The organism is Acidimicrobiia bacterium (assembly GCA_035948415.1).
Lineage (GTDB): Bacteria > Actinomycetota > Acidimicrobiia > IMCC26256 > PALSA-555 > PALSA-555.
Window position 1 is genome coordinate 1 of sequence record DASZJD010000106.1, and the last position, 57,124, is coordinate 57,124.

The following is a 57,124-nucleotide window of genomic DNA, read 5'->3' on the forward strand; positions in this document are numbered from 1 at the left end:
CGAGCACCTGCCCCGTACCAGTAGTGAGGACCCGATGCTCCCCCGCCTGACCCGGATCGCCGCGCTCGCAGCGGCCGCGACCGCGGTGTCTGGATGTGCGCTCTCGTCGGTACCGGGGTCGGGGCCTCCGGGAGGCTCCACCACGCGACCCGCCTTGCCGGCCGTGGCTGCAGGATGGGGTCGAGGTCGGCGGCGTCGCCCGGCGGGGTGACCGCCGGAGGGCCTGAGCCCTCAGCGCGGGCGGTAGGTCGGACGCGGCGAGTGGTGGTCACCGACGCGTGCTCACGCACCGTCGAGGTAGGCGCGGAGGCGCTGCGAGCGGGTCGGGTGCCGCAGCTTGGCGAGGGTCTTCGACTCGATCTGGCGGATGCGCTCTCGGGTCACCTTGAAGCGACGGCCGACCTCCTCGAGCGTATGAGGCTGGCCGTCGTCCAGGCCGAAGCGGAGCCGCATGATCTCGCGCTCGCGCTCGTTGAGCTCCTCGAGGGCCCGGGTGATCTCCTCCCGCAGGCCTCGCTGCTCGGCCTCCTCGGTGGGCTCGGGCGCGGTCGAGTCGGGGACGAAGTCTCCGAGGGAGCTGTCGTCCTCCTCCCCGACCGGCGTCTCGAGCGACAGCGGCTCCTGGGAGATCCGCTGGATCTCGCGCACCTTGTCGGAGGTGAGGTCGACCTTGCGGGCGATCTCCTCGACCGTCGGCTCTCGTCCGAGCTCCTGCAGCATCTGGCGTTGCACCCGCAGCACCTTGTTCATCGTCTCGACCATGTGCACGGGGATGCGGATGGTGCGCGCCTGGTCGGCGATGGCCCGGGTGATGGCCTGACGGATCCACCAGGTCGCGTAGGTGGAGAACTTGAACCCCTTCGTGTAGTCGAACTTCTCGACTGCCCGCATCAGGCCCAGGTTCCCCTCCTGGACCAGGTCCAGGAGCGCCATGCCCCGCCCGACGTAGCGCTTGGCGATCGAGACGACGAGGCGAAGGTTCGCCTCGGTGAGCTGCTGCTTGGCGAGCTCGCCGTCCTCGACGTTCGCCAGCTCGCTGGTCCCCTGCTCGGGGCTCATGGCCGCGTTCAGCTCGAGGCGCTCCCCCGCCAGCACGCCGGCCTCGATGCGGCGAGCGAGGTTCACCTCCTGCGCCGCCGTGAGGAGCGGCACCTTGCCGATGTCCTTCAGGTACATCCGGACCGGATCGAAGCTCCCGGTCTCGCCGGTCCGGTCGCCGCGGGCGGCCGGCTCGTCGAACACGGACGCGACGTCCCGCCGGGGTCGAGCGGCGCGGGGCGCGGCGACCTCGCCGGGCCGGGTGACGGTCGTCGAGCGGCTCGGCTCGGCGCGCCGGGTCCGGTGTGCGGCGTCGTCGCGCCGCCGCGCGTCCTCGAGCTCGAGCTCCTCGGTGATCTCGTCCTGGATCGCGATCCCACGGGCCTCGATCCGCTGGTAGATCTCGGCCAGCTCGGCCGTCTCGGGCTCGAGGGTGTGCAAGGCCGCGAAGATCTCGCCCGAGGTGAGCGAGCTGCGCTCGCGGCCGCGGGTGACGAGCTCGTCCAGGATCGGGTCGAGCGCGCCGGGGTCGATACGGGAAGGTGCCGGCTCGGGCTCCGTCACGCTCCGGGGCTCCCGCGATCGAGCACGATCCACTGTAGCAACCGACGTGCCGAATCCTGGGCGCGCGGCCACTCGCCGACCTCACGCGCGTGCGCCAGCTCGTCGAGATCGTGCTTCACGCTCGTGGCGCGCTCGTCACCGTCGGGCAGGATCTCGACCAGCCTCCGCTGGGCGACGGGCTCGACGGCGTACGCGATCAGCCGGGCGCGCAGCGTCTCGGGCTCGCCGTCGTCCGTCGCCGGCTCTTCCACCGCGAGCCGTTCGAGGAGGCGACGCAGCTCGGGATCGGTGCCGGCGAGCGCGTCGTCGAACGAGGCGGTGGTCGCGAGCCGGTGGTAGGCGGCGCGGGCCGCAGGGTCCTGGAAGAACACCTCGTCGAGCCAGTCGGAGACGAGCTCGGGCTCGTGGATCGCCCACCGCAACAGGTCGAGCTCCCGCCGGTCGACGTCCGCCCGGCGCGGCGGTCGCTCGGTGTCGCCGGCTGCAGGCTCGCGGCCGCGTCGCGGCGCTCGACCGGCGTGGCGCACCTCCTCGCGGAGCCGGTCAGCGTCGATGTCGAGGGCGCCGGCGAGCTGCATGACGTACTGGTCGCGAACCAGGGCGTTCGGGTGCTCGGCGATGATCGCGGCCGCGGCGCTCGCGGCCCGGGCCCGACCCTCGATCGTGCTGCGGTCAGCGCCGGTGACGGCACGGCCGACTCGGAACTGGAGGAAGGGCTCCGCCCGCTCGACGGCGGCGAGCAGGCGGGCGGGGTCGTGCTGGAACAGCGCGCCGGGATCCTCGCCCGGCGGGAGATCGGCGACCCGGACCTCGATCTCGTACTCCCGCTCCCAGCGGTACCAGCGCTCGGCGGCGCCCTGGCCGGCGGCGTCGGCGTCGTAGGCGAGCACGACCCGGCGGGCGAGGTTCTTCAGGACCTGGAAGTGCTCGTCCGCCAGCGCGGTGCCGCAGGTGGCGACGGCGTGGGGCGCCCCGGCCAGCACCAGTCCCATGACGTCGGTGTAGCCCTCGCAGATCACGACCTCGCCGCGCGCCACGATCTCGCCCTTCGCCCAGTTGAGCCCGTAGAGCAGCCGGCTCTTCTGGTAGATCGGCGTCTCGGGCGAGTTCCTGTACTTCGGCTGCTCGTCGCCGAGGGCGCGACCGCCGAAGCCGGCGGGCTCCCCGCGGGCGTCGAAGATCGGGAACAGCAGCCGGCTCCGGAACTGGTCCTGCAGCCGGTTGGCCCGGTTCACAAAGGCGAGGCCGGCCCCGACCAGGTCGTCCCGGGAGTAGCCGCGCTGCTGGAGGTGACGACTCAGCACGTCCCACCCCTCGGGCGCCCACCCGAGCCGGAAGCGGCGCGCCGCGTCGCCGTCGAACCCGCGCCCGCGCAGGTACTTCCGCGCCGTCCCGCCCTCGGGCGCGTCGATGAGGAGGCGGTGGTAGTAGTCGACGGCGGCGCCGACCGCCTCGGTCAGCCGGGTCTTGCGGGACTTGTCCTGGGCGGCGCGGCGGTCGTCGTAGCGCAGGGTGATGCCGGCCCGCTGGGCGAGCCGCTCGACGGCTTCGACGAAGTCGAGGTGCTCGACCTCGCGCACGAAGGTGATGGCGTCCCCCGACCGCTGGCAGCCGAAGCAGTAGAAGAGGCCCATCGCGGGGTTGATCGAGAACGACGGCGTCCGCTCCTGGTGGAACGGGCAGAGCCCCATCCACCGCTGTCCGACCCGCTTCAGCGCCACGTGCTCGCTCGCCACCGCGACGAGGTCGGTGGTCTCGCGGACCCGCGCGACGTCCTCGTCGAGGATCCCCATCACGGCTCAGGTTACGGCCCGACCGAGCCGGGCCGGAGCGCTCAGACGCCTCGCGGCAGGTCCTCCGGGCGCCAGCCGAGCAGCTCGACGCCGAGGCCAAGGGCGTATCGGTCGGTCATGCCGCTGACGTGCCGGACCGCGAGCGCGGTTGCCTCGGCCGAGCCGGGGTGAAGGTCCGCCGCGTCCGGCTCGGCGAGCAGCCGGGGCGCGTCGGCGAAGCGCTCAACGAGCCCCCGGAGCAGGCGCACGACGCGTTCGGCCTGCTGGCGGGCGGCGGGTCGCAGGTAGATCCGCTCGAAGTTGAAGTCGCGGAAGGCGAGGAGCGCTGACGCCGCCGGCTGGGTCATGCCGACGTGCCCGGTGGCATCGATGGCGTCGAGGACGGCGAGCACGAAGGTGCCGATCTGCTCGGAGCGGCGGGTCCCGGCGACGGCCGCGACCTCGGCCGGCAGGTCGCTCGGCGTCAGGATCCCGGCCCGCACCGCGTCCTCGAAGTCGTGGCAGACGTAGGCGATGCGGTCGGCCCAGGCGACGACCTCGCCCTCGGGGGTGGCGGGCGGCGGGCGCCGCCACGAGTGGTTCCGCACGCCGTCGAGCGTCTCGCGGCACAGGTTCAGCGGGGCCAGGGTGACGTCGGCGCCGTAGACGGCGTGGTCGTAGCCGGTGTGCGGGAGGAAGGGGGAGAACGCCTGCTCCGACGCGTGACCGGCGGGACCGTGCCCGCAGTCGTGGGCGAGCGCGATCGCCTCGGTGAGCGGCAGGCAGAGGTCGACGGCCCGGGCGATGCCGGTCGCGACCTGCGCCACCTCGACCGCGTGGGTCAGCCGGGTGCGGAGGTGGTCGTCCTCCGGGGCGATGAAGACCTGGCACTTGCCGGCCAGCCGGCGCCACGGGCGGGAGTGCTTCACCCGGTCGAGGTCCCGCTCGAAGCACAGCCGGTAGGGGTCGGGCGCCTCGGGTCGGGCCCGGACCCCGGCACCGATTGGGCGGGTGGCCCCGGGAGCGAGGGTGGAGTCGAGGTCGGCCTCGCGGTCCGGGCGCAGCCGGGCGACACGACCGACCCGGGCTCGAGCGCCCTCGTGGGCCAGCGCGACGGCGGCGACCGGTTCGGGCTCCTCGTCGAGGATCGGGCGGGTCAGGTGCACGCGACGAGGGTATCGGCCGGGTGCGACGCCGGGTCGTGGGTCAGTTTGCGTGTCGTAGCCCACGAATACCTGATCGTCGCGTGAGCCGTCGGTCCCTCGGTAGGAGGGAGCGTGAAACTGCCTTCGGGCTGCCGACGTAAAGCCGAATGTACGCGGAGGGTCGAAATCTGACCCACTACCCGTACGTGACCGTGGCGCGCGCGACGGGGTCGGGCTGCCCGTCGCTCACGCCGTGGTCGCGGGCCCGGGCGCGTCGAGGGCGGCGTGAGCGGCGGCGAGGCGGGCCAGCGGGACCCGGTACGGGGAGCACGACACGTAGTCGAGGCCGACCTGGTGGAAGAAGGCCACCGAGGCCGGATCGCCGCCGTGCTCGCCGCAGATCCCGAGCTTGAGGTCCGGGCGCGTGGCGCGGCCGCGCTCGACCGCCAGGCGGACGAGCGCGCCGACGCCCGGGACGTCGATGGTCTCGAAGGGGTTGGCGTCGAGGAGATGGAGCTCGAGGTAGCGGGGCATGAACCGGCCCTCGACGTCGTCGCGGGAGAACCCGAACGTCATCTGGGTCAGGTCGTTCGTGCCGAACGAGAAGAACTCGGCGACCTCGGCGATCTCGTCGGCGACGAGCGCGGCCCGGGGGGTCTCCACCATCGTCCCGACCAGGTACTCGATCCCGCCGACGCCGTAGGTCGCCGTCGCGGTCTCTTCGGCGACCTCGCGCACCCACGACACCGCGAGGGCGAGCTCGGGCTCGGTCACCGACAGCGGGATCATGACCTCGACCCGGGGGTCGCCGCCGGCGACCTTGCGCTCCATCGCCGCCTCGAGCAGGGCCCGAACCTGGGTCCGGTACAGCCCCGGCTTCAGGACGCCGAGGCGGACGCCGCGGGTGCCGAGCATCGGGTTCGCCTCGCGCCACTGCTCGGCGGCGTGCAGGAGCTGCCGCCCGGCGTCGTCGAGCTGGCCGCGGGCCTCACGGACGAGGAGCTCCTCGACGTCGGGCAGGAACTCGTGGAGCGGCGGGTCGAGGAGCCGCACGGTCACGGGCAGGCCGTCCATCGCCTCGAGGATCCCGACGAAGTCGTCGCGCTGCAGGCGCTCGAGCTCCTCGAGCGCGGCCTGCTCCTCCTGCTCGTCGGCGGCGAGGATGAAGCGCTGCACGATCGGCAGCCGCGGGCCGAGGAACATGTGCTCGGTGCGACATAGGCCGATGCCCTCCGCGCCGAAGCGACGCGCGACCTCGGCGTCGTGGGGCAGGTCGGCGTTCGTCCGCACGCCGAGGCGGCGGAACTCGTCGGCCCAGGCGAGGATGGTGTCGAACGGGCCCGTCGGCTCGGGCGTGACGACCGGCACCGCGCCGACCACGACCTCGCCGGTGGTGCCGTTGATAGAGAGGACGTCGCCGGCTCGGACGACGACGTCGCCGACCCGCACCTCGCCGCGTTCGACCTGGATGTCGAGGGCGGCGGCGCCGCACACGGCCGGCTTGCCCATGCCCCGGGCGACCACGGCGGCGTGGCTGACGAGGCCGCCGCGGCTGGTGAGGATCCCCTCGGCCGCGATCATGCCGTGCAGGTCGTCGGGCGACGTCTCGGGCCGGACCAGGATGACCCGCTCCCCCCGCGCGCGCTGGGCCTCGGCGTCGTCGGCGGTGAAGCAGGCCTTGCCGACGGCGGCGCCGGGCGACGCGTTCAGGCCCTTCGTGAGCGGCTCGTACCGGGCGTGGGGGTCGAACTGCGGGTGGAGGAGCTGGTCGAGCTGCGCCGGCTGGACCCGCAGCACGGCCCGCCGACGGTCGATGAGCCCCTCCTGCTCCATCTCGACGGCCATGCGGAGCGCCGCCGCCGCGGTGCGCTTCCCGACCCGGGTCTGGAGGAGGAAGAGCCGACCCTGCTCGATCGTGAACTCGATGTCACACATGTCGCGGTAGTGCCGCTCCAGACGCTCCATGACCTCGATGAGCTGGCGGTGCGGGCCCGGGAAGTGCTCGCGCATCGCATCGAGCGGCTCGGTGACGCGGATGCCGGCGACGACGTCCTCGCCCTGGGCGTTGCGCAGGAAGTCGCCGTAGGGGCGGTGCTCCCCGGTGGCCGGATCCCTCGTGAACGCGACGCCGGTCCCCGAGTCGTCACCCTTGTTGCCGAACACCATCGCCTGCACGTTGACGGCGGTGCCGAGATCGTCGGGGATCCCCTCGAGCCGCCGGTAGTCGCGGGCCCGCCGTCCGTTCCACGAGCGGAACACCGCCTCGATCGCCAGTCGCAGCTGGTCGGACGGGTCCTGGGGAAACTCGCGCCCCGACGCGTCCTTGACGATCCCCTGGAAGGTCACGACGAGCTCGGCCAGGTCGTCGGGGCCGAGCTCGGGGTCGGTCGCCACGCCGCGGCGCTCCCGGAGCGCGGCGAGGGCGTCCTCGAAGCGCTCACCCGGGACGTCGAGGACGATCTTGCCGAACATCTGGACGAAGCGGCGGTACGAGTCGTACGCGAACCGCTCGTTGCTGGTCTGCTTCGCGAGCCCCTTCACCGAGCGGTCGTTGAGACCGAGGTTCAGGACCGTGTCCATCATCCCCGGCATCGAGAACGGCGCGCCCGAGCGGACCGAGACGAGCAGCGGGTCGTCGTCGTCGCCGAGCTGCTTGCCCATCTTGGCCTCGAGCTCGACGAGGCGGCCGGCGACCTCGTCGAGGAGGCCGTCGGGGAGGCGGTCGCCGAGGGCCATGAACGCCTTGCAGGCGTCGGTGGTGATGGTGAACCCGGGCGGGACCGGCAGCCCGAGGTTCGTCATCTCGGCCAGGTTGGCGCCCTTGCCCCCGAGCAGGTAGCTCTGCTCCTTCGAGCCCTCTTCGAACGCGTGGACGTACGGCACGCAACCTCCTTGGTGGCGGTTCGAGCCTAGCGAGGCCGACTCGCCCCGCCGCCGGCGATGCTCAGGCAGAGCGCTCCGGCCGGTACCGGGCAATGACGACGGCGGTCTTGGCCAAGCGGTCCGCGAGGGAGACCTGGTCGCGGCTCATGATGAAGGACAGGGCGTAGAACACCGCGATGATCCCGCCGGTGGTCAGGAGCAGCGCGAACGCGAACGCCGGGATCAGGTAGCGGATGATCGTCTGGCCGAGGGTGGGGAGCTGCCCGGTGGCCCGGTCGACCACCATGCAGTAGGTGTACCGCTTGCCCAGCGTCTGCCCCACCCACCAGGTGGGGAAGACCAGGTAGGCCAGGATCAGGAACTCCATCGTCCCGACCTCGGTGATGAACGCCGGGAAGCCGCGCGAGGCCCCCACGCCGAGGGTCACGGGATACACGATGGCGGACCAGAGCGCGAGCAGCGTGACGATGTCGATGGCGGCGGCCGTGAGCCGGCGGCCGAGGGTCGGGATCTCGAGGCCCTGCGCGGTCACGAGCGAGCCCACGGGGTCGCGCGGCGGGGGCGTGGGCGCGTCGGCCGCCTCGTCCTCGGGCTCGCCGTCCTCGGGCTCGGGCTCGCCCGCGCCGTCGGGGGCGAACTGGTCGTCGTAGCGCTGGCGCTGCACCGGGTCGCTCAGCACCTGCCAGGCGGAGCGCAGCCGGGCCTCCTCGTCGCGGGCGGCGCGGATCACGTCGTCGGAGGGCCGTCGCGTCGCCTCCTCGCGCGTCCGGCCCGCGCGCACGGTGGCGAGCTTGTCCTGGTAGGCGGCGCGGATCTCGTCCTTCGGCGCGTCGGGCGCGACGCCGAGCAGGTCGTAGTAGCTGTCGTCGGTCGTCACGGCAGCCGTTCGCGCAGGTTGTCGATCAGGCCTTCGATCGGCACTCGGTCCTGGCGCATGCTGTCACGGTCGCGCACGGTGACCGCCTTGTCGTCGAGGGTCTCGAAGTCGACGGTGACGCACCATGGGGTGCCCACTTCGTCCTGTCGACGGTAGCGGCGCCCGATGGAGCCGGCGGAATCGGTGTCCACCATGAAGTGGGGACGGAGCGTCGTCGCCAGCTCGTCGGCGACCGGCACCAGCCGCTCCTGACGAGAGAGCGGGAGGACCGCGACCGTGATCGGGGCCAGCCGGGGGTCGAGGTGCAGGACCGTGCGCCGCTCCCCCTCCACCTCCTCCTCGGCGTAGGCGGCGAGGAGGAAGGCGAGCGTGGCCCGGTCGGCGCCGGCGGCGGGCTCGACGACGTACGGCACGTAGCGGCGGTCGTGTTCCTGGTCGAAGTACGAGAGGTCCTCACCCGAGTGCTCCATGTGGGCCCGCAGGTCGTAGTCGGTGCGGTTGGCGATCCCCTCGAGCTCGCCCCAGCCCCACGGGAAGTCGAACTCGACGTCGGCGGTGGCCACCGAGTAGTGGGAGAGCTCGTCCGCGTCGTGGGGGCGCAGGCGGAGCTGTCGATCCGGGATGCCGTACTCGACGTACCAGCCGAGCCGCTCGTCGCACCAGTACTCGAACCAGCGCTCGGCGTCCTCGGGCGGCACGAAGAACTCCATCTCCATCTGCTCGAACTCGCGGGTCCGGTAGATGAAGTTGCCGGGCGTGATCTCGTTGCGGAACGACTTGCCGATCTGGGCGACCCCGAACGGCGGCCTCTTCCTCGTCGTCGTCTGGACGTTGGCGAAGTTCACGAAGATGCCCTGCGCGGTCTCGGGGCGCAGGTACGTGACGGCGGCGGCGTCCTCGACCGGCCCGACGTGGGTCTTGAACATCAGGTTGAACTCGCGGGCCTCGGTGAACCCCTCCTTGGCGCCGCAGTGCGGGCAGGCGCCGGACGTCGGCAGGTCGTCGGCACGGAAGCGCTGGTGGCAGTGCCGGCACTCGGCCAGCGGGTCGGTGAACGTCGTGACGTGGCCGCTCGCCTCCCAGACCCGAGGTGCCATGAGGATGGCGGCGTCGAGGCCGACCACGTCCTCGCGCAGCTGGACCATCGAGCGCCACCACGCGTCCTTGACGTTGCGCTTCAGCAGCACGCCGAGCGGCCCGTAGTCCCACGTGGAGCGGAACCCGCCGTAGATCTCGCTCGACGGGAACACCAACCCGCGCCGCTTGCAGAGGTTGACGACCCGCTCCATGAGGTCCGGCTTCGCCATAGGAACCTGCGATCGTACCCGGGGGTCGGCGCGTCCCCTCGTCGGTTCCCGGTCCGACGGGGTGGCGGTGCGCGCCGTCGGGTCAGAGCAGCGCCGCGCTCCGAAGCCGGCGCTCCGAGTGGTACTCGAGCGCACGGATGCCGAGGCGTTCGACCTCGGTGAGCACGTCCGGGGGGGGCGGGTCGGCCAGGACCCGGGCCACCCGTCCGCCCACCATGTCGCCGATCACGGCCAGCGCGGCGGGGTCCACTCGACGGCCGGTCGTGCGAGCGCACGGCTCGCAGAGGACGCCCCCGTCGTCGAGGTCGAAGCCGGCGAACGACGTCGCGCCGTCGCCGCAGCGCACGCACACGTCGAGGAGCGGGTGGAAGCCCTCGAGGGAGAGCAGCTTCCAGAAGAAGGCGGTGCTCACGATCGGGGACGGCTGCTCGGCGAGGGTGCGGAGCGCGCCGACGAGCATCCGGTAGCGCGCCAGGTTCGGCTCCCGCTCCTGGGCGACCTGGTCGACAGCCTCGAGCATGGAGACGGCGTGGGTGAGGCAGCCGTAGTGCTCGCGCAGCGCCCGGTGGGCGTCGATCGTCTCGACCTGGGTGACGATGTCGAGCTCGCGGCCGCGGTAGCACTGGAGCGCCACGTGGCTCGTCGGTTCGAGCCGGGCCCCGAAGCGGCTGCCGGGCTTGCGGACGCCCTTCGCCACGGCCCGGACCTTGCCTTGGCCGCGGGTGAGGATGGTGACGATCCGGTCGGCCTCGCCGAGCTTGATCGTGCGGACCACGACGCCCTGGTCCCGGTAGAGGCCCACGACGGGATTGTAACTACGTGGGTGTCATTCGCGGGTGGGTCACTCCTCGATGGCGCCGAAGCGGCGCTCCCGCCCCTGGTACTCGGCGATGGCGGCGAAGAGGTCCTCGCGGCGGAAGTCGGGCCAGAGCACGTCGGTGAAGACCAGCTCGGCGTAGGCGAGCTGCCAGAGCAGGAAGTTCGAGATCCGGTACTCGCCCGACGTGCGCACGAGCAGGTCCGGGTCGGGCATGTCGGGCGCGTAGAGATGGCGGGCCAGGGCCCGCTCGTTGATCCGCGACGGGGCCAGCCGGCCGTCGGCCACCTCGGCGGCGATCGCCCGGGCGGCGTCGAGCAGCTCGGCGCGGCCGCCGTAGTTGAACGCGAACGTGAGCGTCATGCGCCGGTTGCGCGCGGTCATGGCCTCGGTGTCCATGATGTGGCGACGGACCCGCTGCGGGACGCGACCACCCCGCCGGCCGATGAACCGCACCCGAACCCCGCGCTGGTCGAGGTCGTCGCGGCGCCGCAGCAGCAGCGATTCGTTGAAGCGCATCAGGAACTGCACCTCGTCGAGCGGGCGCCGCCAGTTCTCGGTCGAGAACGCGAACACGGTGAGCCACGGCAGCCCGATCTCGAGCCCGCCTTCGACGGTGTCGAAGAGGGCTTCTTCGCCGGCGGCGTGACCGTCGGTGCGCTTCAGGCCGCGCCGCCGGGCCCACCGGCCGTTGCCGTCCATGACGATGGCGACGTGGCGGGGCACGCGGCGGCGGTCGATGGGTTCCACGCACGCGCACGCTACCGCCCGGGTTCGCGCGCGCCCGCCGGTACCATCCCCAGCCGATGCGCTGGACCGCGGTCCTCAACCCGGCCGCGGGGCGAGGGCGGACCCTGCGGCTGCGGGGCGCCATCGAGGCCGCGCTGTCGCCCCGTGGAATCGCGGTGGAGGTGCCCGCGAGCGCGGCGGCGACCGTCGACGCCGCGGCCGCGGCGTTCGGGCGCGGCGAGGGCGTGATCGTGTGCGGCGGCGACGGGACGGTCGCGGCCGTCGCCGGCGTCGCCGCGACGTGCGGCGGGACGGTCGCGGTGGTCCCGACCGGGGCCGGGAACGACTTCGCCCGTCACCTCGGGATCGCGTCACGGCGGCCGCTCGACGCCGTGGCGCTCCTCGACTCGGGTCGGGTGGCGCGCTGCGACCTGGGACGGGCGACGGTGGCCGACGGCGCCGTGGCGTGGTTCACGACGGTCGCGAACGTCGGGTTCGACGGCGAGGCGAACCGTTGGGCCAACGGGGTGCGGTGGGCGACCGGCACGCCGCTCTACGTCCTGGCACTGCTCCGCACGCTGGCGACGTACCGCCCGGTGCCGCTCCTCGTCGCGGTGGACGGCGAGGCGCGCGAGGTGGAGGCGTGGCTGGCCGCGGTGGCGAACGGCCGCTACTACGCGGGCGGCATGATGATCGCGCCCGGCGCCGAGGTCGACGACGGCTGCCTCGACGTGTGCGTGGTCGGCCCCGTGTCCCGGGCCGAGTTCCTGCTCCGCTTCCCCCGCGTGTTCCGCGGCACCCACACCGCCGTCCCCGAGGTGGAAACGGGGCGAGGGCGAGTGGTCGAGCTCGATGCCGCCGGGGCCGGCCCGAGGCTGCAGCTGTGGGCGAGCGGCGAGCTCGTGGGCCCGTTGCCGGCGCGCCTCGAGGCCCGGCCGGGCGCGCTCCGGGTCCTGGTCCCGGACCGCGCGCCCGTCACTGCGCGGTGAGGGTGGCCACCATGCCCGCGGCCCGGTGGCCGGGGATGGTGCAGAAGATCGTGTAGGTCGTCCCGGCCTTGAGGAGGACCTTGTTCGTGACGGTCCCGTTCGGCGGGACGCTGAGCAGGAAGGTCGGTGGTCCGGGGGGGTCGAAGGCCAGGGTGTGGTTCCCGTCCTTGCTGACGTAGTTGATCTGCACCACGCCCGCCTGCACCGTGAACGCCTTCGACTGGAAGTTCAGGGTCCCCAGCGCGTCGACCTCGAGCGTCGCGACCGGCGGGCCCTTCGGGGGCACGTAGCCCGACGGGCCGCCCTTCGTCTCGACGCTGGCCGGCGCCGCGACGAGCCCGGCGCTGATGACGACGAGGAGCGCGGCCGACACCATCATCACGATCGTGGAGGTGCGCAGCCTCGGCGCCGCCGAGATGGCCGCGGCGCCGCCGAGGATGAGGACGATGAGCGCGACGCCGAGGACGATCGCGCCGGTCGACCCGGCGGCGAGGAAGATCCGGGAGACGTTGAGGACGAACACCGCGATCGCGACCGCGGCGCCGAGGGGGAGCAGCACCGGCAGGAGGAGCCGGGTCCGGCGCAGCTCGCGCAGGGGGTCGGGGCCGGCCGGGAGCGCGGCGGGCTCCGGCGCCTCGCTCGCGGGGGCCTCGACGTGCTCGCCCTCGGTCGGCTCCCCGGCGTCGACGGCCAGCGCCGACGGCTGCTCCCCCGGCGGGCCTTCCGGGGCCTCGCCGCTGGTCGCCTCGTCGTCCGCCACTACGTCGTCACCGTCCCATGCGCTCGAGCTCGCGGGCGAGCTCCCGGCGGAGCCGCGGGTGCTGCGCCCGCTCCTCCTCGGCCGCCCAGACGAAGAAGGTTACGGCGATGAGGCTCCAGAGCAGGATCCCGGCTCCGATCTTCATGATCAGCCCGGCGACCTGTTGGTCCTGGAGGCTCGACAGGCCCCAGATGCTGGCCCGGTGCGCGTAGTAGCGGTACAGCACCGTGGTCCCGAAGGTCAGGAAGGAGGCGGGGACGGTCGGCACGATCGACTGGAGGAAGAGATAGGCCATCCGCGATACCGGCGCCAGCCGCGGGATCTCGGGGAGCGGGCTCAGGACCGGCATCCAGACCAGCAGGGACGTCACGAAGATCATGGCGTGCACGAGGAAGTGGAGCCCGGCGTTGTGGAGGCTGGCGTCGACGACCGCGGGCCAGTGGGTGAGGACGAGCACGACGTTGAAGACGACGAGCGCGGGGAGGAAGCGCGCCAGCCGCCGGACGACCCGGAAGCGCCGGCTCGGCGGCCCGAGCAGCCACCGCAGCAGCCACGCCGGCGTCCCGAGCAGCAGCAGCGGCGCCGCGACCATCGAGAGCACCAGGTGCTGGACCATGTGCACGCTGTACGTGGACTGCTCGGCGACGTCGTGGATCGGCCAGTCGGCGGCGAGCCACAGCGCCACGAGGCCGAGGCACCAGCTCGTGACCTGGAGCCGGCTCACGGCCGGCGCGCCCGCCACCGCGAACCGGGGTCCGAGCCGCACGACCGCGATTGCGTAGCCGGCGCCGAAGGCGGCCACGAGGAGCCAGGTGTCGGGATGCGGTGACCACGCCGGGATGTGGGCGAGGGCGACCGTCATGTCAGGAGAAGATCTGCAGGCTCGTCAGGACGACGAGGAAGAGCAGGACCGCGGCCGCGATCCCGAGCACGAAGAAGCGGGCGAAGATCGGGCGGTCGGTTCGCAGGTGCATGTACCAGGAGGCGACGATCCCGAACTTCAGCACCGCGAAGATGAGCAGCAGCGGGATGATGACGGCGTTGGTGACGTCGCCCTGCAGGTAGTAGAGGCTGACCTCGGCGGCGGTGATGGCGCAGAGGATCACCGCGACCAGGACGTACTGGGGCGGCGACGGGTGAGGGCGGACCTCGCCGGGCAGGAGCCGCGGTGCCGGCTCGACCGCGGCGCCGGTGGCGGCCGTCGCCACCTCGGCGGCGGTGTCGTCTCGAAGGATGATGTCGCTCACCGGGGCTCCTCGGCGCCTACTTGGCCTGGGGGATCAGGTACACGACGGTGAAGATCACGATCCACACGACGTCCACGAAGTGCCAGTAGAGCCCGGCCACCTCGACCTTCTCGGCGTCCCCGGCTCGGAGCCGGCCCTGACTGGCGAGCCCCCAGAGCGAGAGCAGCCAGATGATGCCGATCGTGACGTGGGCGCCGTGGAACCCGGTCAGGACGAAGAACGTCGACCCGAAGAGGTTGGTGTCGAGGGCCAGGCCCTTGCGGGCGAACTCGGTGAACTCGAAGATCTGGCCCCCGATGAAGACTCCGCCGAGCAGGGCCGTGCTCAGGAGCCAGATCCGCAGCCGGCGCTGGTCGTTGCGCTGGATGGCCGCGAGCGCGAGCACCATCGTGAGGCTGCTCATGAGCAGCACGAACGAGGACACCGACGTGAACGGGATGCTGTACACCTTCGCCGGCGTCGGTCCGGTCTGGTGCCGGCCCCGGTAGAGGAGGTAGGCGCTGATGAAGGCGCCGAAGAAGAGGCAGTCCGACGACAGGAACAGCCAGATCGCGAGCTTGGTGTTCGAGGTGCCGGTGGAGGTCGCCGGGTGCTCCGCGTGACCGCCGGCCTCCGGCGGGGCCACGACGTCCGGACCCGGGGCCTGGTCGACGGTGGCCATCAGTGCGGCTCCTCGGCCGTCGGCGGCTCGATGCCCCAGGCGTAGACCCCGAACGCGACCACGAGCGCGCCCGCCGCCAGGAGGGCGAACGCCCAGGTGTAGTGGTGGAAGACGGCGGCGTAGCCGAGCGGCACGATGCCGAGGGCGGCGACGAAGGGGAAGAAGGACGGGGACGGCATGTGGATCGGGTGCGGCGGCGCGGCGGCGGCACGGGTGGCCGCCGGCGTGTCGGCGCCGCCGCTCGGCAGGGCGACGAGCATCCCCTCGTCGTCCTCGACGTACTTGTGGCGCCAGAAGTCGTCGCGGGCCTCGATCTGGGGGATCTCGGCGAAGTTGTACTCGGGTGGCGGCGAGGTCGTCGTCCACTCGATCGTCCGCGCGTCCCACGGGTCGTTCCCCGCGAGCTTCCCCCGGCGGTGCGACACGATCGCGTTCACGATGAAGAGCAGGACGGACACGGCGATGACGAACCCGCCGACCGTCGCGAGGAAGTTCAGCGTGTCCCAGCCGAGGCCGGAGTCGTAGCGGTAGGTGCGTCGCGGCATGCCGTAGATGCCGAGCAGGTGCATCGGGAAGAACGTGAGGTTGAACCCGATGAGCATGGTCCAGAAGTTCCACTTGCCGAGCCGCTCGTTCAGCATCCGACCGAAGACCTTCGGAAACCAGTAGTAGAAGCCGGCGAAGAGCCCGAAGACGAGACCGCCGAACAGCACGTAGTGGAAGTGGGCGACCACGAAGTACGAGTCGTGCTGCTGGGTGTCGGCCGGCACGACGGCCAGGCTCACGCCCGAGAGGCCGCCGATGGTGAACATGGCGATGAACCCGAGCGAGAAGAGCATCGCCGTGGTCAGCTGGATCGTGCCCTTGTAGATGGTGCCGAGCCAGTTGAAGATCTTCACCCCGGTGGGGATGGCGATGAGCATGGTCGAGAGGCTGAACGCCGACACCGCGACCGGGCCGAGCCCGGTCGTGAACATGTGGTGCGCCCACACGCCCCAGCCGAGGAACCCGATGGCGATGCCGGAGAACACGACCACCGGGTACCCGAACAGCGGCTTGCGCGAGAACACGGGCAGCGTCTCGGAGACGATGCCCATCCCGGGCAGGATCAGGATGTAGACCTCCGGGTGCCCGAAGAGCCAGAACAGGTGCTGGTACAGCAGCGGGTCGCCGCCCTTGGCGGCCAGGAAGAAGGACGTCCCGAAGTTCCGGTCGAAGAACACCATGATCAACGCCACGGTGATGATCGGCATGGCGAACAGGGTGAGGAACATCGTCACGAGCATCATCCACACGAACACCGGCATGCGCATGAGGGTCATCCCGGGCGCGCGCAGGTTCAGGATCGTGACGATGAGGTTGATGGCCGACGTCGTCGACGCGATGCCGAGCATGACGATGCCGACGGTCCAGAAGTCGGGACCACGACCGGGGAGGGCACCGAGCCCGAGCGGGGTGCTGGTGAGCGGCGTGTAGCCGAACCAGCCGCCGTTCGGGGCCCCGCCGAGCAGGAAGCTCGAGTAGAGGAAGAGCCCGCCGAAGGCGAACAGCCAGTACCCGAAGGCGTTGAGCCGCGGGAACGCCACGTCGCGGGCGCCGATCATGAGCGGGATGAAGTAGTTGGCGAACGCGATCGACAGCGGCATGCCGAGCAGGAACACCATCGTCGTGCCGTGCATCGTGAACAGCTGGTTGTACTGCGAGGCGGTGAGCACGGTGCCGTTGGGCTGGGCGAGCTGCAGGCGGATGAACAGCGCCTCGATCCCGCCGGCGCAGAAGAAGACGAGGGCGGTGGCCCCGTACATGATCCCGATCTTCTTGTGGTCGACGGTGGTGAACCACGACCAGAACCCGGTGGTGGACCGGGGCCGGCGGAGGAGGACCGGCGCGCGGGCCGGGACGGGCGCCAGGGTCTCCGTGGCGGTCGTCATCGGTCTCCCTCGGTTCCGGCGATCACTGCAGCGACAGCAGGTAGTCGGCGATGGTCTCGGCCTGGGCGCGCGTCATGGTCGGGAGACCCTTCGGCGTGTTCAGGGTGAAGGACGGCATGCCCACGCAGGTGACGCCCGGGGTGCCCGGCGGACCGCGGCGACACTCGGCCGACTGCATCGGGATGAGGCCGGGCGCGTTCAGGATCCACTCGACGAGCTTGGCCTTCGTGAGCTGGAAGTAGCCGCTGGCGAAGGTGCCGCGGCTGGCGAGGTGGGTCAGGTTCGGCCCGTAGGTGCTGATGCTGGGGTTGGCGGTGGTGTGGCAGTTCGTGCACTGGAAGGTCCCGGTGAAGAGCTGCCCGGCGGACCCGGCGGCGGCGACCGGCACCGCCGGGCCCTGGCGCTGCCCGGCGAGCCAGGCGTCGAAGTCGGCGGGCCGCTGGACGATGACTCGGAACCGCATGTTCGCGTGGCTGAGCCCGCAGTACTGCGCGCACTGCCCCTGGTAGGTGCCGGGGCTGTCGCTGCGGAGGGTGAGGTGGTTGGTGCGGCCGGGCACGACGTCCCGCTTGCCGGCGAGCTCGGGGACCCAGAAGGAGTGGATGACGTTGCAGCCCGGGCCGCCGTTGGCCCCGTAGGGCAGGGAGGGGTCGCAGGCTTGGAGGCTGAGGTCGACGTCCCGGCCGGTCGGGATGTGGAGCTCGTCGGCGGTGACCACGGCCGGCCGGCCGCTCGACCCGGGGTACTCGAACTCCCACCACCACTGCTTGCCGACGACGGTGACGGGCAGGGCGTCGCTCGGGGCGGCGGCGTCGGTCTGGAAGATGAGGCTGATGGTCGGCACGGCGATGACGGCGAGGATGACGGCCGGGATCATGGTCCAGGCGATCTCGACGGCCAGGTTGCCGTGGACCTGGCGGGGTTCGGCGTCGTGGCCCGGACGTCGGCGGTAGCGGACCGCGAGGTAGCAGACGGCCCCGACCACGATGAGGCCGATCACGATGGCGACGCCCCAGATCGGCAGGATCAGGTTGTTGATGCGGTGGGCGTTGGTGCCGTGGGGGCTCACCGCGTTCTCGCGGTTCCGGGGTGAGCACGCAACGAGGGTCGCGGTGGCCGCGACGCCCAGGATCAGCCAGGCCCGCCCGCGGCGCCGGTTGCGGTTGGTCATGTGCGGTGGTGACGCTTCCCTGGGCTGCGGCTGGGCTCGGGCGTGGGCGCCAGTGCGGCTCCCCCGCGCGCAATCTATCGCTGGGCGTTCTCGGACCGGCAACTCGTGTTCCGCGTCGCGGCTGGTCAGAGGCCCCGCCGGCCGAGGGGGTGGCGGCGGCGGGCGGGCGCCGCCAGGGCGGCGGCGGGCCGACCCGGATCGGGACCGCCGGCACGCTCAGGCGGGTGGCGCGTCGCCGACGCGGGCGGCCTCGGTGTCGCCGGCGGCCGGCTTCGGGGGGGTGATGCGGACCGACACGATGCGGCGCCCCTGCACGCGCTCGGTCCGGAACTCGAGGTCCTGGAAGCGGACCCGCTCCCCCTCGAAGGGGACGTGGCCGAGCAGGTTGAAGACGAGGCCGCCGACCGTGTCCCACTCGGTGTCGGGCAGCTCGACGCCGAGGGCCTCGCTCACGTCGTCGATGGGGGTGCGGCCGGGCACCCGCAGCGAGCCGTCGGGCAGCCGCTCGACGCCGGGCTCCTCGACGTCGTACTCGTCGGTGATCTCCCCCACGATCTCCTCGAGCAGGTCCTCGAGGGTGACGAGGCCGGCGGTGCCGCCGTACTCGTCGACGACGACCGCCATGTGGAACTGCTGGTTCTGCATCTCGCGGAGGAGCTCGGCGACCCGCTTCTGCTCGGGCACGAACACGGCGGGGCGCACCGCGGTGCGGACGGGGTCGCGGCCGCCGCCGGCGCGGGCTCGGTGCACGAGGTCCTTCAGGTAGACGAGGCCGACGATGTTGTCGGTCGTGCCCTCGTAGGCGGGGATCCGCGAGTAGCCGCCGCCGATGGCCGCCTCGATCGCGTCCTCGATCGTGGCGTCGGCCTCGATGCCGACCATGTCGGGGCGGGGCACCATCACCTCCCGGACCACGGTGTCGCCGAACTCGAAGATCGAGTGGATGAGCTTGCGCTCCTCCCGCTCGATGACCTCCTCCTCGGCGGCGACGTCCGCCATCGTCCGGAGGTCCTCCTCGGTGACGAACGGGCCTTCCTTCAGGCCCCGTCCGGGGAGGAGCGCGTTCGAGAGCTGGATCAGCAGCCGCGACACGGCGCGCAACGGGGGGAAGTTCGTGATCGCGGACAGGAACCCGGACACGCGCAGGGCGGCGCGGTCGGTGTGCTGGATGGCGTACGTCTTCGGCGCGGCCTCGCCGATCACGAAGAACAGCACCACCTGCACGACGAGGCCGAGGACGATCCCGAGGGGGCCGAACTGGCGCTCGAGCTCGATGCCGATGAGGCTGGCGCTCGTCAGCTGCGCGACGAGGACCAGCAGCAGCAGCGGGTTGATGGTCTGCTCGGGGTGCTCGAGCATCCGGGCCAGCCGGGCGGCGCCGCGGCGGCCCTCCTCCTCGAGGGAGAGGGCCCGGATGCGGTTCATGCGACTGAAGGCCATCTCGGAGAGCGCCAGGAGGATCGAGAACACGAAGAGCCCGGCGATGACCGCGACGAGGATCCAGTCGGTCGAGCTCATCGGGCCCGACCGCCTTCGAGCTCGGCGAAGCGGGCGAGCAGCTCGGACTCGCGGCGCCGCATCCGCTCCGCCTCGCCGGGGTCGGCGTGGTCGTAGTCGAGGAGGTGCAGGACGCCGTGGACGACGAGCAGGGCGAGCTCGTCGTCGACGCCCCCGCCCCGCTCCTGCGCCTGCCGGGCGGCGACGCTCGGGCAGACGACCACGTCGCCGAGCACGACCGGCGGCTCGGCCGCCTCGGCGGGGGTGCCGGGGCCGCGCCCGCCCTCGTCGGGGTCGCGTCCCGGGACGCTGCCGCCCTCGTCGAGCGGGAAGGCGAGCACGTCGGTGGGCCCGTCCCCGTCGAGGAACCGCTCGTTGAGGTCGCTGATCGTGTCCTCGTCGACGAAGATGAGGCCGAGCTCGGCCTCGCGGTCGACGCGCTCCTCGTGGAGGACGAGCTGGGCCAGGCGCACCCACCGCGTGACCTCCACCGCGACGGCGTCCTGCTCGTCGAACCCGCTGACCTGCACCGGTGGCGAGGCGTTCGCCGCCCGCACCGGCGCGGTTCGTCGGCCCTCGCTCACTCGCGCGCCCGCTCGTAGGCGTCCACGATGTCCTGGACGATCCGGTGCCGGACGACGTCACGGGAGCCGAGCTCGACGAAGGCAACGCCGTCGATGCCGTCGAGGATCGAGCGCACGACCTGCAGCCCCGATCGGCCCCGCCCCTCGGGCAGGTCGATCTGGGTGACGTCGCCGGTCACCACGACCTTCGAGCCGAAGCCGAGCCGGGTGAGGAACATCTTCATCTGCTCGGGGGTCGTGTTCTGGGCCTCGTCGAGGATGATGAACGAGTCGTTCAGGGTTCGGCCCCGCATGAACGCCAGCGGGGCCACCTCGATCGTGCCCCGGTCCATGAGCCGGCTCACCACCTCGGCGTCGAGCATGTCGTAGAGCGCGTCGTAGAGCGGGCGGAGGTACGGGTCGACCTTGGCCAGCACGTCGCCGGGCAGGAAGCCGAGCCGCTCGCCGGCCTCGACCGCGGGGCGGGTCAGGATGATCCGGTTGATCGCCTTGGCCTGGAGGGCCTGGACCGCGAGGGCCACCGCGAGGTAGCTCTTCCCGGTCCCGGCGGGGCCGATGGCGAAGGTCACCGTGTGCTGGTCCACGGCGTCGACGTAGCGCTTCTGGCCGCTGGTCTTGGGCCGCACGGGCTTGCGGCCGCGGAGCACCTCGGTGCCGAGCACCTCGGTCGGCCGCTGGTCGGCCTTCAGCATCTCGATCGACCGCCCGAGCCCGTCGGCGTCGAGGGCGTGGCCGCGCTCGAGCAGCATCACGAGCTCCTCGAAGAGCCGGCCCACCCGCTCGGCGTCGTCGGGGTCCCCGGTGACGGTGATCTCGTTGCCGCGGACGTGGATCGTGACCGGGAACGCCTCCTCGACGAGCTTCAGCAACTCGTCGCGATGCCCCAGCAGCTTCACCATCAGGTCGTTCCCGGGCACGAGAAGCTTGAGCTGGGTCGGCGACGGCGTGGACACCTCGCGCGGCAGCGTAGCGCCGGGTCTGTCCCGCGCTGGCGGTCTCAGGTCGAGACGCGCAGCCCGAGCTCGTCCAGGCGGGCGCCCAGATCCTCGGGGGTCCGCCCGAGCACGGCGGCCAGGACCCGCACGTCGTCGCGACGGATCGTGAGCATGCGGCCGTTGAAGTCCTGGCGCTGCAGCTGGATCGTGGCCGCGTAGCGGGCCAGCACCTCGGCGTCGGGCTCGTCGAGCTCGTTCAGCCGCACCAGGTCGATGGTGAGCGCGTGGCTGTCGACGGCGCCGCCCGTGAGGTCGATCTCGATGTCGTGGCCGCGCGGCAGGAGCTGGTCCGGCGGGACGTCGTAGAGCTCGGCCAGCCGCAGGAGCCGGCTCACCGACAGGGCCCGCTCGCCCCGCTCGTAGGCGCCGAGCACCGACGCCTTGAACTCCTCGCCCGACCGGGCCTCCACGTCGTGCAGGGACAAGCCCTGCTGGCGCCGGATCGCCCGCAGGCGTTCTCCGATCTGCGCGCTCTCCAAGACCACCCGCCCTTCCCCTTTTCGCCCCAACCCGATGACGCGGAGCGTATCAAAAATCGGCTCGGGCGTCACGCTCGGTGGTCGGCGGGGCCGGGACCCGGCGGCCGGCAAGGGCCGCGGCCGCGGCCACCGCCGCCGTCTCGGCCCGGAGGACGTGGGGGCCGACGGCCAGGCGGGGCGGGTCGTCGAGGGCCTGGCGCTCCCCCGGCTCGAGCCCCCCTTCCGGGCCGACCACGACCAGCCAGCCGGATGGGCCCGGCTCGGGGAGGGCGCCGGCCGGGCTCCCCTCCCGGTCGGCGAGGACGAGGCCCGGGTCGCCGGCCAGCCCGTCGAGCGGCTGGAGCGGCTCGACCACGAGGCGGCGGGCCCGGCGGCACTGCCCGGCGGCCTCCTCGGCGACCCGGCGCAGGCGCTCGACCGCGGCGCGCTCGCGGTCCGGCGGCCAGCGGGCGACCGACCGGACGGCGACGACGGGCAGGACGGCGTCGACGCCGAGCTCCGTGGCGTGGCGGACCACCGACTCCGGCCGCGCTCCCTTCGTGAGGGCGCAGGCGATGCGCAGCCCGGGACGCAGCGACGGCTCGCGGGCCGGCCCCGCCGCCGCGGCCAGGACCAGGCGCCCGCGGGCGACCCGGGCCACCCGGTAGAGCCGCCACGCGCCCGCCCCGTCGGCGGCGGTGACCGGCTCGCCGGGGCGCAGCCGGCGGACCCGCTCCAGGTGATGACCGGCGCCGCCGGCCAGGACCAGCTCGTCGTCGAGGGCGTCCACGAGCACGTGGGCGACCGCCGGGGCGGCGGCGCACCACGCGACCGGCGGCACGCGCTACTGGAAGGCGGAGCGCAGCCGGGACATCACGCCCTTGTCGGGCGGGGTGACCTCCTCGCCCCGCAGCTCGGCGAGGCGGCGCCACAGCTCGGCTTCCTCCTCGGAGAGGCGGGCCGGGACCTCCACGTCGACCCTGACGAGCAGGTCGCCGCGGCCACGGCCCCGAACGGACGGGATGCCGGCGTGCTTGACGCGGAACACCTGGCCCGGCTGCGTGCCGGGGGGCACCGCGATCTCGTGCTCGCCGTCGAGGCCGGCGACGAGGAGACGGGCGCCGAGCGCGGCCTGGCTGGCGCCGACGCGGCGGACGTGGAGGAGGTCGTCGCCGTGCCGCTCGAAGTCCGGGTGCGGCGCCACCCGCACGGTGACGTAGAGGTCGCCGGGGACCCCGCCCCGCGGCGCCGCCGGTCCCCGCCCGGCCAGGCGCAGCCGCTGGCCCTCGTCGACGCCCGCGGGCACCTCGACGTCGATCGTCTGCTGGGCCCGCACCCGGCCGTCCCCGCGGCAGTCTCGGCACTGGGTCAGGATGCGCCGGCCCGTGCCCTCGCAGATGGCGCACGGCGAGGCGGTCACGATCTGGCCGAGGATCGAGCGTCGCACCTGCCGCACCTCGCCGGTGCCCCCGCACGCGTCGCAGCGCGACGGGTGGGTGCCGGGCTCGCAGCCCGAGCCCTCGCAGCGGGGGCACGTCGCGGGCAGCGACGCCTCGATGGTGTGGGTGGTGCCGAACATCGCGTCGGCGAGCGTGAGGTCGACCACGACCTCGGCGTCGGCGCCGCGGGTCGGGCCGGTGGGGCCGCGGCGGGCCCCGAACGGGTCGCCGCCGAAGAAGGCGTCGAAGAGGTCGCCGAACCCGAAGGCGTCGGCGTTGCCGCCGCGCGCGACGCCGCTCGTCTCCCCGAACAGGTCGTAGCGGCGACGACGCTCGGGGTCGCGCAGCGTCTCGTAGGCGGTGCTGACCTCCTTGAAGCGCTCCTCGGCGTCGGCGTCGTCGGGGCTCGAGTCGGGGTGGTAGCGGCGCGCGAGGTCGCGGTACGCCCGCTTGATCTCCTCGTCGCTGGCGGTCGGCAGGACGCCGAGGACCTCGTAGTGGCTGCGGCTCATGAGAGGTGCCGTCCCAGCTGCTGGCTGACCGCCGACACCGCCGCCAGCGCGTGCCGGTAGTCCATGCGGGTGGGGCCGAGCACGCCGACGATGCCGGCGGGACGCTCGGCGACCGCGTAGGGCGCGAGCACGATGGCGCAGTCGCGCAGCTCCTCGAGGCGGTTCTCGGAGCCGATGCTGACCGTGAGACCCCGGTCGAGGAGCTCGCGCACGAGCGACACGACGATCACCTGGTGCTCGAGCACCTCGAGCAGGCGCGCCGCCCGCTCGGCGGTCTCGAACGCCTCGCGCTCGGCGGCGAGGTGGCTCACGCCGCCCACGTAGAGCGGCTCGGCCCGGCCGGGCGTGATCGCGTCGGCCAGCGCGGCGAGGCCGGCGGCGGCGACGGCGTCGACGCCGGGGTCGCCGGTGCGGGGCGCGTCCGGGATCCGGGCCCACTCGTGGTCGCGCAGCTGGGTGTCGAGCGCGGCGCCGGCGGCGTGGACGGACGCCTCGTCGACGTCGTCGCCGACGAGCACGACCTCCTTGTGGACGGCGCCGCTCGACAGCACGACGACGAGCAGCGCCACGCCGGGCTGGAGGGACACGAACTGCACGCTGCGCACGAGCGCCGAGTCGGGTTCCGGGCCCATGACGAGCGCGGCGTGGTGGCTCACCCGGGAGAGCAGCTGGCTGGTCTCGGTGAGCAGCTCCTCGAGCGCCTGGTGGGCCGACGCGAAGAAGCCGGCGACGGCGCGACGCTGGCCGGCCGGCAGCGCGCCCTCGTGGGTGAAGTGGTCGACGAAGTAGCGGTAGCCCCGGTCGGTCGGCACCCGGCCGGCCGAGGTGTACGGCTGGGCCAGGTATCCGTCGCGCTCGAGGATCGTCATCTCGTTGCGGACGGTGGCGCTCGAGACGTGGAGGTCGTTGGCGCCGGCGATGGTCTGGGACCCCACCGGCTGGGCCGTCTCGACGTACTCCTCGACGACCGCCCGCAGGACGGCGGCCTTGCGCTCGTCGAGCTCGTGGTCTTGAGGTTCCATCGCCTGCGAGCTCCCCGTGCAGCCGGTTTGGCAGTCAATCCTACCGAGTGCCAACGGCGATGCTGGTGGGCCTCGGCGCCGACGCCGCGGCCAGGAGGCGCACAGTAACGGCGGTGGCGAGGAGCCGGCCCCGCCGGGTGAGGCCCACCCGTGGCCCCGACCGGACGAGGAGCCCCTCGGCCTCGAGGGCGCCGGCCTCGCCGGCGGCACCGGCGGGCACCACGGCCCCGCTCGACGTGCGGAGGGCCAGCGCCAGCGCCTCGTCGGCCCGTGTCACGGGGTCGAGGTGCTCGCCGCCCGCCTCCGGGGGCCGCCCGGCCCGCACCCGGTCGATGTAGCGCTCGGGTCGCCGGACGTTCCAGGTCCGGGTGCCGGCCCGGTGGCCGTGGGCGGCGCAGCCGATCCCGACGTAGTCGCCCTGGCCCCAATAGAGGAGGTGGTGGCGGCACTCGTGGCCGGGCCGAGCCCAGTTCGACACCTCGTACCAGGCTCGCCCGGAGCCACCGAGGACGTCGTCGGCGAGCTCGTACTTGGCGGCCTGGTCGTCGTCGTCGGGGGCGGCGACGGTGCCGGCGGCGACCCGGCGGCCGAGCGGGGTGCCCGGCTCGACCGTGAGCGCGTAGGCGCTGACGTGCGGCGGGTCGAGGGCGAGGGCGGCCTCGAGGGTGGCGCGCCAGTCGTCGAGCGACTCGCCGGCGGCGCCGTAGATGAGGTCGACGTTGAACCGGTCGAGGCCGGCGTCGCGGGCGGCGGCCACGGCCCGGGCGACGTTGGCGGGGTCGTGGGTGCGGTCGAGCGCGGCGAGCACGTGGGGACGCATCGACTGGACGCCGAACGAGCAGCGGTTGACGCCCGCTCGCCGGTAGGCGCGCAGCTTCGCGACGTCGACCGTGTCGGGGTTGCACTCGACCGTGACCTCGGCGTCGGCGCGGCGCGGGATCTCGTCGAGGACCCGGGTCAGGGCGGCGGCGTCGAGCAGCGACGGGGTGCCGCCGCCGACGAACACGCTCGACGCCGCGGGCAGCAGCCCGTCGGCAACCCGGCGGCGGACGTCGGTGGCGCAGGCTTCGACGTACTCGTCGATGAGCCCCGACCGGTCGGTCCAGGTCGCGAAGTCGCAGTAGCCGCAGCGGCGGGCGCAGAACGGGATGTGCACGTACACGCCGAGGTCGTCGCCGCCGCCGGCGGGGACGGGGTGGGTGGCGGCGTGGACCACGGTCAGCCCTCGTCCAGGCGGAGGGCGGCGACGAACGCCTCCTGGGGCACCTCGACGCGCCCGATCTGCTTCATGCGACGCTTCCCCTCCTTCTGGCGCTCGAGCAGCTTGCGCTTGCGGGTGACGTCACCGCCGTAGCACTTGGCGAGGACGTCCTTGCGCCGGGCCTTCACCGTCTCCCGGGCGATGATCCGCCCGCCGATGGCGGCTTGGATCGGCACGTCGAAGAGCTGGCGCGGGATGAGCTCCCGCAGCCGCACCGTCATCCGCCGGGCGTAGTCCTGGGCCTTGTGCCGGTGGACGATCGTCGAGAAGGCGTCGACGGGGACCGCGTTCAGGAGGATCTCGACCTTGACCAGGTCGGCGGGCCGGTAGCCGGCAGGCTCGTAGTCGAGGCTGGCGTAGCCGCGGGTCCGCGACTTCAGCAGGCCGAAGAAGTCGAGGACGATCTCGGCCAGCGGCAAGGCGTACACGAGCTCGACCCGGTCCTCGGACAGGTACTCGAGCCTCGCCATCTCGCCGCGCCGTGACTGCGCCAGCTCCATGAGCGCGCCGACGTGCTCGGTCGGGGTCAGGATCGTGACCGTCACGTACGGCTCCTCGATGCCGGCCAGCTCGTTGGCCGGCGGCATCGCCGACGGGTTGTCGACGATCTCGGTCCCCCCGTCGGTGCGGTGGGCGCGGTACTCCACGTTGGCGGCCGTCGCCACCAGCGACAGGTCGTACTCGCGCTCGAGCCGCTCGCGGATGATCTCCATGTGGAGGAGGCCGAGGAAGCCGCAGCGGAACCCGAACCCGAGCGCGCCGGACGTCTCGGGCTCGTAGGTGAACGACGAGTCGTTGAGGCGGAGCTTCTCGAGCGCGTCGCGCAGGTCCGCGTACTCGTCGCCGACCACCGGGTACAGGCCGCAGAACACCATCGGCTTCGGGTCGCGGTAGCCGGCCAGCGGGGCCCCGGGGCGGGCGGCGGTCGTGACCGTCTCGCCGACGCGGGCCTCCCCGACGTCCTTGATCCCGGCGATGAGGTAGCCGACCTCGCCCGGGCCGAGCGCCGCCACCGGGGTGGGCTCGGGGGTGCGGACCCCCACCTCCTCGGCGTCGTGGGTCGCGCCCGCCTGCAGGTACCGGAGGCGGGCGCCGGTGGCGAGCGTCCCGTCGAAGACCCGCACCGCGCTCACCACCCCGCGGTACGGGTCGTAGAACGAATCGAACAGCAGGCCCCGCAGCGGCGCGTCGGCGTCGCCGGTGGGGGCGGGGATGCGGGCCACGACGGCGTCGAGCAGCTCGGGGACCCCCTCCCCCGTCTTGGCCGAGATGCGGAGCACCTCGTCGGCGGGGATGCCGAGGACCCGCTCGATCTCGTCCGCGCGACGGTCGGGCTCGGCCTGCGGCAGGTCGATCTTGTTGAGCACCGCCACGATGGTGAGGTCGGCCTCGACGGCGGCGTAGCAGTTGGCGAGCGTCTGGGCCTCGATGCCCTGGCTGGCGTCGACGAGCAGGACCGCCCCCTCGCAGGCGGCGAGGCTGCGGGAGACCTCATAGGCGAAGTCGACGTGCCCGGGCGTGTCGATGAGGTGGAGCACGTGGTCGCGCCACACGAGGCGGACGTTCTGGGCCTTGATCGTGATCCCCCGCTCGCGCTCCAGGTCCATCGAATCGAGGAACTGCTCGCGCATCGACCGGGCGTCGACGGCGCCGCACAGCTCGAGGATGCGGTCGGCGAGCGTGCTCTTGCCGTGGTCGACGTGGCTGAGCAGCGAGAAGCACCGGCTGCGTGCGATCTCCAAGCCGGCTCCGGGGGCGTCGCGGACGGGGTCGCCGCGCCCGGCCGGGCGCGGGACCGAGTTGGCCCGTCGAGCGTAGCGACGGGGTGCGAGCGTCCCGACCGTCGGCGCCGGCTCGAGCCGTCCGTGCCGCCGACTGCTAGCGTGGCGCCCTCTTCCGAGGAACGGGATTCGACGAGCCGTGGCGAACATCAAGGGTCAGCGCAAGCGGAACCGCCAGAACGAGCACCGTCGGCTCCGCAACAAGACCGTGCGCACGGAGCTGAAGAGCCGGGTGAAGGCGGCCGGCGTGGCCGCGGCCGAGGGCTCGCCGGAGGCCGACGAGCTGCTCCGTCGGGCCCAGCAGCGCCTGGCGAAGGCGGGCGCGAAGGGCCGGATCCATCCCCGTCAGGCCGCCCGGCGGACCTCCCGGCTCATGAGGCGCGCCGCGAAGAGCGCCGGCTAGGCGCCGGTCGCCGGCTGCCCGGCGTGAGGGCGGCCAGGCGGGCCACGAGCAGCTCGACGACGACGTCCTCGGGGATCGCCCGGGCGCCCTTCACGTCGAGGTCGGCCTGCGCGAGCAGGTCGAAGGCGCGCCGCAACCCTTCGGAGCCGAGGGCGCGGGCCTGGCGGAGCCGGAACCCAGCCGACCGCGGGTTCGCGCGCGCGCCGAGCGCGGCGGCGGCGTCCTCGCTGGTGCGGACGGCGGGATCGTCGAGCGCCAGCAGCCGGCGGTAGTGCCCGTGGAGCAGGCCGGTGAGCTGGAGCGGGTGCATCGGGCGGGGCTGGCGCGGGCTGCTGACGACGAGAAGCCGACGGGCGACGGCGACGGCGCCGGCGACGTCGCCCCGCTCGATGGCGTTGGTGAGGTCCCAGGTCGGGATCGACCCCGCCTCGCCGAGGTAGGGCTCGACGTCGCTGACGTCGAGGTGCGCGCCCGCGCCGTGCGCGCCCGCCAGCGTGACGACGAGGCCCGGGAGGAGCCCCGCGTCCTGCCCCACGTGGCCGAGCACGGCCTCGACGGCTGCCGGCGTGAGCTCGAGGTCGGCCGCCGCCAGCTCGCCCGCCAAGACGTCCGGGGCCCGCTCGGTGGCGGGCGCGGTCACCACCCCCCGGCTGCGGACCTGCCGCTCGACGGCGTCGGGGGTCTTGCCGCCGCCGGCGACGAGGACCAGCTCGGTGGTCGCCAGCGGGTCCTCGAGGTAGGCGAGGAGGACCGGGACGTCGCTCGCGCGCAGGCCCCCGATCTCGCGGACCACGACGATGCGGCGCTCGGTCATGAACGGCGGGCTCGACGCCGCGTTCACGACCGCACCGACCGTGCCTTCGCGGGTGTCGCCGGCGCCGTCGTCGCCGTCGCCGCGCCCCGGGATCGTGAACTCCTCGACGGCGAGGACCCGGTCGTCGTCGCCGAGGAGCTCGGCGACGAGGGCGGTGGCGGCGTCGTCGCGCAGGCGCGGGTCCGCACCGGTGACGAGATGGACGCTCATCGCACGCCGACCGGCGCCTCGGCGAGGATGGCCTCGATCACCCGGCAGACCGCGACCGTCCCGGCCACGTCGTGGACGCGCACGATCCGGCAGCCGTGCGCGACGCCGTAGGCGACCGCCGCCAGCGAGGCGTCGCGGCGGTCCTCGATGCCGAGGTGGAGCAGCTCGCCGAGGAACCGCTTGTTCGAGGCCGACAGCAGCAGCGGGTACCCGAGCGCGGCGAAGGTGTCGCTGGCGGCGAGCAGGCGGGCGCTCATCGCGGGCGTCTTGCCGAGGTCCAGCCCGGCGTCGACCGCGACCTGGTCGGCGCCGAGCCCCGCGGCCCGCGCCTCGGCGGCGCGGTCCTCGAGGAAGGCGCGCACCTCGCCGAGCAGGTCGGCGTAGATCGGCTCGGGGTCGGGGACCCGGGGCCGGAGTCGGATGTGGGTGGCGACCACCGAGGCCCGGTGCCGCACCGCCACCGGGAGGTAGTCCGGGTCGGCGAACCCGCTGATGTCGTTGCCCACGACGGCACCGGCCTCGCAGGCGGCGTCGAGCACCGCGGCCCGCCAGGTGTCGATCGACAGGGGTGCCGGCAGCCGGTCGTGGAGGGCCGTCACCGTCGGCACGACGCGGTCGAGCTCCTCGGCTGGGCTCACGGCCGCACCGGGCCCGGCCTTCACCCCGCCCACGTCGAGCAGGTCGGCGCCGTCGGCCACCAGCTGCTCGGCGCGTGCGAGGAGCGCGTCGAGCCCGTACGTGGCGCCCCGGTCGAAGAACGAGTCGGGGGTTCGGTTCAGGACGCCCATGACGAGCGTCCGGCTCGTGAGGTCGTGCCGGTGCTCGCCGAGACGAAAGGCCCACGGCATCCGGCCGGAGCCTATGCGCCTCGGTCAACGACGCCGGCGGCGGCGTCAGCCGGGCGTCGTCGGCACCGGACTGGAACTGGACGTCGTGGTCGACGAGGCGCCGACCGGCACGAGCACCTGCTGGCCGTCGCGCAGGAGCGCGGCCAGGTTGAGCCGGTTCAGGTCGGCGGCGGCGAGCGCCCCACCCGCGGCGTCCAGGGCGTCGATGACGCGCGCGCCGGCCCGCAGCTCGACCACGCCCGGGCGGGTCACGGCCCCGGCCACGTGGACCACGACGTGGGCGTGGGGAGTCAGGGTCGCGGCGCGGGCCGCCGCGGCCTTCGGCACGGGGGCGGGGCCGCTCGACGCCCGGTAGGAGATGAGCGCGGCGCTGATCGTGATCACGGCCACCACGGCCATCGCGGCGCGCCCCTCGCCCCCGAGGCCGAGCCGGAGGGCGTTTGGATCGCGGCGCGCCCGCCGGCGTCGGCGCGGTGGGTCCTCGGGGCCCCAGAACCCGGGGTCAGGGTCCTCCGCCTCGTCCAGGGCGCCCGGCGGCGCGGCGTGGGGGCTGGGATCGTGGTCGAGCACGGCGACCTCCGGCCATGACGGGATCCGGAGGAAGTGCCGCGGGGAAGGGCCTCGACGGTATCAGCCGAGCACGAAGTTCACGATGCGGCCGGGGACGACGACGACCTTGCGGACCTCGCGGCCGGCGAGCAGCGCGGCGACGCGGCGCTCGGCCCGGGCCGCCGTCTCGGCGTCGGCGGCCGTCGCGTCGGCGGCGACCACGATGCGGGCGCGCGGCTTGCCGTCGACCTGCACCGCCATCTCGACGGTCGGCTGGACGAGCAGCTCGGGATCGGGCTCCGGGAAGGGCTCGTAGGCGAGCGAGCCGTCGTGCCCGAGGCGCGCCCAGAGCTCCTCGGCGATGTGCGGGGCGAGGGGGCCGAGCATCAGCACCAACGGCTCGACGACCTCGCGAGGCGCGCGGCCTCGCTCCCCGACGACCTGCGTCAGCCCGTTGTTCAGCTCGAAGAGGCGGGCGATGGCGGTGTTGGACTTCAGAGCCATCATGTCGGCGCGCACCTCGGCGATGGTCCGGTGGAGGAGCCGGCGGGTGTCGGGGTCGGCGGGCGTCTCGGAGACGCGGAGCGCTCCGGTCTCCTCGTCGATGACGTTGCGCCACACGCGCTGGAGGAACCGGTGCACGCCGATGATGTCGGTGGTGCTCCACGGCCGGCTGGCGTCGAGCGGGCCCGTGAACATCTCGTACAGGCGCAGGGTGTCGGCGCCGTAGTCCCGGTAGACGTCGTCGGGCGTGACGACGTTCCGCAGGCTCTTGCCCATCTTGCCGAACTCCGGGGTCACCGGCTCCCCCCGGAACCGGTACTGCCCGCTGCGATGCTCGACCTCGGAGGCCTCGACGTAGAAGCCGCGCTCGTCCCGGTAGGCGGGCGCCTGGATGTAGCCCTGGTTGTAGAGGCGGTGGAAGGGCTCGGGCGTCGAGACGTGCTCGAGGTCGAAGAGGACCTTGTGCCAGAACCGCGCGTAGAGCAGGTGCAGCACCGCGTGCTCCACCCCGCCGACGTAGAGGTCGACGCCCCCGCTCGGACCGCCCGTCATCCAGTACCGCTCGACGGCCGGGTCGACGAGACGGTCCTCGTTCGTCGGGTCCAGGTACCGCAGGTAGTACCAGCACGAGCCGGCCCACTGGGGCATGGTGTTGGTCTCGCGGCGGTAGCGGCGGACGCCCTCGCCGAGGTCGAGCTCGACCTCGGCCCAGTGCTCCGCGCGCGCGAGCGGCGCTTCCGGTGGCGTGTCGGCGTCGTCGTCCTCGACCACCCGGGGCTCGAACTCGTCGAGCTCCGGCAGCTCGACCGGCAGCATCGACGCCCGCACGCCCCGAGGCAGCCCGTCCTCGCCGTAGACGATCGGGAACGGCTCGCCCCAGTAGCGCTGCCGGCTGAACAGCCAGTCGCGCAGCTTGAAGGTCACCGTGCCCTCCCCCGCGCCCTGCTGCTCCAGCCACTCGATGATCCGGCGCTTGGCGTCCTCGACGCCGAGGCCGTTCAGGAACCCGCTGTTGATCGCCGGGCCTTCGCCCGTGTACGCCTCGCCCTGGAAGTCGGGTGGCGGCTGCACGGTCCGCACCCGGGGAAGATCGAACGTGGCCGCGAACTCCCAGTCCCGCTGGTCCTGCCCGGGCACGCCCATGATCGCCCCGGTCCCGTAGCCCATGAGGACGTAGTCGGCGACGAACACCGGGATGAGTCCGCCGGTGGCCGGGTTGGCGGCGAACGCGCCGGCGAAGACGCCGGTCTTCTCGCGCCCCTCGGCCTGGCGCTCGAGCTCGGTGCGGCGGACGGCGAAGTCGCGGTAGCGCCGGATCGCCTCGCCCGGCTCGACGTCGGCACCGAAGACCCCGCGCCACGAGGGCGGGACCTCGGACCGCTCGTCGCCGATCGTGGCGCCCGGCCAGTCGCTCGGCACGATGCGATCGACGAGCGGGTGCTCGGGCGCCAGGACCACGTAGGTGGCACCGAACACCGTGTCGGGACGGGTCGTGAACACCTCGATGTCCAGGCCCTCGTGGTGCTCCACCGGGAACCGGATGGTGGCGCCGGTGCTCCGGCCGATCCAGTTGCGCTGCATGACCTTGATCGGCTCGGGCCACTCGAGCAGGTCGAGATCGTCGAGCAAGCGGTCGGCGTACTTGGTGATCCGCAGCATCCACTGCTCGAGGGGACGCTTGTAGACCGGGTGGTTCCCCCGCTCGCTGCGGCCCTCGGCGTTGACCTCCTCGTTCGCCAGCACCGTCCCGAGGGCCGGGCACCAGTTCACGAGGGCCTCTTCTCGGTACGCGAGCCGGTGCGTGTCGACCACCAGCCGCCGGGATCGCTCGTCGAGGTCGGTCCACGGGAGACGGTCCGGGTTCGCCTCGCTCGTGGGCTCACGGACGCCGGACTCGAAGGCGGCGACGAGGGTCTCGATCGGGCGGGCGCGATCGGCGTCCTCGTCGTACCAGGCGTTGAACATCTGGAGGAAGATCCACTGGGTCCACCGGTAGTAGTGGAGGTCGGTGGTCGCGACGCCGCGCCTCGGGTCGTGGCCGAGCCCCAGGGCGCGGAGCTGCCGCTTCATCGTGGCGATGTTCTGCTCCGTGGTGACACGCGGGTGCTGCCCGGTCTGCAGCGCGAACTGCTCGGCGGGCAGGCCGAACGCGTCGTAGCCCATCGCGTGGAGCACGTTGCGGCCCATCATCCGCTGGAAGCGGGCGTAGACGTCGGTCCCGATGTACCCGAGGGGATGACCCACGTGCAGCCCGGCGCCGCTCGGGTACGGGAACATGTCGAGCACGTAGAGCTTCGAGCTGTCCGCGACCCGCTCGAAACCCTCCCGGAGCGGACCCGACGGGTTCGGCGTCCAGAAGGTCCGGCGCTCCTCCCAGTTGTCCTGCCACCTGGCTTCGATCTCGTTGGCGAGACGCGCGTCGTAGCGGTGCGGCGGAGCGTCAGCGGCGCCTCGTCGTTCGTCGGTCATGTGGACGGCGAGCGTAGCGACGCGTCGCGCGAGCGACGCCGGACTTCGCGCTCGGGGCCCGAACGACTGTTCGACCGCGCTCGCGACCGGGGCTCACTGGTACCGTTTCCATTCCCCTGGGCCTGTAGCTCAGTTCGGTAGAGCGCCTCCATGGCATGGAGGAAGTCAGGGGTTCAAGTCCCCTCAGGTCCACACGCTCAGGTCCACACCCTCAGGTCCACGGCGTCGTCGAATTCACAACATCGCGTCGTCGCGCTCGTCGGCCTAGCGAGGACCCGGTCCGTGAAGGACCTCTTCGTCGCGTTCGGGTCTACGTCACGATTCGGTCCCGCCGGAAGATCACGGCGGAGACGACGAGCAGCCACACAATCGCGAGGACGGCTCCGAGAAAGCCGATCGGGCCGGCCAGCGACAGGATCGCGATCACGATCGCCGCCCACCCCAGCCACCGTGGCAGCAGGGGTCGCCTCACCGTCGAGATTCCCGTCGCGAGCAGCAAGACGGCGATTCCACCGGTGACCACGAAGAAGTCGTTGTTGAACAGGACGTTCAAGGTCTGTGCGGGCGCCGCGAACCTGTGTTCCCCGGCCCGGGCCAGCGCGAAGCCGACCACGGCGTCGAGCAACGCGCCCCCGGCCAAGATCACCGCCCCGCCAAACGCGGCGACGGAAAGCACGTCGCCACCCGCTTCTCCGCTCTGGAGAAGCTCGCGAAGACGCGCTGCGAACAAGACCACCAGCACCCCGCCGATCGCCAAGATGAGGCTCGAGATCCTTGTCACCGTCAGATGGTCATGGAAATACGACACCACCTTCGCCGCGCTCGCGTCGTCCTGCGGGGAGGGTCCCCCGAGGACGGTGCCCACGGCGAACAGAACACCCGCACCTACCCCGCACAACGCCAGCCACCGTCGCAGCGTCATCCCTGCCTCCCTCCCTCGACACCAACGTTCCGCGGAGCCTGGTGCGGCCGCCGCGCAACATCCGCCTCAATCACGAGGGTCTCCTTTGTCGTCGTGATCCGACGTCGCGTCGCGCTGCCGGACCACGTGCTGGCCGAAGGCGGGGAACCCAGCGACCGGGCCGGATCACTTGGTGACCGTGAACTCGGAGTGCATGCCCAGCTGGGCGTGGGGCGGCCCGCTGCCTTGGCTGGACGAGGTCGTGCCCTTCGGGACGAGGCAGAGCGCGACGTAGCGTCCCGGCGCGTTGAGCTGGAAGTAGCCGACACTGGTCTGACCAGGGTCCGACCCCGTGACACCGAGGTTCTCGACCCTCGTCCTGGCCTGGCCTTGCGGCAGGGCGAGGAGGGCCTTCACCGAGTCGGACGTCTTGATCCGCGCGATTCTGATCTCGTGGCTCTCGGAGCCTGCGTTCTTGAAGCTGACCACGACAACGCCCGTCTTCAGGGTCTTGGGGACGCCCTTCAACGCGTACTCGACGCCGGTCACGTTGATCACGTGGTAGCCGCAGTTCTTCACCGCGTAGGTGTCGATCTTGCTGCCCGCGTCAGAGACCGCCGAATCGTTGAGCGCGGCCTGGAAGTTCGCGTGCAGCGCGTTCGCGATAATCGTCTCCTGGCCGACGATCGCGGCCGGTGCGCTCGTGACCGCTTGGTCGACCAACGTGAGGATCGGACCTGACGCTTGCTGGATCTGAGCCGGGCTCGGCTGCCCGGCGGCCGTGGCGGTCGCGAACAGGCGGTTGAGCTGGAGGTTGATCTTCACGTTCGTCGCGCAGAACGCCTTCTTGTCCGCGGCGACCGCCGGGTTCGACCAGGCCAGAGGCAGCCCGGCCACCAGGCAGCCACTCACCAGCAGCGCCCGAGTCCGCTTCACCGCGACTCTCCTCGTGCCACCGACCCGACCGGACCGGCCGGCGCCGGTACCGGAGCGGTCCGCACCGCATTCGCCTTAACCACGAGGGTTCCTTTCGTCGTCGCGAGTTGATGCTGCGCCGGTCTCGCCGACCGCTTGCCGGCTGAGGACGGCAAGCTTGGCGGCGGCGACCTCCAGCAGTGCCGGCATCGACTCCGCGGGGATCTCCAGCTGCTCCGCCATGGCCGCCATCGGCACCCCCGCTCGCTGCAGGGCGATGGCGACGGCGTAGACGACCGGCAGTCGCGTCAGCGGCCCGTCGGGCATGTCCGCGGTCGGCCGGTCGCTGCGCGGCTGCTCTGAGGGCATCCTCCGCAGTGTGCGAGCGCGGGCGCCGGCACGCATCGGTACCGCGTTACGGATCTTTTCGCCGCCGCGGGGCCCGAGGACTGCGTAGTGGCGCTATGGGGCAGCGGCGGTCATGCCCAACGCCACCGCCAGCTCGGGTCGCCCAGCCACGCCGAGCTTGGCGTAGACACGACTGAGGTGGGTCTCCACCGTCCTCACGGACACCACGAGTTGCTCGGCGATCTGACGGCTGGACCGGCCACCGACTGCCATGCGGGCGACCTCCAGCTCCCGGGCGGTCAGCGTCGCGGGCGACCGCTGCCAGTCGATGGTCGGGCTGGTTGCCCCCGGACACGACGCGAGGAGGGTCTCGCACCGCAGACCGAGCGACGCGGCCCGTGATCGGTCGCCGAGAGCCTGATAGCGGGCGGAGGCCGTCGCCGCCGCCTCTGCCGCCAGGATCCGCATCTCGAGCCGCTCGAGCCCGTCGGCGGCCGCCTCCAAGGCTGGCGCGTCGCCCGCGGCCAGCGCGGCGGCGTGGGTGGCCGCCACCGCCGCGAACGGTCCGTCCACGATCGAGACGAGGGACGCCAACCGGTCCGTCACGGACGACGCCTGCCCGAGCCTCGCGCGGCCGTGCCGCGCTTGGAGCTCGTAGGGGAACTGGCCTCGATGGCGGGCCGCGGTTGCAACCTCCTCCAGGTGCGCCGCGGCGCCCGCGGCGTCGCCGCCGGCCGCCTCAACCCACGCCGCCGAGATCTCCAACAGCGGGTCGAACCACACCAGACTCGGCGTCCGCGCCTCGCTGGACTCCGCGAGGGCGGTGCGGGCTCCGCGGAGGTCACCTGAGAAGACCCGGGCCAGCACGAGCCCGGCCGCGGCCAGGATCGCCCCGCCGGCCCAGTCCTCGGTTCGGAGCACCTCCCATCCCTCACCCAGGCGCCGTTCGGCGGTCACCGCATCACCTTGGAGCAGCTCGACCCAGCCGGTCAGGGCCGAGCCCACCGCGACGAACTTGTGGTGGCGCTGCTGGAGGCCCAGTTCGAGGTACGCGGCCGCCAGGGACCCTGCTCGAGGGATGTCACCACCGAGGAACGCGGCGACCCAGGTCGCCGCCGGACCCCAGTCGGCGAGCTCATGCGACTGGGCGGCGGCGGCCAGCCGGGGCTCGTTCCACCTCCGCGCCGCGGCCAGCGCGTCGTCACCCCGTCCGGAGAACGCGCTGCCGTTCGCGACCGCGCCGAGCGCAGTCAGGGTCACCTCTGGCTCCTGGCCGGGGTCGCGTGCCACCGGCGCGGCCATGGCCACTGCCTCGGCGGGAAACCCAAGCGCCGCTCGAAGCTTGGCCTGGTACGCCGCCAGCCAGGCCCGAGCCGGTTCGGCCGTCACCGTCGCCTCGGCGCGGGCGAGCACGTCTTCGGCTGCGGCGGTATCACGCACACCGAACCACAGCGTCTTGGCCTTAAACACCGCCAGCTCGGCCTGCTCGGTGTCGTTACTGGGTTCGGTCCCGTCGAGTTCGGCGAGCACGTCGCGATAGCGCCCCTGCCGGTACAGGGACTCGGCCAACGCCACCCTCGCTCGGTGATCGGCCGGCGCAGCCGACACCGCGGCTCGGGCGAGCCGTTCGGCGAGTCGAAAGTCCAGCGCCTCGGCAGCCTGTCGGGCGCCAGCCACGAGCATCCCCAGGTCGCCGGTCCCACCGCTGTCGAGCCTCCAGGTGACGCAGCGCAGCAGGTCCTCCCGGCGATGTAACCCGATCCGGGCACAGCCGTCGGCCAGGCGACCCGCGAGCCAGCGCTGCCTGGCGACGGGCACGAGCGTCCGAACGACCTCGCCGAACATCGGGTGCGCGACGCGGGCAACCATCCGGTCGCCTTCGGGCCCGATCTCGATCAGGCCCGCGCTCTCGGCCTCGGCCAGACCGCGAGCCTCGGTCAACCCTTCGAGGACCTCCATCGGCACCGGGTCCGCCAGCGCGGTGATGTCAAGCCCCTCGCGGGCCGCGGTGCCGAGCTGTGCGATTCGAGTCTTGATCAACTCGACCAGCCGGTCGCCGACCGGTACTGGCCCGGCGAGGCGCCAGCGGCCCTCGATCTCTCGCAACGCGCCGCTCGTGGTGGCGCTGCGGAGCAGCTCGCGCACGTACAACGGGTTTCCCTGGCTCGCCTCCCACAACGAGTGCAGTTCCAGTGACCCACAGGGTCCGCCCAACGTGGCCACGATCAACTCGTCGGTCTCCGCGCGAGAAAGCGGCTGTAGCTCCACCCGTTCAGCCCAACCGTCCTTCCAGAGCGCAGTCACGGCATCGGGTGCCGGCTCAGCCGTTCGCACCGTGACCAAGACCGCGGCGACGCCAGACACCACGAGCTGATGCAGCACCATTGCCGACACGTCGTCCGCCAGGTGTGCGTCGTCGACGGCCACCAGCGGTAACGGAGCCCCATCGGGGGCGTCAAAGTTCCGGCGTATCTCGCTGGCAAACTTCAACGGGTCCGAAGGACGGACCGTTTCGCGCGTGTCGGACGGCAGCAGCGGTCCGAGGACGCCGAGCGGGATACCTTGACTCGACCGCGTCGCCGACACCCAGCAACCGGGCCGACCATCAGCCGCCACCGCCGCCTGGACCTCCCGTGCAAGACGGGTCTTGCCCACCCCCGACACGCCCGCCAACACCACGCTCGACGACCGGTCCAGGTACGCACGCAGGACGCGCGCCTCCGCACCCCGCCCCACCAAGCCCTCCGCCTCCACGAACGGGCACGATAGACGGCCCCTCGCTGACGCCCTGGCGGGTGCGGTTGACACAGCGGATTGCGTCGCGCTTCTGAATCGCCCAACGGGTGGGAACGCGCGGGGCGCGAGACGCCCGCTCACCGCGAGCGCGAGGTCATCGAGCGGACCGCGGACGCCAGGATCGGCGGCCCCTCCCCAGTAACTTCGCCAATTCCTCGAAGAGTCCAGGTGTCCCCACAGGTCCACAGAGCGTGGAGCGCCGGAGACAGTGGCGTCGGTGCACCGGCATGATGTGCCGGTACCCCAGCTCTCGGATGCTGGGACCGGCGCCGTCAAGTTTGGGGTCACTCCCTCAAGAGGTCACGTCGCCTACTAGACGTTCCGTGACGGGGCGGTCGACCTCCTGACGTTCCGTGAGTGGAGCGCAGCGTCGACGCGGCATGGGGAGCATCCGGCGCACCTGCGCTTCTCGCATAACTGGGCTCGGGTCGCGGGGTGTCTACGTCGATCCTGCGGCGCTGGTGTCTCTGACCCGGTTCCGCCCGAGCGCAGTGGCGAGGTGGCCTCGTGGCTCGCGGTGCCACCCGCCGCAGCCCTTCCGATCGGTCGAGCGGATCAGTCCCGACTGGTGGGTCTTCCCGATCCGACCAGCATCGTTCGCCACGGGTCCGGCACATCCAGTCGCTCGACGCCGTCGTACATCCACAGGGTCGGCGTCGAGAGCACGAACGAGCACACGGCTCGGGATGGCTCGAATTCGTCTCCGAGGCCGACGAGAACGTCGTAGGTATGCAGGAGGAGCTCGTTCAGGGCCCGCGCGGCCCAGTCCGACGGTCGCAGGTCGAAGATCGTGTCCGACGCGACGGCGTCCGCAGGAGCGGCGGCGAGGACGGCTTCGAAGGTGCGCCCGACCGCGCCCAGTGCCTCGACCAGCTGTGACGGGGTTGCGTCCGGCTGCGCGTGGAGCTCTGTCAGCCGCAGCCACCCGTCCCGGACCCGCCCGGCGAGCTGCAGCGAGTACGAGAAGAGGCAGTCGGTCACGTGATCGACCGTCTGCCAACAGCTCCAGTCCAGCGTCCCGGCGGGCGCCGACCAGTCTCGGTCGGCAACCCGCGACAGCGCTCCCAGCGATTCACCGAGACCGACGCCGAACAGCTCGATCGGGCCCGGCATCGTCGGAGTGGCAGCCTCGCCCACGGCACGTCAGGGTATTTCACAGACCGAGAAGCACTCCCTGGTCCCCGGCGCGGGCCCGACCCGATGTCGATCTGGCCGACCCTGGTTCGTCGTAGGGGTGCACCGACACCACAAGGAGGCAGCCGTGCGATACGCGCTGATGATCTGCACCGACGAGACCCCGACCGGCGAGGACGAGACGGCCCTGCTGGCCGAGTACGCCGCGTTCGGCGAGGAGATGGGGCGTCGGGGCGTCCTGCAGGGTGGGGAGCGGTTCCGCCCGACCACCGACGCCACGACCGTTCGGGTGCGCGACGGCGAGGTCCTGACCACCGACGGCCCCTTCGCCGAGACGAAGGAGCAGATCGGGGGATACTTCGTCGTCGACTGCAAGGATCTCGACGCCGCCATCGAGGTCGCGTCGAAGATCCCCGGGGCCAGGACCGGGTCGATCGAGGTGAGGCCGATCTGGGAGATGTAGCGCCCGACGTCGAAGCTGCGGTCGCCGAGGCCTTCCGAGAGGAGTGGGGACGCGTCGTCGCCACGCTGATCCGCGGGACCGGCGACTGGGACCTGGCCGAGGAGTGCGCGCAGGACGCCTTCGCGCGGGCGCTCGAGCGGTGGCCGCGAGACGGCGTCCCACGCAATCCCGGCGGCTGGCTCACAACGACGGCTCGCAACCGCGCCCTCGACCGGCTGCGCCGCACGGCGACCGGGGCCGCCAGGCTGCAGGAGGTAGCGGTGCTCTCGCGTCGTGACGAACCGATCGGCCAGGATCCGAGCGGCATCGACGACGACCGGCTGCGGCTGATCTTCACCTGCTGCCACCCGGCGCTGGTCCCGGAGGCCCAGGTCGCGCTCACGCTCCGGACGCTCGCCGGGCTGACCACGGCCGAGATCGCTCGAGCGTTCCTGGTCCCGGAGACCACGATGGCGCAGCGGCTCGTGCGCGCCAAGCGCAAGATCCGCAACGCCGGCATCCCCTACCGGGTGCCGCCCGCGCACCTGCTGCCGGAGCGGACCGGCGCGGTGCTGGCGGTCTTGTACCTGCTGTTCAACGAGGGCTACGCGGCGACGGCGGGCGCCGACCTCGTGCGCGGGCGGCTGTGCGAGGAGGCCATCCGACTGGCGCGGACCGTCGCCGGGCTGATGCCCGACGAGCCCGAGGTGCTCGGCCTCCTGGCGCTGCTGCTGCTCCAGGACGCTCGCCGGTTCGCTCGCGTCGACCCCGCGGGCGACCTGGTGCCTCTCGAGGAGCAGGACCGATCCCGATGGGATCGGGCCGCCATCGACGAGGCGATCGTCGTGCTCGACGCGGCGCGCCGGCGCGACCGCCTGGGGCCGTACCAGCTGCAAGCGGCGATCGCCGAGGTCCACGCCCAGACGCCCGAGGCGGCCGCCACCGACTGGTCCGAGATCGCGGCCCGGTACGGCGTGCTGCTCGAGATGGTGGCGTCGCCGGTCGTGGAGCTGAACCGGGCGGTCGCGGTGGCGATGGCCGACGGCCCCGAGGCCGGGCTGCGGCTCGTCGACGAGCTCGAGGCGTCCGGCGCCTTGGCCGAGTACCACCTGCTGCCGGCCACCCGAGCGGACCTGCTCCGACGCCTCGGACGGCGCGCCGAGGCGGCGGCCGCCTACCGCGACGCCATCAGCCTGGCCGCCACCGACGCCGAGCACCGGTATCTCCACCGGCGCCTGGCCGAGACCACCGCCGAGCGCTGATCACCGGGCGGGCGTCGCTCCTAGAGTGACCGCGGCCGCGGGCCGCGGCGAAGCGGCACGACCGACGGTCCTCGGACGAGACACCGGAGGCGCGACCGATGCTGCTGGACGGCTTCAACCACGTCGCCATCCTCACGAAGGACCCGAGACGGCTGCACGCCTTCTACGAGGAGGTGTTCGACGCCACCGTGCTGCGCGACGGCCCGGAGGAGGGCGGCCCGGCCACGGTTCGGCTGTCGATCGTCGAGGTGGGCCCGCACTCGGAGCTCAACGTGTTCCACGTCGACGGCAACTCCGAGGCCGACCGGCAGACCCCGATGTTCGGGCGCGGCCGGATCGACCACCTGGCGCTCCAGGCGGGGTCCATCGACGCGTTCGAGACGATCCGCGACCGGCTCATGGCTCGCGGCGCCAACGACGGGTTCGTGACCGACTTCGGCCCGATCCTCAGCCTGTTCTTCCGCGACCCGGATGGCCTCGAGTGCGAGGTCTGTGTCGAGAACCCCGACGCCGAACCCGGCGTGTCCCACCCACCGGGGACGCCGGCGGCCCGGTACCAGCGCCCGAGCTAACGCCGACCGCGGCGCCCCGGCGGTCCGGCGCGGGGTCAGGCCGGGGACGCGTGCCGCGGCGCGAAGGCCACGTGCTCGCCCATCGTGCGCTGGAACCACAGCACCGACAGGGCGATGGCGAGGCCGGTGATCGTGAGCGAGGAGACCGTTCGCGTGACGACGAACACCCCGACCGACTGGCTGAGCAGCAGCCAGCTGCCGAGCACCGCGATCGTGAGCTCGGTCACCGCCCAGAGCAGCGTGATCTGGACGAAGAACCGTCGCATCGGCGCCGCCGAGGCGACGTCGTCGGGGATCGGGCAGAAGTCCCGGGCCAGCCGCCCGGCCAGGGGGCGGCTCGTGACCGCAGACACGAAGAAGGCCACCGCGACCAACGCGGTGCCGAGCGCCGGCTGCAGGAAGTAGAGGAAGGTGCTGCCGGTGGCGAGGGCGAGCACCGAGCGGGCGGTGATCGTGAGGGCGCCGAGCAGGAGGATCCCCGGGACCCTTCGGCCGGTGACGAGCCGACCGGCGATGGCGGCGTAGGCGAAGCCGGCGCCGGCGATCACCGCGCCGGCCACGTTGAAGAAGTGGAGGGCGAGCAGGAACACGGTCACCGGGGCGATCATGCCCTCGACGACGCGCGGGGCGGCGTGGCGGACCAGCGCCCCGAGCCGTGGGATCACGAACGGGGCTCCATCCACGCCGTGCTTATCGTCGCGGAACCGTCGGCGCTGAAACGTCCTTTCAGCGGGGTGGCCGGCGCCTGCCAAGATCGGGGCACGGCCGGCCGGGTGGCTCCCAGCCATACCCCCCAGGCGGAGGAGACCTCGGCCGGCCGCCAGCACGCGGGGCTGCCGGCGCGACACGGGGGGCGGCGTGGCGGGCTCGGGGCGCGCCGCCACTACGACAGCACGTCCTTGCGCCGGAAGTACCACCAGGCGACGCCTCCGAACACCACCAGGTACGGGATCTGGAGCAGCGTGCCGCGGAGCATGTCGCCGGTGGGGCCGCTGCCCTGGAAGAGGCTGGTCCAGGCGTCGAGGTAGTGGGTGGGGAACCCGTTGCGGATCGACCCGATGGAGGAGATGCCGTCGAGGATCTGCGAGACGATGTAGAGGCCGACGCCGGCGAACACGGCGGCGGCGGGCGAGTCCGTCATCGTCGACACCATGAACGCGAGGGCGCCCACCCCGAGCAGGCTCCAGAACACGTAGGCGCTGGCGATGGCGAGGTTGCCGACGATCTGGCCGACGGACTGGTGGAAGGCGGCGCCGGGCAGCGGCAGGTTCAGGGGGTGCCAGCCGAAGGCGATGGCGCCGGCGATGAGGCCGGTGACGCCGATGAGCGCGGTGGCGATGAGCGCCATGAGCCCGGCCGACTCGACCTTCACGAGCAGCAGCCGGCTGCGGTTGACGGGCCGGGTGAGCATGGCTCGGAGGTTGCCCCAGTTGGCCTCGGAGGCGACGGCGTCGCCGGCGAAGAGGGCGACGAGGACCACGAGCAGGAACCGGCTCATGAAGCGCAACGCCGCGACGGGCAGGAACAGGCCGGTGTGGACGGCGAGGTACGGGAAGGGCCCGCCGCCGCCGCCGCCCGACGCGCTGGGCGGGTTCGCCTTGATCGCGATCGTCGTGATCACCGGGATGGCCACGGTGATGCCGAGCGCCACGTAGGTGCGGGGGCGCCGCCACTGCTTCGTCATCTCGGTGCGGAACAGCGCCAGCATCAGCCCTCCTCGCCCGCGACGAGCCCGAGGAAGGCGTCCTCGAGGCGGTGCGACGACTCGACCGTGTCGACCCCGACCCCGGCCTCGACGAGGGCGGCGACCAGGTCGGAGCGGCGGACGCCGTCGACGTCGACGCGCAGCCCCGGCGGCTGCGCCGTGACCGACCGCACGCCCGGATGGGCGGCGAGCACCTGCTCGGCGCGCGCGACGTCGTCGATCCCGAAGTACACCGAGCCGCCGGCGGCCGTGAGCTCGTCGATCGTGCCCGCGGCCACCAGCCGGCCCCGGTCCATCACGACGACGTGGCTGCAGACCTGCTCGACCTCGGCCAGCAGGTGCGACGAGAGCAGGACGGTGACGTCGTGCGCGGCGAGGCGCCGCAGCAGGTCGCGGACCTCGCGCATCTCGCCCGGGTCGAGGCCGTTCGTGGGCTCGTCGAGGACGAGCACCTCGGGCCGGCCGAGCAGGGCCCGGGCGATGCCGAGCCGCTGGCGCATGCCCTGCGAGTAGGTCTTCACCTTCCGGTTCACGGCGCTGCCGAGGCCCGCCACCGCCAGCGCCTCCTCGACGTTGGCGGTCGCGAAGTCGCCGCCGGCCTCCTGCCAGTGCACCTGGAGGTTGCGGAGCCCGGTCAGGAAGGGCACGAAGTCGGAGTGCTCGATCATCGTGCCGACGCGCGCCAAGACCGGGTTGCTCGGCGTCATCGTCACCCCGAGCATCCGGGCCGCCCCGGCGGTCGGGCGCAGCAGCCCCACGAGGACCCGCAGCGTGGTCGTCTTGCCGGCGCCGTTCGGACCCAGCAGCCCGCACACCTGCCCGCGGTCGACGCGGAAGCTCACGTCGTCGACGGCGCGCACCGAACCGAACTCCTTCGTGAGGCCGGCGATCTCGATCGCGGGCGCGCCACTCGCCATTCCGGGCGAGGCTACCCGCCGCATCTGCCGGCGAGGCACCGGCGCAGTTAAGAATCCGATAAAGAGCCGCGCGCGTCACCGCCCGAGCCACCGGGCGTCAACGCCGGAGGGGACCCGGCCCGGCCGTTCCTAGACTCGCCGCGTGATCGGCGTCATCGACTATCGGGCCGGGAACGCGCCGAGCGTCTCGTACGCGCTCACGCACCTCGGGCTCGACCACCGGCTGGTCGCCACCCCCGAGGCGCTCCGCTCCGCCGATCGGCTCGTGCTCCCCGGGGTCGGGGCGGCGCGGGCCACCCTCGACTCCCTGTACGGCGCCGACCTCGTCGACGGGCTCCACGAGCGGGTCCTCGGCGACGGCGTGCCGTTCCTCGGCATCTGCATCGGGCTGCAGGTGCTGTTCGAGCACTCGGAGGAGGGCGACGTCGAGGGGCTCGGCTGGATCCCCGGCGTGGTGCGACGGTTCCCCGACTCGGTCCGGGTGCCGCAGATCGGGTGGAACGCGGTGCGACCGACCCGGGCCCACCCGGTGACCGACGGGCTCGGGAACTCCGCCCACTGCTACTTCGTGAACTCGTACTACTGCGAACCCGCCGACCCCGGCGACCTGCTCGCCGTCACCGAGTACGGCTCGCCGTTCTGCTCCGTCGCCGCCCGCGGCAACGTCCTCGCCACCCAGTTCCACGCCGAGAAGAGCGGCCCGCTGGGGCTCGGGCTGCTCGAGCGCTTCGCCGACTGGGAGCCGCGATGCTGACGAAGCGGCTCATCGCCTGCTTCGACGTGATCGCGGGCCGGGTCACGAAGGCGCAGCAGTTCCAGGACAACATCGACGTGGCGCCGGCCGAGGCGCTGGCGGCGCGCCTGTACCGCGACCAGATCGACGAGATCGTCTTCTACGACATCACCGCCAGCGCCGAGCGCCGCCGGCTCGACCTCGACACCGTGCGGCGCGTCGCCCGGCACGTCTTCGTGCCGTTCACGGTCGGCGGCGGCGTCCGGTCCGTCGACGACATGTTCGAGGTGCTGAAGGCCGGGGCGGAGAAGATCAGCGTCGACTCGATGGCGGTGCGCGACCCGTCGATCATCCAGGCCGGCGCCGAGGCGTTCGGGCGCCAGTGCATCGTGCTCAGCACGCAGGTGAAGCGGGTCGGACGACGGCACGGGATCCCCAGCGGCTACGAGGTGTTCATCGACGGGGCCCGCGAGGCGACGGGGCTCGACGCGGTGGAGTGGGTCCGTCGAGGCGAGGAGCTCGGCGCCGGCGAGGTCGTCGTGAACAGCATCGACCGTGACGGCACCGCCACCGGCTACGACCTCGAGATCACCCGCGCCGTCGCCGACGCCGTGAACGTGCCCGTGATCGCCTCGGGCGGCGCGGGGACCGTCGACCACATCGCCGCCGGCCTGACCGACGGCGGCGCCCAGGCCGCGATCATCAGCTCGATCCTCTACTCGCCCCGCCTCGAGAACGTGGGCGTCGCGGCGCTGAAGACCGGGCTGGCGGCGCGGGGCGTGCCCACCCGCCCGTACCTCGAGCCGACGGACGGCTAGCGACCCTTGACCGCGACCGGCGCGGCGTCGGCGTCGACGGCGAGCCGCGCCGCGTCCGCCCACAGGCGGTCGAGGTCGTAGTAGGCGCGGGTCTCGTCCAGGAAGACGTGCACGACCACGTCGCCGTAGTCGAGGAGCACCCACGTGGCGTCGTCGAGGCCCTCGACCCCGATGGGCGGGCCGTCGACGGCCAGGGCTCGCCGCACCTCGTCGACGATCGTGCGCACCTGCCGGGTGTTCGAGGCACTGACGAGCACGAAGCAGTCGACGATGGCGAGGATGTCGCCGACCCCGAGCACGACGATGTCGGTGCCCTTCTTGTCGGCCGCGGCGCGGGCCGCGCTCGACGCCCGCAGGAGGGTGACGGGATCGGGTCTCGTCAAGGGGCGGTCCCGGCCTTCGACGGGTGCGGGCGGGACGCCGGGGGCATCACGGCGCAGTGTAGAGGCCCCGGGCCCGGATCTCCCGCAACACCGCGGGCGGCACGAGCCCGTCGACGGGTCGGCCGGCGGCGAGCCGGGCCCGCACGTCGCTCGACGACACGTCGAGGCGCGGGATGGAGAGGCGCTCGAAGCGCCAGCCGCCGCCGGGCGGCTCGGCGTGGGCGTCGCCGGCGCGCTCGACGACGACGATCGTCGCCAGGTCCCGCGTCTCGTCGAGGCGTCGCCACGTCGGCATGTTGGCGACGGCGTCGGCGCCGAGCATCAGGAAGAACTCGCGACCGGGCGCGGCCAGCTCCTCGAGGGTGTCGGCGGTGACCGACGGGCCGGCCCGGTCGACCTCGACGCTCGAGGCCTCGACGCCGTCCACGAGCTCGACGGCGGCGCGGGCCAGCGCCAGCCGGTCCTGCGCCGGGGCGCCGACCTGCCCGCGCTTCTGCCACGGGTCGCCGGCGACCACGAGCAGGACCAGGTCGAGGTGCAGTGCCCACCGCGCGTCGGCGGCGGCGACGACGTGGCCGACGTGCACGGGGTCGAACGTGCCGCCGAACACGCCGATGCGCTCCCCCACGACGGCAGTTTACGAGGCCGTCACACTGCCGACCCAGGAACGCGCTCGGAACACCTCGTAGGGTGACGGCCGTGGACGTGCCCGCGGGCCCCGAGCCACCCGCCGCGGCGGAGCACGTGCTCGTGCGCGTCTGGCTCCCCGACCGACCGGGCGCGCTCGGCCTCGTCGCGTCCCGGGTCGGCGCCGTGGGCGGCGACATCGTCGGCATCGACGTGCTCGAGCGCGGCGAGGAGGTCGCCGTCGACGAGTTCGCGGTCGTGCTGCCCGGTCTCGACCTCGTCGAGCTGCTCGTGCACGAGATCGAGGAGGTGGACGGCGCGTCGGTCGAGGAGGTGCGGGTCGTGACCGCGTTCCCCGACCCGCGCCTCGACGCCCTCGAGTCCGCCGCCGCCCTCTGCGAGGCCCGGTCCGTCGCCGCGCTCCACCTCCTGCTCGTCGAGCAGCTGCGCCGCGAGTTCCTCGCCGGGTGGGCGGCCCTCCTCGACGCCGGGCGGGTGGCCGCGGTCGACGGCGACGGGCACCCGACCGAGGAGCTCCTCGGGGCCCTCGCCGCCGGCACCGCGGCGTCGCCGCTCGTCGCCGCGGGGACGACCGGCCCTGACGACCTGGCCGTGGCCCCGCTCGTGGGCCACGACGCCACCCTCCTCGTCGGCCGCGACGGGCACCCGTTCCGGCGGCGGGAGCGGGCCCAGCTCCGGGCCTTGGCCCGGGTCGCCGGCCGAGCCTGGACCCTGCTCGACGACGCCTGAGCGTTCAGCCCTCGGCGACGGTGGCGACGAACCGCTCGAGCTGGCGGAGGTTCCGGCACTCGTAGACGCCGTCGCAGTAGGGGACGTACTCGGCCATGATCGAGTCGCCGGTGTCCCAGTAGCCGCGGGGCTCGGGGTTCAGCCAGTAGAGGTGGCGGGCCCGCTCCCCGAGCGCGCCGAGGACCCAGGCCTGGGAGGCGTGGTAGTTGTTGCGGGCGTCGCCGAGGAAGATCAGCGAGGTCTTCGGCGTCACCTCGGTGTGGTGGCGGTCCTCGAACACCTCGAAGGCGTGGCCGTAGTCGGAGTGGCCGTCGACCCACACGACGTCCGCCTCGGTGTTCACCCGGTGGACGGCCTCGGTGACGTCGTCCGACTCGGCGAAGAACCGCGTCACCTCGTCGATCCCGTCGATGAACACCCACGACCGCACCTTCGAGAACTGGCTGGCCATCGCGTAGACGAACTGGAGCGTGAACCGGGCGAAGCTCGCCACCGACCCGCTGATGTCGGCTACCACCATGATCTCGGGCCGGGACGGGTGCGGATGCCGGAACTTCGGCTCGGCGGGCACGCCGCCGTACGACAGGGAGGCCCGCACCGTCTTCCGGAAGTCCAGGTGGCCGCGGTGGCGGCGTCGGCGACGCTGGGCCAGCCGAGCGGCCAGCGCCCGCGTGAGCGGGTAGATGGCCCGCTGCAGCGCCAGCATCTCCTCGCGGGACGCGTGCATGAAGTCCACGTCCTCCGGCAGCGGCTTGCGGAGGGTGCGGGCCATGGCCTCGACGCCCCGGTCGGCGACGAGGCGGCGACGGATCTCGGACTCGATGAGCTCGCGCAGCACCCGCAGCCGCCGCTGGAAGTCCTCCGCCTGCAGCCGGGCGCCGAGGTCGTCCTGCGGGGCGTCGCCCTCGTCGGCGGCCCGGCCGGCGAGCCGCGCCGCCAGGTCGTCGAGGTCGAGCTGGCGCAGCGTCCGGTACAGGTAATAGGTGCCGCCGACGGGCCGGCCGGGCTCCATGCCCGCGAAGGCGCCGACGGCCGCAGCGGCGAGGCGGCGCAGCTCGTCGCGGTCCATGGTGAGGAGCGCCTCGAGCAGCAGCTGCGCCAGCTCCTCCCGGGTCAGGTCACCGCCGCCGCCCCCGCCCGCCTCGCCGGCCCGGTCGGCCAGCTCGGCCCACTCGTCGGCGTTCGGGTCGTCGGCGTCCACGCCCCGGCTGTAGAGGGAGAAGTAGACGTCGAACACGGTGTCGAACGCCGGCCGGTGCCGGTGGTGCTTGACGAGGGTGGCGCCGAGGGCCGTCTTCAGGACGTCGCGGTCGCGGATGTCGACGTGCTCGACCGCCCGCATGGCGTCGAGGTTCTCGGTCATCGACACCGGCAGGCCGGCGGCGCGCAGCTCGTGGACGAAGCCCTGCAGGACGTCGAGCATCTCAGGTGGGATCGCCGGCGGGCACCAGCTCCTTGCGGGCCTTGGCGATGTCCGACTGGTACTTCAGGAGCACGTGCAGCGTGTCGCCGATGACCTCGGGGGAGATCTCGGCGGTCCCGAGGTAGAGGAGGGTGCGGGCCCAGTCGATCGTCTCCGAGATCGACGGCGCCTTCTTCAGCTCGAGGTCTCGGATCGAGCGCACGACCCGGGCCACCTGCTCGGCGAGCTCGTCGTCGATCTCGGGGACCCGCACCCGCACGATGTCCTTCTCGCGCTCGATGTCGGGGTAGTCGACGTGCAGGTAGAGGCAGCGCCGCTTCAGCGCCTCCGACAGCTCGCGGGTGTTGTTCGAGGTCAGCACGACGAACGGCCGCTGGTGACCGACGATGGTGCCGAGCTCGGGGATCGACACCTGGAAGTCGGAGAGGACCTCGAGGAGCAGCGCCTCGGTCTCGATCTCGACCCGGTCGACCTCGTCGATGAGCAGGACCACCGGGTCCTCGGCGCGGATCGCCTCCAGCAGCGGCCGGGTGAGGAGGAACGGCTCCGAGAAGATGTCGGCCTCGACGTCGGCCCAAGAGGCCTCGTGCTCGCGGTCGGACTGGATGCGCAGGAGCTGCTTCTTGTAGTTCCACTCGTAGAGGGCCTTGGCCTCGTCGAGACCCTCGTAGCACTGGAGGCGGATGAGGCGCGCGCCGGTCGCCCGGCTCAGCGCCTTCGCCAGCTCGGTCTTGCCGACCCCGGCGGGGCCCTCGACCAGCACCGGCTTCTCGAGCCGGTCGGCCAGGTACACCACGCCGGCGATGGTGGCGTCGGCGAGGTAGTCGACGGCCCGCAGGCGCGGGATCACGTCGCCGACGGACGCGAAGCGGGTCGCCACTACTCGACCACCTGCCCGTCGCCCCACACCTCGTAGCGGTAGGTCGTGAGCTCGCGAGGGCCCATCGGGCCGCGGGCGTGCAGCTTCTGGGTCGAGATGCCGATCTCGGCGCCGAAGCCGAACCGCTCCCCGTCGGTGAAGCGCGTCGACGCGTTCACGATCACGACACCGGTGTCGACCTCGCGGGTGAACCGGCGGGCCGCGTCGAGGTCCCGGGTCACGATGGCGTCGGTGTGCCCGGAGCCGAACCGGTTGACGTGCTCGATGGCGGCGTCGATCGAGGCGACGACGGCCACGGCGAGGCGCAGGTCGAGGAACTCGCGGGCGAAGTCGTCGTCGGTGGCCGCGGCCATCGGCCGCACCCGACGGGCCGACTCGTCGCCGAGCAGCTCGACGCCGTAGGCCTCGAGCACGTCGGCGACCCGGGGCAGGAAGGCGGGGGCGACCGCCTCGTGCACGAGCAGCGACTCGGCGGCGTTGCACACGCCGGGTCGGCTGGTCTTGGCGTTCACGACGATGGCCAGGGCCTGCTCGAGGTCGGCGGCGGCGTCCACGTAGACGTGGCAGTTGCCGTCGCCGTCGATGACGACGGGGACGGTCGCGTGCTCGCGGACGCTCGCGATGAGCGCGGCGCCGCCGCGCGGGATGAGGCAGTCGATGTGGTCGGTGAGGCGCATGAGCTCGACGGCGGCGGCGTGGGAGGGGTCGTCGACGAGCTGCACCGCGTCGGTGGGCAGGCCCGCCTTCGTGACCGCGTCGCGCAGGACGTCGACGACGGCCCGGTTCGACCGCTGGGCGCTCGACGACCCCCGCAGGAGCACGGCGTTGCCGGCCTTCAGGGCGATGGCGGCGGCGTCGCTCGTGACGTTGGGGCGGTTCTCGTAGATGACGGCGACGACCCCGAGCGGGACCCGGACCCGACGCAGCTCGAGGCCGTTCGGCCGGCGCCACCCGTCGAGGACCTCGCCGAGGGGGTCGGGGAGGGCGGCCACCTGGCGCAGCCCGGCCGCCATGCCGGCGAGCCGGGTGTCGGTGAGCCGGAGCCGGTCGAGGGGGGCGGCGTCGAGGCCGTCGGCCTGGGCCGCGGCCACGTCGGCGGCGTTGGCCTCGAGCACCTCCGGGGCCCGCTCGAGGAGCAGGTCGGCGCCGGCCGACAGGGCCGCCTCGCGCTCCCCCGCGGCGGCGGTGAGGAGCCGCCGGGACGCCGCGGTGGCGCGGCGGCCCAGCTCGGCGACGGTGGGCACGCAGGGAGTGTACCGGCGGGCCTCGAACGCCCTTTGGGGCATTCGGTACGCGGGAGGGCCGCGAGGCCGCGCCGTTGCGGTGTCCCGCCGGCGCGGGCCTCGCGCCGCACCTCCCGCCACGCGTCGGCCGCCTGAGCCCCCGGTTCGGCGGTGGCCCTCCCCCCGTCGGCCGACGACGAGTGGGGGGAAGTGTGTCCCTTGTCACGCCCGGGCGCAAGGGCACCCCGCCGATTTTTCGGGCGCCGCGGCTCAGGCCAGCACGACGAGGTCGTCGCGGTGGATGACCTCGTGGGGGGCGCCCTCGGGGAGCTCGCCGGTCTTGCGGCCCGCCACCCGGCGGAGGGTGGCGCTGTCGTAGCGGACCAGGCCCTTCGCGAACGCGGCGCCGTCGTCGCTGACAACCTCGACGGCGTCGTCGGCGTCGAAGCGGCCGTCGACGCCCCGGACCCCGGCCGGCAGCAGCGACCGGTGGTCCTCGGCGAGGGCCCGGCGGGCCCCCGCGTCGACGACGACCCGACCGGCGGCGCCGCGAGCGAACGCGATCCAGAGCTTCCGGCTCGACAGGCGGGTGGCGCGGGGGCGAACGAGGGTGCCGACGGGCTGGGCCTCGATGGCCCGGCACAGCACGCCGGGCTCCTCGGCGGCGGCGATCACCGTTCGGACGCCGGACCACGCCGCGATCTTGGCCGCCGCCAGCTTGCTCGCCATGCCGCCGCTCCCCCGGTCGCTCCCGGCGCCGCCGGCGACCGCCTCGAGGGCGGCGTCGACCTCGACGATCTCCTCGATGAGCGAGGCCCGGTGGTCGAGGCGGGGGTCGGCGGTGAACAGCCCGTCGGTGTCGGTCAGCAGGACCAGCACGTCGGCGCCGACGAGGTGGGAGACGAGCGCCGCCAGCCGGTCGTTGTCGCCGTAGCGGATCTCGTCGTCGGCGACGGTGTCGTTCTCGTTCACGACCGGCACCACGCCGAGCTCGAGGAGGCAGGCCAGGGTCTGGCGGGCGTGCAGGTACTGCGACCGCTGCCCGAAGTCGTGCGGCGTGAGCAGCACCTGCCCGGCGACGAGCCCGCGCGCCGCGAGCAGCGCCGAGACCCGCTCCATGAGCCGGGGCTGGCCCACGGCCGCGACCGCCTGCAGCGCGCCGAGGTCGTCGGGGCGCTCCGTGAGCCCCAGCGCGGGGAGCCCGGCCGCGATCGCCCCCGAGGAGACGAGCACGACGACGTGACCGGCGGCGCGGGCGGCGGCCAGCTCGTCGCCGAGCTTGGCGAGGGCGGCGGCGTCGAGCTCGCCCGTCTCGCGGGTGATCGAGGAGGTCCCGACCTTGACCACGGCCTTCATCGGTCGGGCGCGTCCTCGACGTACTCGAGCTCGACCGCGCCGACGCGCACCACGTCACCGTCGCGCGCACCGGCGCGGGTGAGGGCCCGCTCCACGCCGAGACGCCGGAAGCGGTCGCGCACGTAGGCGAGCGCGCCGGCGTCGGTGAGGTCCGTCATGGCCACGACCCGCTCGGCGGCTCGGCCGGCGACGCGCCAGGCCCCGTCGTCGTCGCGCGCCACGACGAAGCCGTCCTCGTGGGGCCGGAGCACGACGACGCCGGCGCGAGGCGGCGCGACGTCGCGCGCCTCGGCGACCAGCGCGCCGAGCTGGCGGACGAACGTGTCGAGGCCGGCGTGGGTCACCGCCGACACGCGGAGGCCGGGCACCGACGCGGTGGCGACGTCGGCCTTCGTGCCGACGACGAGGCGGGGCCGGTCGAGCAGCTCGGGCCGATAGCGGCGCAGCTCCTCGAGCAGGGTGCGCTCCTGGTCGGCGGGGCTGCGCCCGTCGACGGCGGCGAGGTCGAGCAGCAGCACCAGCACGCGGGCCCGCTCCACGTGGCGGAGGAACCGGTGCCCGAGGCCGCGCCCGTCGGCGGCGCCCTCGACGAGACCCGGGATGTCGGCGAGGACGAACTCGTGGCCGTCGGCGCGCACCACGCCGAGGTGCGGCTCGAGGGTCGTGAACGGGTAGTCGGCGACCTTCGGCCGGGCCGCGCTCACCGACGCGATGAGCGTCGACTTGCCCGCGTTTGGGAATCCGACGAGGGCGGCGTCGGCGACCAGCTGCACCTCGAGCCGCAGCCAGCGCTCCTCCCCGTACTCGCCCTGCTGCGCGAACCCCGGCGCCCGCCGCCGGTTGGTCAGGAAGCGGGCGTTGCCCCGCCCGCCGCGGCCGCCGCGGGCGGCCACGTAGCGGTCGCCGGGGGCGACGAGGTCGGCGACGAGCTCCCCGCCCCGTTCCCGCACGACCGTCCCCTCGGGGACGCCGACGACGAGGTCGGCCCCGCGGACGCCGTGCCGCCGCCGCCCGGAGCCGTGGCCCCCCGACCCGGCCCGGCGGTGCGGGTGGTCGCGGAAGCCGAGGAGCGAGGCCACGTTGCGGTCGGCCTCGAGCACCAGGTCGCCGCCGTGGCCGCCGTCGCCGCCGTCCGGCCCGCCGCGGGCCACGTGGGCCTCCCGCCGGAACGACACCGCGCCGGCCCCGCCGTCCCCGCCCCGCAGGTTGACCTGCACCTCGTCGACGAAGGAGGACCGGGCCATGACCCGAGGATAGGGAGAGGGTGGCCGGGGGGCGGGACCCGTTCGGGTCGCGCCGCTCAGGGCGAGACGACGTCGACGAGCTTGCGGCCCTTGCGGCGCACGAAGCGGACGGTGCCGTCGGCGGTGGCGAAGAGGGTGTCGTCGCCGCCCCGCCCGACGTTGTCGCCCGGGTGCAGGCGGGTGCCCCGCTGGCGGACCAGGATGGCGCCGGCCCGCACCGGCGCGCCGGCGCCGACCTTGACCCCGAGCCGCTGCGCGGCGGAGTCACGCCCGTTGCGGGACGACGCGGCACCCTTCTTCTTCGACATGGTCCCCTCAGCCTGCCGCGATCTCGGTGATCTCGACCAGCGAGTAGCGCTGGCGGTGCCCCCACCGGCGCCGCTGGTTCGACTTGGCCTTGTAGGTGGAGGCCCGGATCTTCGTGCCCTTCCCCTCCTCGACCACGCGGCCCACGACTCGGGCCGCGCCGAGTTGGTCCGGGGTCGCGAGCACCCGGTCCCCGTCGACGAGCAGGACCGGGGCCAGCTCGACCTCGTCGCCGGCGTCGGCGCCGAGGCGCTCGACCTGGAGCCGCTGGCCCCGTTCGACCCGGTACTGCTTGCCGCCGGTGTGCACCACCGCGTACATCGGAACCTCCATGAGCGGCGGCGATCCTACTGCAGCTCCTCGAGGAGGCTCTCCTCGAGGAGGTAGCCGCGCCCCTGACAGGTCGGGCACGTCTCGCTCATCGACTCGACGAGGCCCTCCGACACGCGCTTGCGCGTCATCTCGACGATCCCGAGCTCGGAGATGTCGAAGGCCTGGGCGCGCGTCTTGTCGCGAGCCAGGGCGCTGCGGAAGGCCCGGATGACCTCCTCGCGGTTGGCCCTCACCTCCATGTCGATGAAGTCGATGACGATGATCCCGCCGATGTCTCGGAGCCGCAGCTGCCGGGCGATCTCGTCGGCCGCCTCCAGGTTGTTGCGGAAGACCGTCTCCTCGAGGCTCGACGAGCCGACGTTCTTGCCCGTGTTGACGTCGATGACGGTGAGTGCCTCGGTGCGGTCGACGACGAGCGACCCCCCGGACGGCAGCCACACCTTCCGGTCGAGCGCCTTCAGCAGCTGCTCGTTCACGTGGTGCCGCTCGAAGAGGGGCAGCCCCTCCTCCTCGGCGTCGTAGTACTCGACCCGCTCGGCCAGCTCCGGCGTCACCGCCTCGATGTACGCCCGCACCTCCTCGTAGAGGGCGCGGTCGTCGATGAGCACGCCGCGGTACTCCTTCGTGAACTCCTCGCGCACGATCCGCAGCGGCAGCGGCGGCTCCTGGTACAGGAGCCGGGCCGGCTTCGACCGGGCCGCCAGCGCCGAGATCTGCTCCCACTGGTCCCGGAGGCGGGCCACGTCGCGCTCGAGCTCCTCGTCCGCGGCTCCCTCCGCCGCGGTCCGCACGATGAGGCCGGCGTCCGGGGGCCGGAGCCCCTCGAGGACCCGTCGGAGGCGTCGCCGCTCGTCGTCGGGGAGCCGCTTCGAGATGCCGTGGGTCTGCGGCTCGCCGGGGACCATCACCACGAACCGGCCCGCGAGGCTGACCTCCTGGGTGAGGCGGGCGCCCTTGGCCCCGATCGGGTTCTTCGTGACCTGCACGACGACGCTCTGGCCCGCCTTCAGGAGCCGCTCGATTCGGGGCTGCTTCTCCTCCACCTCGTCGGGGTCGAAGCTCACGTCGCCCCGGTACAGGACGCCGTTCTTCGGGGTGCCGATGTCGACGAAGGCCGCCTCCATGCCCGGGAGCACGTTCTGGACCCGGCCGAGGTAGATGTTGCCGTCGATCGAGGTGTCGGCGTCGGTGGTGGTCGTGACCGAGTGCTCAACGAGCACCCGTCCCTCGAGCAGCGCCAGGTGGGTGTGCCCGTTCGGACGGACGTGGACGAGGAGCTGGTAGCGGCCCGCCGGCCGTCCCTTGCGGGTCCGGCCGCGGCGACGCTCGCGCTGCTCGGCGTCGAGCTCGTCGAGGTCGACGCCGGCGCCGACGCCGAGGTCGGCCTTCACGACGTCGTCGGTGCGGGCGGGGCTGGACCCTCGGCCCCGGCCGCCGCGCCGGCGGCGCCGCGGGGTCGGCTCCGCCGCCGGTCGGCTCGGGGCGGGCCGACGGTCGCCGATCTTCGGCCGCGCGGCCGGAGCCGGCGCGTCGCCGTCCGGCTCGTCGGGGTCCGGCTCGCCGGCGGGCTCGTCGCCGGCGGGACCGCCGGCGCTCGGCTTCCGTCGGTTGCGGCCGCCCCGCGAGCCGCGGCGGCGGCGTCGGCGGGGGGCGGCGCCGTCGCCGTCAGGCGAGGCGGCGGGTCCCGGCTCGGCCGGGCCGGTGGGGGTGGCCGGCGACGCGTCGCCGCCGGGGGTGGTGGAGGCGGTGGCCTCCGGGGTCTCGTCGGACATCGATCGATCCTTTGCTCGTCACGCGCACGCCTCCAGCGCACGCGCGTCCGCCCCCGAGGGGGCGGACGGGGCGAGATCGGCTGCCAGCGGCTCCCGCCGCGCGCCGTCCCGCTCGATCCATTGGTGGGTGCGGAGCACCCGGTCTTCGCCCTCGCCCGGCTCGGTGCCGAGGAGGGTTCGCAGCGCGGTCAGCACCTCGGCCGGTCGCGCCGCCCGCGGTCGGGTGGAGAGCTCGACGTCGACGCCGTCGGCGTCGACGGTGAGGCTCCGCAGGCTCGGCGCCACGTCGACGGTCACGGGTCGACCCTTCCGGGCGCTGGCCACCACGAGGGTGGTCGCGTCGCCGGCCGCGGCGGCGGCGTCGACGATCGCGGCGGCGTCGACGTCGGCGAGCCGCAACGTGTAGGCGACCGCGGTCACCGACTCCTGGAGGGCCGGGGCCCGCGGCGCCAGCGCCGCCGCGCCGGTCACGGCCAGACCGGGCGGCAGCCCGGCGGTGAGGAGCCCGGGCAGCTCGGCGGGTCCCGCCGGCTCCCGCAGCTCGACGTCGAGGTACTCGGCCCGGCTCTCGTGCCCCACGCCGAGCGCCAGCCCGAAGCTGACCTTCGGACGGGGCGCGAAGCCGGCGGTGAACGCCACCGGCAGGCCGGCGACGCGCAGGGCCCGCTCGAAGGCCCGGGCCACGTCCCGGTGCGACACGAACCGCACCTTGCCCTCCTTCGCGAAGCGCAGCCGCACCGGGTGGCCGGCCTCACCGCGCACGCGCCACCTCCCGGAACTCGACCGGGACCGTCCCCCCGGCCGCGAGCTCCTGGCCCGTCCCCTGGCTGCCGCCGGCGGGCGGCACCGGCGAGCCGACGACGTGCTCGAGGGCGTGGTCGGTGCACACGCCGCAGTCGTAGCAGGGCGTCCACCGGCAGTCGGGGAGGCCGTGCTCGGCGAGCGCCGCCTGCCAGTCGTCCCAGAGGAAGTCGTCGTGCAGCCCGGCCGAGAGGTGCGCCCACGGGAGCAGCTCCTCGCGGGCGCGGTGCCGGGTGACGTACCAGT

General features: G+C 73.2%; 55 protein-coding genes and 1 tRNA gene (1 of these 56 cut by a window edge). 9 read left to right on the top strand and 47 right to left on the bottom strand.

Annotation, left to right across the window (positions count from 1 at the left end; translation table 11 throughout):
- Window positions 1-282: 282 nt before the first annotated feature.
- The 8 genes from rpoD to uppS form a co-directional block, all read right to left on the bottom strand.
- Window positions 283-1,602 (bottom strand): RNA polymerase sigma factor RpoD, encoded by a 1,320-nt coding sequence (gene rpoD, locus VG869_14405; protein ID HEV3452375.1) that lies wholly within the window; start codon window positions 1,600-1,602, stop codon window positions 283-285.
- Window positions 1,599-3,395 (bottom strand): DNA primase, encoded by a 1,797-nt coding sequence (gene dnaG / locus VG869_14410; protein ID HEV3452376.1) that lies wholly within the window; start codon window positions 3,393-3,395, stop codon window positions 1,599-1,601. The genes rpoD and dnaG overlap by 4 nt, the downstream gene beginning before the upstream one ends.
- A gap of 41 nt (window positions 3,396-3,436) precedes the next feature.
- Complete coding sequence (locus VG869_14415) at window positions 3,437-4,540, bottom strand: HD domain-containing protein (GenBank protein HEV3452377.1); 1,104 nt, start codon at window positions 4,538-4,540, stop codon at window positions 3,437-3,439.
- A gap of 225 nt (window positions 4,541-4,765) precedes the next feature.
- Window positions 4,766-7,402, bottom strand: coding sequence for a pyruvate, phosphate dikinase (gene ppdK / locus VG869_14420; GenBank protein ID HEV3452378.1), 2,637 nt, complete (start codon window positions 7,400-7,402; stop codon window positions 4,766-4,768).
- A gap of 61 nt (window positions 7,403-7,463) precedes the next feature.
- On the bottom strand, window positions 7,464-8,279 hold the full coding sequence (locus tag VG869_14425) for an RDD family protein (GenBank protein ID HEV3452379.1): 816 nt from the start codon (window positions 8,277-8,279) through the stop codon (window positions 7,464-7,466).
- Window positions 8,276-9,568: a glycine--tRNA ligase gene (locus VG869_14430; protein ID HEV3452380.1), complete on the bottom strand. Its 1,293-nt coding sequence runs from the start codon at window positions 9,566-9,568 to the stop codon at window positions 8,276-8,278. Before VG869_14430 ends, VG869_14425 begins: the two co-directional genes overlap by 4 nt.
- Window positions 9,569-9,668: 100 nt before the next feature.
- Window positions 9,669-10,388, bottom strand: coding sequence for a DNA repair protein RecO (gene recO, locus VG869_14435; GenBank protein ID HEV3452381.1), 720 nt, complete (start codon window positions 10,386-10,388; stop codon window positions 9,669-9,671).
- A gap of 39 nt (window positions 10,389-10,427) precedes the next feature.
- Entirely contained in the window at window positions 10,428-11,153 is a 726-nt protein-coding gene (gene uppS, locus VG869_14440; GenBank protein HEV3452382.1) for a polyprenyl diphosphate synthase, read from the bottom strand.
- 56 nt (window positions 11,154-11,209) lie between these two features.
- Here uppS and VG869_14445 point away from each other — a divergent pair, with 56 nt between their 5' ends.
- Window positions 11,210-12,121 carry a diacylglycerol kinase family protein gene (locus tag VG869_14445; GenBank protein HEV3452383.1) on the top strand — a complete coding sequence of 304 codons (912 nt, stop codon included), beginning with the start codon at window positions 11,210-11,212 and terminating at the stop codon, window positions 12,119-12,121.
- Here VG869_14445 and VG869_14450 read toward each other — a convergent pair.
- The 15 genes from VG869_14450 to lepA all read right to left on the bottom strand — a co-directional run bounded on the left by VG869_14450 (window position 12,108) and on the right by lepA (window position 27,401).
- The gene (locus VG869_14450; GenBank protein ID HEV3452384.1) at window positions 12,108-12,881 is read right to left on the bottom strand and encodes a cupredoxin domain-containing protein; all 774 of its coding nucleotides are present in this window, start codon (window positions 12,879-12,881) and stop codon (window positions 12,108-12,110) included. The genes VG869_14445 and VG869_14450 overlap by 14 nt on opposite strands.
- Window positions 12,882-12,888: 7 nt before the next feature.
- Window positions 12,889-13,743: a cytochrome c oxidase assembly protein gene (locus VG869_14455; protein HEV3452385.1), complete on the bottom strand. Its 855-nt coding sequence runs from the start codon at window positions 13,741-13,743 to the stop codon at window positions 12,889-12,891.
- Window position 13,744: 1 nt separating this feature from the next.
- The gene (locus VG869_14460) at window positions 13,745-14,128 is read right to left on the bottom strand and encodes a cytochrome C oxidase subunit IV family protein (GenBank protein HEV3452386.1); all 384 of its coding nucleotides are present in this window, start codon (window positions 14,126-14,128) and stop codon (window positions 13,745-13,747) included.
- Between the two features lie 16 nt (window positions 14,129-14,144).
- Entirely contained in the window at window positions 14,145-14,789 is a 645-nt protein-coding gene (locus VG869_14465) for a cytochrome c oxidase subunit 3 (protein HEV3452387.1), read from the bottom strand.
- Window positions 14,789-16,720: a cytochrome c oxidase subunit I gene (gene ctaD / locus VG869_14470; protein HEV3452388.1), complete on the bottom strand. Its 1,932-nt coding sequence runs from the start codon at window positions 16,718-16,720 to the stop codon at window positions 14,789-14,791. Before ctaD ends, VG869_14465 begins: the two co-directional genes overlap by 1 nt.
- 22 nt (window positions 16,721-16,742) lie before the next feature.
- Window positions 16,743-17,891 carry a cytochrome c oxidase subunit II gene (coxB, locus tag VG869_14475; GenBank protein HEV3452389.1) on the bottom strand — a complete coding sequence of 383 codons (1,149 nt, stop codon included), beginning with the start codon at window positions 17,889-17,891 and terminating at the stop codon, window positions 16,743-16,745.
- A gap of 216 nt (window positions 17,892-18,107) precedes the next feature.
- Complete coding sequence (locus VG869_14480; protein ID HEV3452390.1) at window positions 18,108-19,409, bottom strand: hemolysin family protein; 1,302 nt, start codon at window positions 19,407-19,409, stop codon at window positions 18,108-18,110.
- Entirely contained in the window at window positions 19,406-19,972 is a 567-nt protein-coding gene (ybeY, locus tag VG869_14485; GenBank protein ID HEV3452391.1) for an rRNA maturation RNase YbeY, read from the bottom strand. Before ybeY ends, VG869_14480 begins: the two co-directional genes overlap by 4 nt.
- Entirely contained in the window at window positions 19,969-20,871 is a 903-nt protein-coding gene (locus VG869_14490) for a PhoH family protein (GenBank protein HEV3452392.1), read from the bottom strand. Before VG869_14490 ends, ybeY begins: the two co-directional genes overlap by 4 nt.
- A 98-nt stretch (window positions 20,872-20,969) precedes the next feature.
- The gene (locus VG869_14495; protein HEV3452393.1) at window positions 20,970-21,452 is read right to left on the bottom strand and encodes a transcriptional regulator; all 483 of its coding nucleotides are present in this window, start codon (window positions 21,450-21,452) and stop codon (window positions 20,970-20,972) included.
- Between the two features lie 43 nt (window positions 21,453-21,495).
- The gene (locus tag VG869_14500) at window positions 21,496-22,266 is read right to left on the bottom strand and encodes an RsmE family RNA methyltransferase (GenBank protein ID HEV3452394.1); all 771 of its coding nucleotides are present in this window, start codon (window positions 22,264-22,266) and stop codon (window positions 21,496-21,498) included.
- 3 nt (window positions 22,267-22,269) lie between these two features.
- The gene (locus tag VG869_14505) at window positions 22,270-23,376 is read right to left on the bottom strand and encodes a J domain-containing protein (GenBank protein ID HEV3452395.1); all 1,107 of its coding nucleotides are present in this window, start codon (window positions 23,374-23,376) and stop codon (window positions 22,270-22,272) included.
- Window positions 23,373-24,398, bottom strand: coding sequence for a heat-inducible transcriptional repressor HrcA (hrcA, locus tag VG869_14510; GenBank protein ID HEV3452396.1), 1,026 nt, complete (start codon window positions 24,396-24,398; stop codon window positions 23,373-23,375). Before hrcA ends, VG869_14505 begins: the two co-directional genes overlap by 4 nt.
- Before the next feature lie 40 nt (window positions 24,399-24,438).
- Window positions 24,439-25,614, bottom strand: coding sequence for a radical SAM family heme chaperone HemW (gene hemW / locus VG869_14515; GenBank protein HEV3452397.1), 1,176 nt, complete (start codon window positions 25,612-25,614; stop codon window positions 24,439-24,441).
- Window positions 25,615-25,616: 2 nt separating this feature from the next.
- Window positions 25,617-27,401, bottom strand: coding sequence for a translation elongation factor 4 (gene lepA / locus VG869_14520; GenBank protein HEV3452398.1), 1,785 nt, complete (start codon window positions 27,399-27,401; stop codon window positions 25,617-25,619).
- A gap of 178 nt (window positions 27,402-27,579) precedes the next feature.
- Between lepA and rpsT the strand changes: the two genes are divergently transcribed.
- The gene (gene rpsT / locus VG869_14525; GenBank protein ID HEV3452399.1) at window positions 27,580-27,843 is read left to right on the top strand and encodes a 30S ribosomal protein S20; all 264 of its coding nucleotides are present in this window, start codon (window positions 27,580-27,582) and stop codon (window positions 27,841-27,843) included.
- Here the strand turns inward: rpsT and VG869_14530 are convergent.
- Genes VG869_14530 through VG869_14545 form a run of 4 tightly spaced genes read right to left on the bottom strand, consistent with a single transcriptional unit; the run spans window position 27,812 to window position 33,237 of the window.
- The gene (locus VG869_14530) at window positions 27,812-28,867 is read right to left on the bottom strand and encodes a hypothetical protein (protein ID HEV3452400.1); all 1,056 of its coding nucleotides are present in this window, start codon (window positions 28,865-28,867) and stop codon (window positions 27,812-27,814) included. The two genes, rpsT and VG869_14530, sit on opposite strands and share 32 nt — an antisense overlap.
- Complete coding sequence (gene folP, locus VG869_14535; protein ID HEV3452401.1) at window positions 28,864-29,715, bottom strand: dihydropteroate synthase; 852 nt, start codon at window positions 29,713-29,715, stop codon at window positions 28,864-28,866. The genes VG869_14530 and folP overlap by 4 nt, the downstream gene beginning before the upstream one ends.
- Window positions 29,716-29,760: 45 nt before the next feature.
- A complete protein-coding gene (locus VG869_14540; GenBank protein ID HEV3452402.1) occupies window positions 29,761-30,285 on the bottom strand; it encodes an SLBB domain-containing protein in 525 nt (174 codons plus the stop codon).
- 60 nt (window positions 30,286-30,345) lie between these two features.
- Complete coding sequence (locus tag VG869_14545) at window positions 30,346-33,237, bottom strand: class I tRNA ligase family protein (protein ID HEV3452403.1); 2,892 nt, start codon at window positions 33,235-33,237, stop codon at window positions 30,346-30,348.
- Window positions 33,238-33,355: 118 nt separating this feature from the next.
- Here VG869_14545 and VG869_14550 point away from each other — a divergent pair.
- Window positions 33,356-33,429: transfer RNA gene (locus VG869_14550), tRNA-Ala, on the top strand.
- A gap of 118 nt (window positions 33,430-33,547) precedes the next feature.
- Here VG869_14550 and VG869_14555 read toward each other — a convergent pair.
- From VG869_14555 to VG869_14575, 5 genes are all read right to left on the bottom strand, one after another.
- Window positions 33,548-34,159, bottom strand: coding sequence for a hypothetical protein (locus tag VG869_14555; GenBank protein ID HEV3452404.1), 612 nt, complete (start codon window positions 34,157-34,159; stop codon window positions 33,548-33,550).
- 165 nt (window positions 34,160-34,324) lie between these two features.
- The gene (locus VG869_14560; GenBank protein ID HEV3452405.1) at window positions 34,325-35,074 is read right to left on the bottom strand and encodes a hypothetical protein; all 750 of its coding nucleotides are present in this window, start codon (window positions 35,072-35,074) and stop codon (window positions 34,325-34,327) included.
- Window positions 35,075-35,149: 75 nt separating this feature from the next.
- Window positions 35,150-35,422: a hypothetical protein gene (locus tag VG869_14565; protein HEV3452406.1), complete on the bottom strand. Its 273-nt coding sequence runs from the start codon at window positions 35,420-35,422 to the stop codon at window positions 35,150-35,152.
- 93 nt (window positions 35,423-35,515) lie between these two features.
- Window positions 35,516-37,828 (bottom strand): LuxR C-terminal-related transcriptional regulator, encoded by a 2,313-nt coding sequence (locus VG869_14570; GenBank protein HEV3452407.1) that lies wholly within the window; start codon window positions 37,826-37,828, stop codon window positions 35,516-35,518.
- Between the two features lie 924 nt (window positions 37,829-38,752).
- Window positions 38,753-39,334: a DinB family protein gene (locus VG869_14575; protein ID HEV3452408.1), complete on the bottom strand. Its 582-nt coding sequence runs from the start codon at window positions 39,332-39,334 to the stop codon at window positions 38,753-38,755.
- A 139-nt stretch (window positions 39,335-39,473) separates the two neighbouring features.
- Between VG869_14575 and VG869_14580 the strand changes: the two genes are divergently transcribed.
- The 3 genes from VG869_14580 to VG869_14590 all read left to right on the top strand — a co-directional run bounded on the left by VG869_14580 (window position 39,474) and on the right by VG869_14590 (window position 41,607).
- On the top strand, window positions 39,474-39,794 hold the full coding sequence (locus tag VG869_14580) for a YciI family protein (GenBank protein ID HEV3452409.1): 321 nt from the start codon (window positions 39,474-39,476) through the stop codon (window positions 39,792-39,794).
- Window positions 39,782-41,035, top strand: coding sequence for an RNA polymerase sigma factor (locus VG869_14585; GenBank protein HEV3452410.1), 1,254 nt, complete (start codon window positions 39,782-39,784; stop codon window positions 41,033-41,035). Before VG869_14580 ends, VG869_14585 begins: the two co-directional genes overlap by 13 nt.
- 98 nt (window positions 41,036-41,133) lie before the next feature.
- Window positions 41,134-41,607 (top strand): VOC family protein, encoded by a 474-nt coding sequence (locus VG869_14590; GenBank protein HEV3452411.1) that lies wholly within the window; start codon window positions 41,134-41,136, stop codon window positions 41,605-41,607.
- Between the two features lie 35 nt (window positions 41,608-41,642).
- On the opposite strand, the gene VG869_14595 is transcribed toward VG869_14590, so the two are convergent.
- From VG869_14595 to VG869_14605, 3 genes are all read right to left on the bottom strand, one after another.
- On the bottom strand, window positions 41,643-42,290 hold the full coding sequence (locus tag VG869_14595; protein ID HEV3452412.1) for a VC0807 family protein: 648 nt from the start codon (window positions 42,288-42,290) through the stop codon (window positions 41,643-41,645).
- A gap of 200 nt (window positions 42,291-42,490) precedes the next feature.
- Window positions 42,491-43,315, bottom strand: a complete 825-nt coding sequence (locus VG869_14600) for an ABC transporter permease subunit (GenBank protein ID HEV3452413.1) — start codon at window positions 43,313-43,315, stop codon at window positions 42,491-42,493.
- Window positions 43,315-44,229, bottom strand: a complete 915-nt coding sequence (locus VG869_14605) for an ABC transporter ATP-binding protein (GenBank protein HEV3452414.1) — start codon at window positions 44,227-44,229, stop codon at window positions 43,315-43,317. Before VG869_14605 ends, VG869_14600 begins: the two co-directional genes overlap by 1 nt.
- A gap of 142 nt (window positions 44,230-44,371) precedes the next feature.
- Between VG869_14605 and hisH the strand changes: the two genes are divergently transcribed.
- Together hisH and VG869_14615 are read left to right on the top strand one after the other, a co-directional pair.
- The gene (hisH, locus tag VG869_14610) at window positions 44,372-44,983 is read left to right on the top strand and encodes an imidazole glycerol phosphate synthase subunit HisH (GenBank protein HEV3452415.1); all 612 of its coding nucleotides are present in this window, start codon (window positions 44,372-44,374) and stop codon (window positions 44,981-44,983) included.
- The gene (locus VG869_14615) at window positions 44,977-45,780 is read left to right on the top strand and encodes a HisA/HisF-related TIM barrel protein (protein HEV3452416.1); all 804 of its coding nucleotides are present in this window, start codon (window positions 44,977-44,979) and stop codon (window positions 45,778-45,780) included. Before hisH ends, VG869_14615 begins: the two co-directional genes overlap by 7 nt.
- Here VG869_14615 and rsfS read toward each other — a convergent pair.
- On the bottom strand, window positions 45,777-46,163 hold the full coding sequence (rsfS, locus tag VG869_14620; GenBank protein ID HEV3452417.1) for a ribosome silencing factor: 387 nt from the start codon (window positions 46,161-46,163) through the stop codon (window positions 45,777-45,779). The genes VG869_14615 and rsfS overlap by 4 nt on opposite strands.
- A gap of 46 nt (window positions 46,164-46,209) precedes the next feature.
- Window positions 46,210-46,791 carry a nicotinate-nucleotide adenylyltransferase gene (gene nadD, locus VG869_14625; protein ID HEV3452418.1) on the bottom strand — a complete coding sequence of 194 codons (582 nt, stop codon included), beginning with the start codon at window positions 46,789-46,791 and terminating at the stop codon, window positions 46,210-46,212.
- A gap of 71 nt (window positions 46,792-46,862) precedes the next feature.
- Between nadD and VG869_14630 the strand changes: the two genes are divergently transcribed.
- A complete protein-coding gene (locus VG869_14630) occupies window positions 46,863-47,540 on the top strand; it encodes a hypothetical protein (GenBank protein ID HEV3452419.1) in 678 nt (225 codons plus the stop codon).
- A 4-nt stretch (window positions 47,541-47,544) separates the two neighbouring features.
- Here VG869_14630 and VG869_14635 read toward each other — a convergent pair whose 3' ends face one another.
- The 10 genes from VG869_14635 to VG869_14680 form a co-directional block, all read right to left on the bottom strand.
- Window positions 47,545-48,963 (bottom strand): VWA domain-containing protein, encoded by a 1,419-nt coding sequence (locus tag VG869_14635; GenBank protein ID HEV3452420.1) that lies wholly within the window; start codon window positions 48,961-48,963, stop codon window positions 47,545-47,547.
- Window position 48,964: 1 nt separating this feature from the next.
- On the bottom strand, window positions 48,965-49,843 hold the full coding sequence (locus VG869_14640) for a MoxR family ATPase (protein HEV3452421.1): 879 nt from the start codon (window positions 49,841-49,843) through the stop codon (window positions 48,965-48,967).
- The gene (locus tag VG869_14645) at window positions 49,843-51,069 is read right to left on the bottom strand and encodes a glutamate-5-semialdehyde dehydrogenase (protein ID HEV3452422.1); all 1,227 of its coding nucleotides are present in this window, start codon (window positions 51,067-51,069) and stop codon (window positions 49,843-49,845) included. Before VG869_14645 ends, VG869_14640 begins: the two co-directional genes overlap by 1 nt.
- Before the next feature lie 267 nt (window positions 51,070-51,336).
- Complete coding sequence (gene proB / locus VG869_14650) at window positions 51,337-52,422, bottom strand: glutamate 5-kinase (GenBank protein HEV3452423.1); 1,086 nt, start codon at window positions 52,420-52,422, stop codon at window positions 51,337-51,339.
- Window positions 52,419-53,666 carry a GTPase ObgE gene (gene obgE, locus VG869_14655; protein ID HEV3452424.1) on the bottom strand — a complete coding sequence of 416 codons (1,248 nt, stop codon included), beginning with the start codon at window positions 53,664-53,666 and terminating at the stop codon, window positions 52,419-52,421. The genes proB and obgE overlap by 4 nt, the downstream gene beginning before the upstream one ends.
- Before the next feature lie 56 nt (window positions 53,667-53,722).
- A complete protein-coding gene (gene rpmA, locus VG869_14660; protein ID HEV3452425.1) occupies window positions 53,723-53,974 on the bottom strand; it encodes a 50S ribosomal protein L27 in 252 nt (83 codons plus the stop codon).
- 7 nt (window positions 53,975-53,981) lie between these two features.
- The gene (gene rplU / locus VG869_14665; GenBank protein HEV3452426.1) at window positions 53,982-54,305 is read right to left on the bottom strand and encodes a 50S ribosomal protein L21; all 324 of its coding nucleotides are present in this window, start codon (window positions 54,303-54,305) and stop codon (window positions 53,982-53,984) included.
- 14 nt (window positions 54,306-54,319) lie between these two features.
- Window positions 54,320-56,077, bottom strand: a complete 1,758-nt coding sequence (locus VG869_14670) for an Rne/Rng family ribonuclease (protein HEV3452427.1) — start codon at window positions 56,075-56,077, stop codon at window positions 54,320-54,322.
- 18 nt (window positions 56,078-56,095) lie between these two features.
- Window positions 56,096-56,839, bottom strand: coding sequence for a TIGR03936 family radical SAM-associated protein (locus VG869_14675; GenBank protein ID HEV3452428.1), 744 nt, complete (start codon window positions 56,837-56,839; stop codon window positions 56,096-56,098).
- Window positions 56,829-57,124, bottom strand: partial view of a TIGR03960 family B12-binding radical SAM protein gene (locus VG869_14680; protein ID HEV3452429.1) — the 3' portion only. It continues 1,636 nt past the right edge of the window; only the last 296 of its 1,932 coding nucleotides appear in the window; its start codon lies off the right edge, out of view — the gene reads right to left on this strand; it ends in the stop codon at window positions 56,829-56,831. The genes VG869_14675 and VG869_14680 overlap by 11 nt, the downstream gene beginning before the upstream one ends.

Coding starts and splice junctions, on each gene's coding strand:
- ctaD (HEV3452388.1), bottom strand. CDS start 16,720: ATGACGACCGCCACGGAGACCCTGGCGCCCGTCCCGGCCCGCGCGCCG.
- dnaG (HEV3452376.1), bottom strand. CDS start 3,395: ATGGGGATCCTCGACGAGGACGTCGCGCGGGTCCGCGAGACCACCGAC.
- coxB (HEV3452389.1), bottom strand. CDS start 17,891: ATGACCAACCGCAACCGGCGCCGCGGGCGGGCCTGGCTGATCCTGGGC.
- VG869_14605 (HEV3452414.1), bottom strand. CDS start 44,229: ATGGCGAGTGGCGCGCCCGCGATCGAGATCGCCGGCCTCACGAAGGAG.
- VG869_14430 (HEV3452380.1), bottom strand. CDS start 9,568: ATGGAGCGGGTCGTCAACCTCTGCAAGCGGCGCGGGTTGGTGTTCCCG.
- folP (HEV3452401.1), bottom strand. CDS start 29,715: ATGCCGTGGGCCTTTCGTCTCGGCGAGCACCGGCACGACCTCACGAGC.
- obgE (HEV3452424.1), bottom strand. CDS start 53,666: ATGGCCCGGTCCTCCTTCGTCGACGAGGTGCAGGTCAACCTGCGGGGC.
- VG869_14555 (HEV3452404.1), bottom strand. CDS start 34,159: ATGACGCTGCGACGGTGGCTGGCGTTGTGCGGGGTAGGTGCGGGTGTT.
- VG869_14580 (HEV3452409.1), top strand. CDS start 39,474: ATGATCTGCACCGACGAGACCCCGACCGGCGAGGACGAGACGGCCCTG.
- VG869_14530 (HEV3452400.1), bottom strand. CDS start 28,867: ATGAGCGTCCATCTCGTCACCGGTGCGGACCCGCGCCTGCGCGACGAC.
- VG869_14445 (HEV3452383.1), top strand. CDS start 11,210: ATGCGCTGGACCGCGGTCCTCAACCCGGCCGCGGGGCGAGGGCGGACC.
- VG869_14505 (HEV3452395.1), bottom strand. CDS start 23,376: ATGAGCCGCAGCCACTACGAGGTCCTCGGCGTCCTGCCGACCGCCAGC.
- VG869_14455 (HEV3452385.1), bottom strand. CDS start 13,743: ATGACGGTCGCCCTCGCCCACATCCCGGCGTGGTCACCGCATCCCGAC.
- rpmA (HEV3452425.1), bottom strand. CDS start 53,974: ATGTCGAAGAAGAAGGGTGCCGCGTCGTCCCGCAACGGGCGTGACTCC.
- VG869_14465 (HEV3452387.1), bottom strand. CDS start 14,789: ATGGCCACCGTCGACCAGGCCCCGGGTCCGGACGTCGTGGCCCCGCCG.
- proB (HEV3452423.1), bottom strand. CDS start 52,422: ATGAAGGCCGTGGTCAAGGTCGGGACCTCCTCGATCACCCGCGAGACG.
- rplU (HEV3452426.1), bottom strand. CDS start 54,305: ATGGAGGTTCCGATGTACGCGGTGGTGCACACCGGCGGCAAGCAGTAC.
- VG869_14590 (HEV3452411.1), top strand. CDS start 41,134: ATGCTGCTGGACGGCTTCAACCACGTCGCCATCCTCACGAAGGACCCG.
- VG869_14615 (HEV3452416.1), top strand. CDS start 44,977: ATGCTGACGAAGCGGCTCATCGCCTGCTTCGACGTGATCGCGGGCCGG.
- VG869_14545 (HEV3452403.1), bottom strand. CDS start 33,237: ATGACCGACGAACGACGAGGCGCCGCTGACGCTCCGCCGCACCGCTAC.
- VG869_14600 (HEV3452413.1), bottom strand. CDS start 43,315: ATGCTGGCGCTGTTCCGCACCGAGATGACGAAGCAGTGGCGGCGCCCC.
- hrcA (HEV3452396.1), bottom strand. CDS start 24,398: ATGGAACCTCAAGACCACGAGCTCGACGAGCGCAAGGCCGCCGTCCTG.
- VG869_14490 (HEV3452392.1), bottom strand. CDS start 20,871: ATGGTGAAGCTGCTGGGGCATCGCGACGAGTTGCTGAAGCTCGTCGAG.
- VG869_14670 (HEV3452427.1), bottom strand. CDS start 56,077: ATGTCCGACGAGACCCCGGAGGCCACCGCCTCCACCACCCCCGGCGGC.
- VG869_14480 (HEV3452390.1), bottom strand. CDS start 19,409: ATGAGCTCGACCGACTGGATCCTCGTCGCGGTCATCGCCGGGCTCTTC.
- VG869_14635 (HEV3452420.1), bottom strand. CDS start 48,963: ATGCTCGACGTCCTGCAGGGCTTCGTCCACGAGCTGCGCGCCGCCGGC.
- VG869_14565 (HEV3452406.1), bottom strand. CDS start 35,422: ATGCCCTCAGAGCAGCCGCGCAGCGACCGGCCGACCGCGGACATGCCC.